The organism is Variovorax atrisoli 110B (genome assembly GCF_000382045.1).
GTDB classification, from domain to species: Bacteria; Pseudomonadota; Gammaproteobacteria; order Burkholderiales; family Burkholderiaceae_C; genus Variovorax; species Variovorax atrisoli.
Map to the genome: position 1 here is coordinate 1 of NZ_KB907463.1, position 57,264 is coordinate 57,264.

Sequence of the window (57,264 nt, forward strand, 5' to 3'; positions counted from 1 at the left end):
CAACTTTCATTGTCAGCCGCCGAAGTCATTTCAGCGGAGCCTTGTAGTCTAGCACGATTTTTTCAAATCAACCAAACTATTTTGGCTTTTCGCATCTGCCAACCTCTTCTTTCGCAACCCGCAGTCTTCACCGCAAGCCGCCGAATCAGTCGTTTCAGCGAAGCCTTCGATTATGCACCGTTTTTTAAGAAGCGGTCAACTTTTTCGAAGACTTTCTTCACCACACACAACCAGCATCCCAGGACACCAGCCGCTTAAACAACACAAGGCCGTCAGTAGCGAAGCCCTCGAGTATATGACATTTCCGGGCGTGCGCAAGATGCTCGTGAAAGAATCTTGGATCACTGTCACCACGGGCCTTCTCTACATATCTACATATATATAGGGGAGGGCCAGTGCCCCCAAGAGCCCTGACATCCCCTGCTCCGATAATCCGCGCCACATGGCACTCATCACACTCCTCGACGCGCAACTCGCGTTCGGTCACGTCCCGCTGCTGGATCATGCGGACTTCTCTCTTCTCGAATCGGAGCGCGTCGGCCTGATCGGCCGCAATGGCGCAGGCAAGTCTTCCCTGCTCAAGATACTGGGCGGCCTGGAGAAGACGGACGACGGCACGCTCCAGCTGCAGCAGAACCTGCGCGTGGCCTACGTCGCCCAGGAGCCCGCGCTCGACATGGACTCGGACGTCTTCACCGCCGCCAGCCAGGGCCTGGCCCCCGTCATCGCCCTGCGCGATCTCTATCTGTCCGGTGCCGAAGGCCTGGACCTCGACGCGCTCCAGTCGCAGATCGAAGCCTTCGACGCCTGGAACTGGGAGCAGCGCGTGGAGGAAACGCTGCATCGCCTGCACCTCGATCGCGACGCGCGCGTCGGCTCGCTCTCCGGCGGCACCCGCAAGCGCGTGGCCCTCGCCCAGGCACTGGTGGCGGCTCCGGACGTCCTCCTGCTGGACGAACCCACCAACCACCTGGACCTCGACTCCATCGAGTGGCTCGAGCAGCTGCTGATCGACTTCAAGGGCAGCGTCGTCACCGTCACCCATGACCGCAGCTTCCTGAACCGCGTGGCGACCCGCATCGTCGAGCTGGACCGGGGCAAGCTCGGCTCGTATCCCGGCAACTTCGAGCAGTACCTCGCCCAGAAGGAAGAGCAGCTCGCCCAGGAGGCCGTGATCAACGCCAAGGCCGACAAGCTCCTGGCCCAGGAGGAAATCTGGATCCGCAAGGGCGTCGAGGCGCGCCGAACCCGCAGCCAGAGCCGCATCACGCGCCTGCAGGAACTGCGTGCCAGCCACGCCGCCCGCCGGAACGTGCAAGGCAGCGTCAACATGGACGTGGCCTCGGGCCAGGCCAGCGGCAAGATCGTGGCCGAGCTGACGGACGCCACCAAGTCCTTCGGCGAGAAGACCGTGATCCGCAAGTTCAGCGGCACCATCCTGCGCGGCGACAAGGTCGGCCTGCTCGGTCCCAACGGCGCGGGCAAGACCACCCTGCTGAAGCTGATCCTCGGCGAGATCGAGCCCGACAGCGGCAAGATCCGCCGCGGCACCAACCTGCAGGTGGCGTACTTCGACCAGATGCGCGACAAGCTCGACCTCGACGCCACGCTGGAAGACTTCATCAGCCCCGGCAGCGAGTGGATCGAGATCGGCTCGCAGAGAAAGCACGTCAAGAGCTACCTCTCCGACTTCCTCTTCTCCCCCGCGCGCGCCAACTCCCCCGTGCGTTCGCTCAGCGGCGGCGAGCGCAACCGGCTGCTGCTGGCGCGCCTGTTCGCGCGTCCGGCCAACGTGCTGGTGCTCGACGAGCCGACCAACGACCTGGACATCGACACGCTCGAGTTGCTCGAGAACCTGCTTCAGGACTACGACGGCACCGTGTTCCTCGTGAGCCACGACCGCACCTTTCTCGACAACGTGGTCACCAGCACCATCGCGTACGAAGGCGACGGCAGCTGGCGCGAGTACGAAGGCAGCGTGCAGGACTGGCTGACCCAGTCGAAGCGCGCCCGCGAGATCGCGGCGCAGCGCCTGGTTGCCGCCCCGCCACCGCCGGCTCCTGCGCCCGCTCCTGCCGCCGAACCGGCCGCCCCGAAGGCGGCGGCGACCGGCGTGCGCAGGAAGCTCTCGTACAAGGAGCAGCGCGAGCTCGACGCCCTGCCCGCCCAGATCGAGGCCCTCGAAGCCGAGCAGAAGCGCATCACCGAGATGCTGGAGCTCGACGGCGGCGCCATCTATGCCACCGACTCCTCGCGTGCGGCGGAGCTGGCGCAGCGCCACGCCCAGATCGACGACGAGCTTCTCGCCGCGATGGAGCGCCAGGAAGAACTCGCAGCCGGCCGCTGACATCCGCCCGAGCCGGCCGTCCGACGCCCGGCGGGCCCGGACTAGGCTATATATGCGGCACCCTCTCTCCGAGCCCCGGGAAAGCAGCCGCATGTCCTCCTCCTTCCAGACGTTCCTCCGCCGATCCTCGGCCCTGCTCGCGCTGATGATCCTCGGCGCCTGCGCGCAACTGCCGCAGAACGTCGACCGCCCGGTTTCGACGGCCATCGCCGCGCCCGCCACCGGCACCGCGCTGGCCGACCTGGTGCAGCAGCGCCGGCAGGCCGACAAGGCCGGCTACGAATCGGGCTTCCTGCTGCTGGGCGGTCCGCAGGCCGCCTACGGCAGCCGCCTCGCGCTGATCGAGGGCGCGCAGAAGACGCTGGACCTGCAGTACTACGCCATCCACGCCGACGCCAGCACCGGCCGCCTGGTGCGCGGCCTGAGGGCGGCCGCCGAGCGCGGCGTGCGCGTACGCGTGCTGCTCGACGACTTCCATTCCACCGGCCGCGATGCGCTGGTGCTGGGCCTGGCCTTCGTCCCCAACATCCAGATGCGGCTGTTCAACCCGCTGGCGGGCTCGCGCGACTCCTCCTTCAGCCGGCTGCTCAACTCGATCGACGACGCCTCGCGCATCCAGCAGCGCATGCACAACAAGCTGTTCCTGGCCGACAACGTGCTGGGCGTGACGGGCGGGCGCAACCTGGGCGACGCCTACTTCGGCAACGCGACCAACGGCAACTTCGTCGATGTCGACGTGCTGGCCGCCGGCCCCATCGTGCAGGACCTCTCGCGCAGTTTCGACAGCTACTGGAACAACGAGCGCGCCTACCCGGTGCAGTCGCTGGTCACGCGGGAGGAACTCCAGGCCATGCGCGACCGCGCGCGAGCGGCCGACCAGGAACTGGCCGACGAATCGACCCGCCGGCAGGAAGGCGAAGGCCCGCCCACCGCCGAGCAGCGCGCCCGCGCCTGGGACGAGAAGCCGCTGGACCTACGCACCGCCACCTTCGTCTGGGCGCCGGCGGTGATGCTGGCCGACAAGCCCGGCAAGATTCCCGCCGACTCCGGCGCCGGCAGCACCAAGGCGCCCGGCCTCGTCGTGAGCCGGCTCGACGACAAGCCTGGCACCTCCCGCGGCGCGGCCTCGCTGGAAGCCGCCTCCGACATCGCCGCCAACGGCGACACCGTGGTCGAGGGGCTGCTGCACCTCATCGGCCAGGCGCGAACCGACCTGACCATCATCTCGCCCTACTTCGTACCCGGGAAGGACATGCTCCAGGCCTTCTCGGCCGCCCGCGGCCGCGGCGTGCGCATTCGCGTGCTGACCAACTCGCTGGCCTCCAATGACGCGCCGGTGGCGCACGTGGGCTATGCGCGCCACCGCGAGGAACTGCTGAAGATGGGCATCGAGCTCTACGAGCTGCGCAGCGAGCAGGCGAGCTTCGGCACCGTGTTCGGCGGCTCCACGGGAAGCAGCGGCGGCAGCGGCGGGAGCACGGGCATCTCGGGCGAATCGCGTGCGATGCTGCACTCCAAGGTGCTGGTGATGGACGGACGTCTGCTGGTGGTGGGCTCGATGAACCTCGACCTGCGATCGCAGCTGCAGAACACCGAGATCGCACTGCTGATCCGAAGCAACGAGCTCTCGCGCGCCGCGTCGGAGCAGATCGAGCGCGGCATGCGCGAGCGCTCGTGGCACGTCGAGCTGGTCGACGGCTCGCTGGTGTGGCGCGCCCCCCAGGGCAGCGGCCTGAAGGACGCCACCACCGAGCCCGACGCCGGCGCCATGCTGCGGCTGATGCTCAAGCTCTTCGGGCCGCTGGCACCCGACCAGCTGCTCTGAAGGCGGAAGCGGCGCCGGTCAGTGCTTGTGCTGGTGCGCAGCGCCGCCGGCATCCGCGCCTTCGGGCGCGCCCACCGGCAGCGTCACGTCCAGCGTGGTCTTGGCGCCCTTGGCGTCCTGGAAGCTCAGCGTCATCGGCACGGTCGCGCCCTTCGCCAGCGCGCCCTTCAGGTCCATCATCATCACGTGGTAGCCGCCGGGCTTGAGCTCGACGGTCTGGCCCGCGGGCAGGTCGAGGCCGCTCGAGAGCTCGCGCATCTTCATGGTGTCGCCCTCCATCTTCATCTCATGCACTTCGGCGACGCCGGCGGCCGGCGTGGAGATGCCCACCAGCTTCGCGCCGGTGGGCGAGGTCAGCTTCATGAAGGCGCCGGTGCCGCTCTGGCCCGGCACCGACTGGCGCACCCAGCCGTCGCGCACGTCGACCGTGGCCACGCCCTGCGCCACCACGTCGAGCTTCGCGGCCGGGCTCTTCAGGCCGGCGGTGGAACTGCCCGAGGCCGGCACCTCGGCCCAGTCGGCTGCGCCCACGTCGCAGGTCTGCAGCACCTTGAACCACAGCGTGCCCGGCGTGGACGGCACCTTGCCGCGCAGCACGAACTCGGCGCGCTCGCTGCCGGGCAGCGCGTTCCCGGGCGTCTCGGCGGTCCAGCGGACTTCGCCCTCGCCATCCTTCGCGCCCTTCTGCACGTCGAGCTTCCAGCCCTTGCGCGCCTGCGCGTCGCTCAGGATGAAGCCCTTGGGCAGGCGCACCGCCAGGCCGGTGGTGGCCTTGGCGCCTTCGCAGGCGTGGCCGACGCGGAAGGCGGCGTCGTAGTCGCTGCCGACGGTCACGCCGCCCGGACGCAGCGTGACGTGCGCCACCGCGGCGCCCATGCCGGCCAGCATGGCGCACGCAGCAGCGGTGGTCCTGAGGATGGCCAGCGGAATCTTGTTCGTCATGTCGTTTGGTCCTTGCAGTTGGAATGGAAAAGTCAAAGGTCGAACTTGAGCTCGGCCACGTAGGTGCGCTGCGGGTACGGGTGGAAGGCCCAGTACTTGTTGTTGTTCAGGTTGTCGATGCCGAAGGAGGCGCTCCACTGGCGGTCGATCCGGTAGCGTATGCGCGCATCGACCACGAAGAACTTCGAGAAGCCCATGTACGCGAAGCCGTTGGGGTCGCTGTTGTCGAGGGTGCCGTACTGCCTGCCGCTGTAGCGCGCGCCCACGGTGTAGCTCCAGCGGTCGTCCGGCCGGTAGGTGGCCAGCAGCGTGGCGCGCACCCTGGGCACGCGCGGCTGGTCGTGGCCGACGCTGGCGGGGAAGCCGCCGTTGGCGGTGATCTTCGAGCGGGTGAGCGTGAGGCTGCCGCTCAGGTCCAGCCCGCGCACGCCCACGTCGGACGCGTTCAGCGCCACCTCCAGCCCGCGCGTGCGGATGGCGTCGACGTTCTGCACCGTGCTCACCAGGTTGTTGAGCGCCTGGGTGTAGAGCGCGTCCTTCGTGTTCTCGAAGAAGAGCGTGGTGCGCAGCACGCCGTCGAACCCCCAGCCCTTGAGGTCGCGCTCGGCGGTGAGCTCGGTGGTCCACGAGCGCTCGGGCCGCAGGTTGGGGTTGGTGTTGACGATGCGGTTGCCGTCGATGGATCCCTGGTAGAGCTCGCTCACGGTGGGCATGCGCACAGCGCGGCCGGTCGAGGCCTTGAGCAGCCAGTCGGAGGTGGCCTGCCAGGCGACTGCCGCCTTTGGCGAGTCGTAGCTGTTCTTGCGCGGCGAAAAGTTCAGCAGCGTGCTGGCGTTGCCGAGCTGGCCGCCGTAAGCCTCCCAGCGCTCATGGCGCAGGCCGAGCGTGGTCTTCCAGTCCTTCGCGAAGCGCCAGGTGTCCTGCACGTAGAGCGACTGCAGCCGGGTGTTGCCGTTGAAGGCCGAGAACGGCGAGACGGGCGAGCCGCCGATCCAGTCGAGCGTGTTGCCGACGCTGGTACGAAGCCGCGCCGTGTCCTGCTGGAAGCCGAAGTCGACCACGTGCGCGCCCACGCCCTCGGCCGAGCCGGTGGGCCGCCAGGTGCCGGCGGCCTTGAAGGTGCTCCAGCCGGTGCCGCCCATGTCGGTGGTGCGGCCCGGGCCGCCGCTGAAGGCGCCGGGCAGCGGCGTGGTGGGCGTGCGCGAGGTGTCTCGCGAATAGTCGTACAGGCTCGCGGCAACCTCCCAGTCGAACACGCCGCCGGTGTGGCTCTTCACCGAGAGGCCGTGCATGTAGTGCGTGAGCGCGGTTTCGGTGGGCGCGAGCGCAGCGCTGGGCGAATCGAGGTTGTAGGCGCGCCCGCCGATGTTCACCCGCCCGCCGTACACCGGCCGACCGAGGGCGTCGCGCAGCCAGGTGTCGACGCCGCCGTGCGTGGTGTTGTTCCACGCGCCGAGCGTGTAGGTGGCGCGCACCGTGGGCGAGAAGTCGTAGGCCAGCTTGAGCTTGGCCTGCTCCTGCGTGGTGTCGTAGATGGTGGAGCCGCCGACCAGCCACCAGGGCTGGTTCGACGGGTTCAGCCCGCCCACCGCGCCGGTCACCGGCGTGCCCGCGTTGCCGACCGTGCCGGCGCTGACGAGCCGGTTGCCGAACACCAGCGCCTGCCCCTTGCTGTGCGTGCGCGATGCGCTGAGCCACCACGACCAGTCGCCGCTGCGGCTGCCCAGCGACAGGTCGAGCTGCTGGCCGGCCGGCGAGGAGTGGCTGTTGTACAGGTCGAAGTTCGAGACGAAGCCGCTGAGCTTGACGTGCGCCTCGAACTTGGTGGGCATGCGCGTGACGTAGTCGACCACCGCGCCCACCGAGTTGCCCGGGTACGCGGCCGAGAACGGCCCGTAGAGCACGTCGACGCGCTCGATCTCTTCCGGCGACACCATGCCCCAGCGCGGCGCGTAGGTGGCGCCGTTGCCCAGCGGGTTCGACAGCATGATGCCGTCGGCATAGACCATCGAACGCGCACTGTTGCCGGTGCCCGAGGCGCGCGTGGCCAGCACGGCGTGGTTGAAGTCGCCGATGTAGCGCTTGCGCACGACCAGGCTCGGCAGGTACTTCAGCGCGTCCTCGCTGTCGGTGGCGTTGACGGTCTCGACGATCTGCTCGTGCGTCACGCCTTCGATGGTGGTGGGGATCTGCGCGGGCAGCGAGGTCGGCCGCCCGCCGGTCACGGTGATGGTGTTCAGCGTGCGGCCGCCGGGGCCGCCTTCGGCCGTGTCGGCCGGCTGCGCCTGTTGCGCCAGCGCGGGCGCGCCAAGGGGAAATGCCATGGCGATCGCCAGGGCGCGGGAATGCTTTTTCAAGAGGAACCTTCTCCACGGAGCTTCAAGCCGGACGGGCCGGACAAGCCGCGCACGCGCTTCGGGCGCGCGTGCACGGCTACGGTTTCGAGAGCGTCAGGAGAAGGTCGGAGGCCCGCGCGCCGGCAGCGGCGCCGCGGTGGCCGCGGCAAGGCGCGCGGCGGGGATGGGCTGGACCACGCGGCCCAGCGGCAGGGGAAGATCGAAGGTCGGGGCTGCCATGGCCGGCGGCGGAGCGCCTGTCAGCACGCACAGCGGGCAGTCCATGTGAGAGGCGCCCATTTCCTTGACGCCGTCCTCGGTGTGGACCACCACCTTGATGGAGCCCGCGGCGGAGCACACGAGCTCCATGGCCTGCGGGTTCACCAGCGGCGACGCCACCGCCACGCCCAGCGACATCACGAACCACAGCAGCACCCATCGACCGGCAAGGACGATGGAGCGGGTGGATCGGTGCAGCGCGTGCATGGCGGCCGCGATTATCGGCGCACTTTGCCCTTGGCGGCAGGGGCAGCGGCCTTGGAGGGCGCAGCCTTGCCGGTGGCCTTGGCCGGGGCGCGGGCCCCGCCCCTGGATGCGGCAGGTGCCGCCTTGGCGGACTTTCCGCCCCTTGCGGCAGCCGCGGGCGCCGCCTTTCCGCGCTGGCCCTTGACCGCCTTGCCTGCGCGCACGGCCCTGGGCGCCGGGGACGGCGCAGCGAGCGCGGGCATCGGCTGCGCGGTCTGCTCCTGCGCGCTGGTGAGCACCGGCGTCACGGTGAAGCCCCGCGCCGCCATCAGCGTGGGCAGCCCCTGCGGACCGATCATGTGCAGCGCACCGACCGCGGCGAACACCCCCTTGCCGCCGGCATGCAGGCGCTCGATGCCGTCGGCGAGGTTCGGGTTGCGGTCGTCGAGCAGGCGCTTGAGCAGCCGCTGCTCGGCGGGCGTGTTGAGGCAGTCGCACCACTCGGAATAGCGGGACAGCCGGGCCGCGTCGCTGCGGGCCCAGACCTCGGCCAGCTCCTTGATCTGGCCGCGCAGCTTGCCCGATTCGAGCTCGTCGAGCGCCGCGTCGACCTGCTCGGCCTCCTCGGCTTCGGAGCTGCCCGTCAGCACCTTGAGATGGTCTTCCGCATTCTCGAGCGCCACGATGGGCTTGTTGCCGTTGCGCGCCGCGACGGCGAGCGTCTCGTCCACGCCGAATTCGGGATAGAGGCCGTCGACGCGCCCCACCAGCCCGGCCAGCGCCGTGACCTGCAGGATCGGCTGCAGCTTCGACAGCGAGCCCGGCGGCACGCAGGCCTCGCTGTTCTGGCGCTCGAGCCGGCGGGAGCGCTCGCCGCTGAGCATGCGGGCAAGCAGTTCGGGGTCGGCGGGCCGAGCCATGGCGCGGGCGGTGGCTTCGTCGCGCATGTCGAGTTCGAGCGCGACGGTGTCGCTCTGCGCCAGCGCCTTCTGGATGGTGGGGCCGGGCCGCACCCAGTCGCCGCGGCCGATGTGGATGGTGCCGTAGAGCCACGAGGTGCGCCCGTCGCGCTCGATGCGCCAGAGCACGCCGCGGTCGACGCCGTTGCGCAGGCCGACACCGGGCTTCTCGAGGCTCGCGATGGCGGAGGGCGGGCAGGCGGCCTGGGCCGCCCCGAAGGTGAAGAGGAAAGCGATGCCGCACAGGGGCGCGGCGAGGATCCGGAGTATCCGCAAGGCTTGCTCCACGATGAAAGAAAGTCCGGCATTCTCACAGCACCGCTGCCCATAATCCGAAACCATGCAGAGCATCTTCCACCTTGCCTTTCACGTTCGCGACCTCGACGTCGCCCGCAGCTTCTACGGCGGCGTGCTCGGCTGCCCCGAGGGCCGCAGCACCGACACCTGGGTCGACTTCGACTTCTTCGGCCACCAGATTTCCCTTCACCTGGGAGAACCCTTCGCCACCGCACGCACGGGCCGCGTCGGCGACGTGATGGTGCCCATGCCGCACTTCGGCCTCGCGCTCGCGCTGCCCGACTGGCAGGCGATGGCGCAGCGGCTGGAGGCCGCCGGCACCGAGTTCGTGCTGAAGCCGCAGGTGCGCTTCGAAGGTCAGCCGGGCGAGCAGTGGACGATGTTCTTCCACGACCCGTTCGGCAATCCGATCGAGGTCAAGGGTTTCCGTTCCCTGGACTCCCTCTACGACAAGTAAGCAGATGATCCCGCGCCCGGCAGCCGTCGTCGCTCCCCTCGCGCTGCTGTGCGCCACGCTCGCGCACGCCCAGCTCGACTGCGAGCTCAACGGCCACGGCGTGAACCCCGACAACGGCAGCAGCATCGCGGGCAAGACCGGCCTGCTGCGCTGCAAGGACCGCACGAGCGGCGAGCTGCAGCGCGAATCGCAGATACAGAACGGCGTGGCGATGGGCCTCGTGCGCATCTACGAGAAGGGCCGGCTCGCCAAGGAGCAGAGCGTCAACGCCAAGGGCAACCTGCAGGGCCGCGCGCGCGAGTTCTCCCCCACCGGCCGCGTGCTGCGCGACGCCACCTACGACGACGGCCAGGAGCGCGGCCTGGTGCGCAGCTTCTACCCCGACGGCAAGCTGCGGCGAGCGATCTTCTATCCCACCTCCGACACCGGCGGCGGCAGCGAGCGCGCCTCGGTCGAGTTCACCGAGCACGGCCAGCTCTCGGCCCTGCGCTGCGCCGACGCGCCCACGCTGGCGCCGGTGGTCGACGACGCCAGGCTCTGCGGCTTCTCGGGCACAGGCCCGTCGCAGGTCGACCTGTTCGACGCGCGCGGCATCCTGCGCTCGCGCCTGTCGTTCGTGTCGGGCAAGCGGGTGCGGGCGCAGAGCTTCTACGACAACGGCAAGCCCTCGTCGCTCGACGAGACCGTGGGCAACCAGCGCACCGAGCAGAGCTTTTCATCGGAAGGCATCAAGCGCCGCGAGACCGCCTTCCTGCTGGTGGAACGCACGAGCATCCGCGTGCGCGAGCAGGCCTTCTCCGAGAAGGGGACGCTGGTGCGCGACCAGCGCTGGAACAGCGCGGGCGAACCCATCGTCGACGACGCCTACTACCTCAACGGCCAGCCGCGCAGCAAGTCGGCCTACAGCGGCAGCGGCGACGCGCGCAGCGTCGAGATCACCGAGTTCTACGACAGCGGCCAGCGCGCCGCGCAGGGCCGCTACGAGATCCAGGGCCGGAACCGGCAGATCCCGGTCGGCACCCACCAGCGCTTCAGCGAGAAGGGCACGCTTCTGGCCGAGTCGAGCTTCGACGCCAAGGGCCGCGTCACGCGCGAGCGCGTCTGGGACGAGAACGGCGACCTGCAGCGCGACGACGAAGTCTTCGAAGACGGCTCGCGCAAGGCATATACAAGGTAACGCCCCCAGGCTCCGCGCACTTCGTGTCGCTCCTCCACCCCCTACCGGGGGCAACACCTGCGGCCCGGCCAAGCCGGTTCCGCGGTGTTTCGCGAAAAGAGAAGAGCTGCTCCTTGGCGAGCTCAGTCCAGCTTGATTCCTGCCTGCTTGATGATCGGGCCCCAGCGCTTCGACTCGGCGCGCGACAGCGCCGCGAACTGGGCCGGCGTGCCCGGCATCGCCTCCATGCCGAAGTCGTCGAAGCGCTTCTGCACGGCCGGCGTGCCGAAGGCCTTGTTCAGGTCGCCGTTGAGCTTGCTGACCACCGCCGCCGGCAGGTTGGCCGGGCCCAGGATGCCCTGGAACGCGAACACCTCCGTGTTGGGCACGCCCACCTCGGCCAGCGTCGGCACGTTGGGCAGCGGCTTGCTGCGCGCGCCCGAGCCGATGGCCAGCACGCGCACCTTGTTGGTCTGCATGATCGGCAGGCCCGAGGCCAGGTCGAGGAACATGCAGGGCACCTGGCCGCCCATCACGTCGGCCATGGCCGGCGCGGCGCCGCGGTACGGGATGTGGGTGATGAAGGTGCCGGTGCGCACCTTGAACATCTCCATGGCCAGGTGGTGCGGCGAGCCGTTGCCCGGCGAGGCGTAGTTGACCTTGCCGGGGTTGGCCTTCACGTAGGCGAGGAACTCCTTGAAGTCCTTCGCAGGGAAGTCGGGATGCACCACCAGGGCCAGCGGGAACTTGCCGATGGCGCCGATGTAGGTGAAGTCTTTCTCGGGGCTGAAGGGCAGCTTGCTGAACAGGTGCTCGTTGAAGGCCAGCACCGCGTTGTCGGCCGACAGGATCGTGCAGCCGTCGGGCTTGCTCTTGGCGACGATGTCGGCGCCGATGTTGGTCGAGGCGCCGGGGCGGTTGTCCACCACGATCTGCTGGCCCAGCGTCTGGCGCATCGCCTCGGCCAGCACGCGCGCGATCACGTCGGTGCCGCCGCCCGCCGGATAGGGCACGACCCACTTGATGAGCTGTGCGGGGTACTCCTGCGCGCGGGCGAAGGGCGATGCGGCCATTGCGGCGCCGGAGGCGAGCGTGGCGAGAAGGGTGCGGCGATCCATGGAATCAGTCTCCAATCTGCTGGTTGTATGTATGTCGTTCCGGAAATCAGGAAGCGGACAGCGATGGTACGGGCAGAGCCCACAGCGCGTCGGCCAGTGCGGTGCGGCAGCGCGCCTCGTCGCCGACCTGCTCGAACAGCAGCAGCGCGAGCCGCGCGAGGAACAGCGATTCCCGCTCGGCACCGGCTTCGGTGATGGCGCGCGCGCATTCGGCATAGAGGCGGTCGCGGGCGTCGGGTTGGAGCTGCGGTGTGGTCGTCGTCGTCATGCGGAAATCTCCCGGGCCGCGCGGGCCAGTGCGGGTTGCAGGGCGCCGGCGGGCAGGCGATGCCAGCGCGCGGCCACGTGGCCGTCGGGGCGCAGCAGGTAGACCGCGCCGTCCCTTGCGCCGAGCGCGTCGAACACGGCGGGCGATGCTTGCGCGTCGGCGCCGTCGACGCCCGGGCTCGCGACGCTGCGCACGACGAAGGGCAGCGCGCCCTTGCGAGCCCGTTCGATGTCGGCGGCAGGCAGCGCGACGAGGTCGGGCCGCAGCACCAGCAGCGTGAAGGTGGGCGCGATCCAGTCGGTGAGATGGCCGCGCTCGAGCTGCTGCTCGGGCATCGCCTCGCCCGGCAACGGGCCGGCGGGCAGCGCATCTCCCTCGCTCGACAGCGGCGATGCGGCATAGCGCACCGCCTGCGTCTGGCGCGGGTTGATGAGTTGCGCGATGCCGCGATGCGCCTCCGAAAGCGACAGCGCCGCCTCGCGCAGCAGGTCGAATCCGCGCGAGGGCGGCGACATGAACTCGGTGCTGCGCATCGCGTTCTCGGCGTTGACGTGGAAGGCCTCGATGCGCTCCTGCGAGTACGAATCGAGCAGCGCCGCGCCGGACAGCCCCTTCGCGACGAAGGCCAGCTTCCATGCGAGGTTGTCCGCGTCGTCGAAGCCGGAGTTGAGCCCGCGCACGCCGAAGATCGGCATGGCATGCGCCGCGTTGCCCGCGAACACGACACGGCCGTGGCGGTAGCTCTCAAGCGTCATCGCGCCGGCGCGATAGACCGAGGTCCACACCGTCTTCCACGGCAGATGGCCTTCGCCGATGGCGTCGAGGTGACGCTGCACGAACTCGGCGACGGCTGCCGGCTGCAATGCCTCCTCGGTGCTCTGGCCGGGACGCAGCTGGTAGTCGATGCGCCAGATGTCGTCGGGCTGCCGGTGCATGAGCACGGTCGAGCCGGGGTTCCAGGGCGGGTCGAACCAGGCGCGGCGCTCGGTGGGGTGGCCGCTCTTGAGCTCGATGTCGATGATCACGTAGCGGCCTTCGTAGCCCGTGCCTTCGAGCGCGAGTCCCATCTGCTTGCGCACGAAGCTCTGGCCGCCGTCGCAGGCCGCGAGCCACCGGCCGCGCAGGCGGTAGGCGCCTTCGGCGTTGCGCACGTCGAGCGTCACGCCTTCGTCGTCCTGCGAAAGGCCGGTGAGCTCGGTGCCCCAGCGGATGTCGACGAGCCCCGGCGTGCGCTCGTTGCGGCGCAGGATCTCCTCCAGCAGGTAGTGCTCGGCGTAGTACTGCTCGAGGTTGATCATCGGCGGCAGCTTCTGCCGCTCATCGTGCGGCATCTCGAAGCGGAACACCTCGGCGGTCTTGTAGAAGCTGCGCCCGCCGGTCCAGGGCAGGCCCTTGTCCATGAAGGCGCTCAGCACGCCGAGCCGCTCCATGATCTCCAGGCTGCGCCGCGAGATGCAGGCCGCCCGGCTGCCGACGCACACGGTGTCGTCGGCTTCGAGGATCACGCTGCGCACGCCGTGGTTCGCGAGCCCCAGCGCGAGCGCCATGCCGACCGGGCCGCCGCCCGCGATCACCACCGGATGGCTGGCGGCTTCGACGCCGTCGGGGCCGAGTTCGGGCGTGCGCGGGTCGTAGCGCGTGTAGTGGAAGGCGCCGACCGAAGGCGGCAATCCGGCATCGGCGCCGGGCTTCGGCGGCACGGGGCCGCTGGCAGCATCGCCCAGGGTGGCAGCGGGGGAGTTCGTCATGCGGCGGGATTGTCCCGATGCGCGACGAGCGGCAATGTCATAACTTCGTACGAGGTGTTTACCCGCATGCGCGCCCTCTTCGTCTTCCCTTTCTTCCTCCGTCCCCGGCCATGAGACGCTGGCGCATCCAACCTTCCGAGGACGCCGCGCTGGCCGCTGCAGTGGTCGGCGACGTGCTCTCGGGCGTGGGCACGCCGCTGCTCGCGACCAGCTACCTCAAGGCCATGCAGCGCGTGATGCCGGTGACCTTCTGCACCGTGTTCGTGGTCGATGCGGCCGGGCGCATCGAGCTGGTGTCGGCCGCCAGCAGCTACGGCAGCACGGCGGAGCGCACATCGGAACGCTACGTGGCGCAGCGCTTCGACCTGCTCGACCCGAACATGGCCTGGCTCGCAGCGCGCAAGCTGCCCGGGCGCGCACAGCTGTGGATGGGCCACCAGCGTGCCGACGAGGTGGCCGACCCGGTGTACCGCGCCGCCTGCTATGGCGACGTGGGCATCCGCGAGCGCGCGTCGGTGCTGTTGCTGCAGCCCACGGGGCAGCGGGTGGCGGTGAGCTTCTATCGCAGCTTGGCGCAGCCGGAGTTCGGCACGGCCGACTTCGCGCTCATCGAGGCCCATGCCACGCTGCTGGCCGATGCCACCGCGGCGCATGGCCGCAGCGCGGTCGGCGCCCGCAAGGCGGTGGAACCCGCCCTCGCCGAACGGCTGCTGCGCCTGAGCCTGCGCGAGCGCGAGGTCATCGGCCACCTGATGGCCGGCCGCACCGCCAAGGAGGCGGCGCGCGAGATCGGCGTGGAGCTGACGACCGTGCGCACCCACCAGTACCGGGCGTTCCGGCGGCTGGGGATACGGTCGCAGAAGGAGCTGCTGCGCGGCGCGGGGCCGCACTGAGCGGGCAGCCTCAGTCTTCCGGGGTTTCCTCTTCGACCTGCGGCGCCTCGTCGCCGGCCTGCGGCTTGACGAGCGACACCGGCGCATCCTTCGGACGGCCCGCGGTGGACACGATCTCCTGGTCGATCGCGCCGAAGATCGATCGCCCGTCCAGCCCCTTCATCTCGATGCGGATAGTGTCGCCGAACTTCATGAAGTCGGTGTAGGGCTGGCCGGTCTGGATGGTCTCGATGCAGCGCTTCTCGGCGATGCACGAGTAGCCCTTGGGCCACTCCGTCTGGCCGTCCTTCTTCTCGACGCCCTTGTTGCTCACGGTGCCGCTGCCGACGATGCTGCCGGCACGCACGTTGCGCGTCTTGGCGATGTGGGCGATGAGCTGGCCGAAGTGGAAGGTCATCTCCGGGCCGGCGTCGCACATGCCGACCTTGCGGCCGTTCCAGCTGCTTTGCAGCGCGAGGTGCACGCGGCCGTGCTGCCAGGCCTCGCCGAGTTCGTCGAGCGTGACGGCCACGGGGCTGAAGGCGGTGGCGGGCTTGCTCTGGAAGAAGCCGAAGCCCTTGGCCAGCTCGGCCGGGATGAGGTTGCGCAGGCTCACGTCGTTGGCCAGCATCACGAGGCGGATGCCGTCGAGCGCCTGGTCGGGCGTGGCGCCCATGCGCACGTCACCGGTGATGACGGCGATCTCGGCCTCGAAGTCGATGCCCATGGCCTCGCTGGGCACGATCACGTCGTCGGTCGGGCCGAGGAAGTCGTCGCTGCCGCCCTGGTACATCAGCGGGTCGGTGTAGAAGCTCTCGGGCACCTCGGCGTTGCGCGCCTTGCGCACCAGCTCGACGTGGTTGATGTAGGCCGAGCCGTCGGCCCACTGGTAGGCGCGCGGCAGCGGGGCCATGCACATCGAGGGGTCGAAGGGAAAGGCGTGGCGCGCGCGGCCGGCGTTGAGGTTGGCGTACAGGTCCTGCAGCTGCGGGCTCATGAAGCCCCAGTCGTCCAGCACCTGCTGCAGCCGGTTGGCGATGCCGGTGGCGTAGTGGGCGAGCGTGAGGTCGCGCGAGACGACGACGAGCTGGCCGTCGCGCGAGCCGTCCTTCAGGGTGGCGAGTTTCATGATGCGGTGCGTGCGTGTGGACTGGAGCGGACCGCCGGCACGGACCGGTCGCCGCTCCCACTTAAACTGGTTGAACGGGCGGCAGTTTACCGAGGTGGTCTTTGGTGAACCTCCGGGCCGGCGCCCCACTCCACATACCGATGCCGACGCTCGTCGCCCCCTCTTCCTCGCCGTCGCTGCCTCCCGGGTTGCCGGGGCGTCCGTCGTGGCGGGCGCTGATCGGGCTGACGCTGCTGGTGGGGCTGGTCCACCTGCTGCTGCTCGGGCTGGCGCCGATGGCCATCGGGCCGGAGCCCTCGCCGCTGGCGAACAAGTTCAGCACGCGCACCATCGTGATCGCGCCGCCGGCCGCCGAGGCGCCCGCACCGGCAGCCGCGCCCGCAGAAGCGAAGCCCGCGCCGCCACCGAAGCCCAAGCGGCCGCGCGAAGCCTCGGTGCCCAGGCCGAAGCCGGCACCGAAGCCCGCCCCCGCCGAACCCTCGCCAGAACCTGAGACAGTCGCGACGCCTGCGCCGGAAACGCCCGACCTGACGGCCCAGGCCGCTACCGATTCAGGAGCAGCCGCACCGCCCGAAGCTGCGGCCAGCGCGCCGGCAGGGGCGACATCGCCTTCCGGCGGCAGCGGAACCGGCACCCAGGCGGCGGCCGGCGGCGAGGCCTCGGGCACCATCGCCGGCACCCAGGCGATGAAGATCCCCGGCTCGGTCACGCTGGACTTCGAGGCCACCGGCCAATCGGGCGCCTCGCCGCAGCGCGGCGTCTTCGGCGAGCTGGTCTGGCTGCAGGACGGCACCCGCTACGACGGCCGGCTGACGCTCAAGGCGGTGTTCTTCACGCTGCTCAACTGGCACAGCACCGGGCGCATCGGCCCCTCCGGCCTGGAGCCGGAGCGGTATTCCGAAAGCCGCAAGTCGGAGGTGGCCTCGCATTTCGTGCGCGACCAGAACCAGATCGTGTTCAGCAACAACGCGCCCCCCGTGCCGCTGCTGCCCGGCGCGCAGGACCGCATGAGCGTGATGATGCAGCTTGGCGGCCTGCTGGCGGCCAGCCCGCAGCGCTATCCCGCCGGCACCAGGATCTCGGTGCAGACAGTGGGTACCCGGGACGCCGAAGTCTGGGTCTTCGTGGTCGGCGACGAGGAAAAGCTCAGCCTGCCGGCCGGCGAATTCACCGCCCGCAAGCTCACGCGCGACCCGCGCAAGTCCTTCGACCGGAAACTGGAACTGTGGCTGGCTCCGGAGTACGGGTATCTACCCGTGCGGATCAGGCAAACCGAGCCCAACGGGGACTTCGCTGACGCGCAGTTGCGCAAACCCCTGCCTTCGGGCCCGCCAAATTGAGGAGAAAGTCACGCTAACGAAGCGAAAGGAGCCAGGGATAGGCCAATTAGCCAGTTGGTTTTACAGATAGACAACCTATCTTGAAACTGGCGCGTTGATTGCTATCTAACCCCCATGAACGCCATCGACATTCTCACAGGGCCCGCCATGAACATGCTTTATGACTCGGAGTCTTTCGTCGTCGTCCACGTGCAGCCGAACGAAGGCGAAACGCCCGCACAGCCGAACATGCCGGTCCTGGAGCGCCACGGCTTCGAGATCGTGGACAAGCGCTCGGGCAAGGAGGTCTACCTCGACGGCTCCTGGGCAGAACTGTTCCAGCAGCAGATCGCCGCCTGGCAGCTCAACACCCCCACGCAGGAAGAAGTCGAGGACACCCTCGAAGGCTACGCCGAACTGGCGCACACGCCCGTTCTGGTGCACTGAAGCCGCTTCCAGCCCGCCAAGCTCCCTTCGGAGCGACAGAAAGCGCCCCCGCGGGCGCTTTTTTCATGGCCGCGCCGGCCTTGCTGCGTCCTGGCGGTAGATCCACCGGAACATCGGCCCCACGATCAGCAGCACCGCCACCAGCCGGCAGACCTGGAAGGCCGTGACCACCGGCACGCCCAGCTGCAGCACCTTGGCGGTGATCGACATCTCCGCGATGCCGCCCGGCGAGGTGCCCAGGATCATCGTGGCCGGATGCAGCCCGGTCGCCCACGCCAGGAGCCAAGCCACCGCGGCGCAGAGCACCAGCATGCCGAAGGTGCCCAGCACCACCGATCCCAGCCAGCGCGGCGCCGTGTGCAGGAATTCGCGGCTGAAGCGCACGCCCAGGCTCACCGCGATGACCAGCTGCGCCGTGTTCGACATCCAGGCGGGCACGGCCGACAGCGACTGGCCGGCGATGGTGAAGCCCATCGCCACCAGCAGCGGCCCGATGAACCACGGGTTCGTTCGCTTCAGCGCGCGCATCGCCAGGGCGCCGACGCCGGTCGCCGCCGCCAGCAGCGCGAGGCCGCCGGGGTTCACCTCGCGCACGCCGGGCGGGTTGATCTCCAGCCCGTGCAGCCCGCTCCACTGCATCGCGAAAGGGATGGTCACCGTCACCACCACCAGCCGCAGGCTGTGCGCCGCGGCCACGAGGTCGGTGCGCGCGCCGGCCGATTCGGCCATCAGCGTCATCTCCGACGCGCCGCCGATGGCGCCCGAGAAGTAAGTCGTGGCTCTCATGGACTTCGCCGGCACATGCGGCATGCGCTTCGCATGCATCGCGTGCAGCCAGCGGCCGAAGCCCACGCCCAGCAGCAGCGCCCAGGCGATCGCCAGCACGATCGCCCACCACACGCTGGCCACCAGCCCGACGACGTGCGGCGTGAAGTAGAGCCCCAGCGCCGTGCCGATGGTCCACTGCCCCAGGTTGCGCAGCGGCGTGAAGCTCGCGGTGGGCGCGCCCGCGATCGAGGCCAGCGACACCGCCAGCAGCGGGCCGATCATCCAGGGCAGCGGGGTGCGCAGCGCGAGGCAGACGCCCGCGGCAGCGAGCGCGAGCAGCAGCGTGGCCAGCACGCGAACGGGATATCGGGAAAGCACGGACCGGAAGAAGGGACGACAGGGAAAAGCGGCGAAGGACGGCACCGCATGCGTGTGCCGAGGGCATAGTATGGCGCGATGCCTCTTCCGTACCGGCCCGCCCGGGCTTACCGGCTCCCGCTGCTGCTCCCTCTCCTGGCCGCCGTCGCGCTCGCGGGCTGCTCGGCGTTCTCGTCACTCACGGCAACGGGTGCCGATGCGCCCGACGCCCCCGTCGCGCGCCGCGTGGCCGCCCTGCAGCCGCTCGATGCCCTGCTGATCGGCGAGCAGCACGATGCGCCGGAGCACCATGTCATCGAGCGCGAGACGGTCGAGGCGCTGGCCGCGCGCGGCCACCTCGCCGCGCTGGCGCTGGAGATGGCCGAGGAAGGGCGCAGCACCGCGCAGCTCGGGCCCGCCGCCACCGAGGCGCAGGTGCAGGCCGCGCTCGACTGGAGCGACAAGGCCTGGCCCTGGGCCAGCTACGGCCCCGCCGTGATGGCCGCCGTGCGCGCCGGCGTGCCTGTGGTCGGCGCCAACCTGCCGCGCTCGCGCATGAAGAACGCGATGGCCGACGTCTCGCTCGACGTGCAGCTCAACGGCGAGGCCTTCAGCGCGCAGCAGGAGGCGGTGCGCGAGGGCCATTGCCGGATGCTTCCCGAATCCCAGATCGTTCCCATGACGCGCATCCAGGTGGGCCGCGACCGCGCGATGGCGCAGGCCATCGTCAAGGCGCGGAAGCCGGGCCAGACCGTGGTGCTGATCGCCGGCGCCGGCCACGTGGTGCGCACGCTCGGCGTGCCGCAGCACCTGCCCGACGACGTGAAGATCGCCACCGTGCGGCTGCTGGCTGCGCCGGCCTCTGCCGCCGGCCCCGAGACCAGCCCTCAGACCGGCCCCCAGACCGGCGACTACGACCGCATCTGGCGCACACCGCCGCTGCCCGAGAAGGACTACTGCGCCGAGTTCAAGCGCCAGGCCAGACCGCAGCCCAGGACCTGAGCCGAGCTGAAAAGAAAAACGCCGCCGGCCCGAAGGCCCGCGGCGTTTTCTGTCGCCCTGGGAACGGCGCAGCTCAGCGTGAGCTGATCGTCGAGACCGCCGAATTGCCCGTCGCCGAGGCGGTGATCTGGTTGCCGGTGGTGCGCAGCGTGCTGTTGCCCACCGGGCCGGAGATGCCGACGCCGAAGTTCACGCTGGTCACCGTGGCCGTCACCGCGCCGGTGTTGACCTGGTAGTTGCCGATGGCGGCGCTCGGCGCACCGGTGTTCAGCGCCGTCTGCGTCACGCGGTTGGTCGCGCTGTTGCCGAAGGCCTGCGCGGCCAGCGTGTTGCCGGTGACGCCGGCCGTGCTGTTCGGCACGCCCCCGACGGTGCCGTTGAGCGCCACCTGGTAGCTGGTGCCCGTGCTGGCGGCCGTCACCGTGCCCGCGTTGTTCTGGCTGTTGAGGATCGCAGCGCTCGCGCCGACATTCAGCGCCAGCGGAGCGCCGACCAGGCTCGACGTGCCCGCCGCGGCCGCGCCGCCGTAGCTGCTGCCCGCGCCCGATTCCAGCACGTTGGTCGCCGCGTTGCCGCGCGCCAGCGCCGCCGTGGTGTTGCCGTCGAGCGAGACGCTGCTGCCGTTGAGCGGCATCACGCCCGACAGCGTGGCGTTGGCCACCGTGTTCGACGTCGCCGTCACGCCCGCGGTGCTGCCCTGCACGTTGAGGATGCCGGCGCTCGCGCCCTGCGTGGCGCTGCTCGCAACGGTGGCCGTGTTGGTCGCGCGATTGGCGGTCGCTTCGGCGAAGGTGCTGTTGCCCGAGATCGTGAGCGCGCCGTTGGCCAGCGTGGTCGTGGGCGCGGCGTTGTCGTCGTTGTGGATCGAGGTGGCGGCCGTGCTGCTCACGGTCGATGCGGCTGTCTGGCGGTTCGACAGCACATGGTCGCCGCTGGCCGTGATGTTGCCGGAGCCGCCGATCTCGCCGAGCGTCGCCGAGCCCGTAGCGCCCGCCGGCTGGGTGTTGACCGCGCTCACGCTCAGCGTGTTGGCCGCGTCGTTCATCACGCCCAGCGCGGCGTTGCCGTTGCCCGAGAGCCGCACGGTCGAGCCGGTGGAGCCGGCCGGCGCGAAGACCTCGAGCGTGGACGAGGCAGTCACCGCCGCGGTGCCCGACTGGCTCGACTGCAGCGCACTGCGCGCGCCCACGTTCGAGCCCGCCAGCGTCACGCTGTTGAGCGCGGTGTTGCCCACGGCCTTGGCGCTCTGGCTGTTGTTCGTCACGCCGAGCGTCGAGGCATTGACGCTGGACAGCGGCGCGGAGTCGATGCCGATGCTGCCGGTGGCGGTGGCCGACACCGCACCGGCGCCGACCTGCACGTTGGCCAGCGCATGGTCGGCCGAGGCCGCCACGGACGAAGCCGTCCCGCCGGTGGCGGTCGCCGATGCCGGCAGCCCTCCGACGATGGCGCCGCCCTTCACGTCGATGCTGTTGGTCGCGGCGCTGCCGGTGGCTGCGGCGGTGGTGACGTTGCCGTCCAGCGTGGCGCTGCTGCCGGCCAGCGCGGTCGGCCCGGTCAGTGTGAGCCTGGTCGCGTTGTTGGCATTGGCGGTCACGGCCGCGCTGCTGTCCTGCGCGTTCAGCACCGCAGTCTTGGCCGACTGCGATGCGCCGCCGGCCAGCGAGGCTGCGTTGGTCGCGCGGTTGGCCGCCGCTTCCGAATACGTGGTGTTGCCCGAAGCGGTGAAGCTGCTGCTGGCCAGGCCTGCGTTGCCGAGCACCAGGCGGTCCTCGTTGTAGATCGCGGTGTCGGCGGTGCTGGTGACCGAAGCGCCGGCCGATTGGCGGTTCACCAGGACCTGGTCGCCCGCCGCGATGGTGTTGCCCGGCAGCGGTCCCTGGCCGATGAGCGCCGGCGCCGGCAGCGCGCTCGACGTACCACCCGCGACGCCGAGCTTGTTGTCCACGTCGTTGATCACGCCCAGCGCCGTGTTGGCGTTGTTCGACAGCTTCACCGAAGAGCCCGACACCGAGGCCGGCGCGAAGGCCTGCATGAAGGAGCGCGCCTCCAGCGCCGCCGCGCTGCCCTGCGAGGACATCAGCGCGGAACGGGCCGACACGTCGGTGGCCGCGAGCGCGATGGCGTTGCTGCCGGTGTTGGCGACGGCCTTCGCGCTCTGCGTGTTGTTCGAAGCGCTCAGCGTCGAACCCGCGATGACCGCACCCGGCGCCGTGTCCACGCCGAAGGCTGCCGCCACCTTGGAAGAGATGGTCGGGCTGGTCACCAGCTGGATGTTCGAGAGCGCATGGTCGGCCACCGCGCCCGCAATACCCCCGACGCTGGTCGCGCCGGCCAGCGGCAGTCCGTTGGCCAGGGCGATGGTGTTGCCCTTCACGTCGATGCGGTTGGCCGCGGCGTTGCCGGTGGCAGAGCCGCCGGCGGAGTTGCCGTCCACCGTGACCTGCGAGCCCACGATGCTCGCGCCGCCCAGCACGACCTGCACGCCGTCCTTGTTGGTCAGCAGCGCGCCTTCCTGGCCGGTGAGCGAGCTCACTGCCGCGCTGGTCAGCTGCAGGTTCTGCACCGCAGTGGTGGTGGCGACGCCGACAGCATCGACGGCCACGCCGCTGTTCGCGCTGTTGCTGGTCGCACCGGCCAGCGTCGCGTTGCCAGTGGCATCGATCCTGGAATTGCCGACCGCGCCGCCGACCGAGATGTTGACCTCGGGCCCGCCGCTGCGCTGCGCCGATACGGAGCCCTGGCCCGACTGCGCGTTCTGCACGCTGAAGGCCGCGTTGGTGGCGAGCGTGTTGCCGGTGAGCGTCGCGCCCGACAGCGACAAGCCGGAGGTGTCGATGTTGTTGCCCGTCACCTTCACCGTGTTGCCGGTGGCGCGGCTGCCGTAGGCCAGCGCCTCGGCCGTGTTGCCCGAGCTGGTGACCGAGCCGTCGGCCAGCGTGCCCGTGACCGTGTTGCGCGCCACGACGCCGCCGGCCGCGATGGCCGAGACGCCGGTGCCCGCGCCCGCCACCGCCTGCGTGTTGGTGACGTTGGCCACCGAGGCATTCGCGCCGCTGACGTTGTTGAGGTTCAGCGTCACGCCGCTGGCCGCGTCGTTGCCGTAGGCCGCGGCGACGAAGGCGTTGCCGCTGTTCGCCACGCTCGCGGCGGAGACGTTGCCGGCCACCGCGGCCGCAAAGGTGTTGGGCCCGGCGGCTGTGGAATCGACGTTCGCCTGCACCGACTGGTCGTTCAGCACGCCGTAGGCGGCGCTCACCGTCGGCAGCGCGCCGGCCGCGTTGCTGAAGGGCAGACCGCTGAGCGCATCGACGGTGACGCTGGATGCCGGCGTGATGCCCAGGCCGGGCGCAGCCGCCACGTTGCCCGCGTTCACGCCGAGGGTGTTGGTGGCCGAGTTGCCGTAGGAGATGGCACGCTGCAGGTTGTCGGTGAGCGAGGCCGAGCCGCCCGCGAGGTTGCCGTTCACCGTCAGCCGCGCCTCGGGGTTCGAGAGCCCCGCGCCGACGGCGGAGTTCGCGTCGTTCATCTGCACGCTCGCGATGCCCGCGCCAGTGCCCACCGAGTTGCCCGAGAGCGTGAGCGTGTTGGTGGCGCCGTTGCCCAGCGCCACGGCTTCCTGCCGGTTGCCGTCCAGCGACAGCGTGCTGTTGCCCACCGCCGCACCGCCGCCGTTGGCGGTCAGCCAGATCTGCGAGCCGATGTTCACGGCCGCGACGCCACCGATGCCGCCTGCATAGTTGCCCTGCAGGTTGGTGAGCGTGGCCGAGCCGCTGGCGGACACGCGTCCGTCGGAGTTGGTGCCGCCCGTGAGCGTGGCGTTGCCGGTTCCCAGCGCCACCGTGCCGGCCTGCAGCGCGAGGCTCTGGGTGATCTGGTTGCCCTGCGCGCTGGCCGCCGAGGTGTTGTCGGAAACACTGACCGAGCTGCCCGTGGTCTGGCCCGTGCCGGGCGACTCACCCGTCTGCGCCGCGATGACCGAAGGCAGCAGCAGCGCGCTGACCGGTGCATTCAAGTTGGCCTGCTGGTTCGACACCGCGGTGGTGCCGGTGAATGAGGCCGCGTTCTTTCCGGTGGCGATGCTGCTGGAGGCCGTGTTGCCGGCGACGGTGGCCGTGATGCTGTTGTCCGCCAGCGTGACCGCGCTGTTCTTGCTCGACTGCACGCCGGCCAGGATCTGCGCACCCATGGTCTGCGCCACGGTCGTCACGCCGAGGTTGCCCTGGCTGTTGACGATGGCCAGGTCGCTGTTGACGTTGCTGGTCACGCCCGCGCCGTTGTGGATGCTGTTGTTGGCCGCCGTGGCCGCGGTGCCGCTGCCCGCGACGCTCACGTCGTCGACCACGATGCGGTTGCCCGCCACGCCGGCCGTGGCGCCCAGCGCCTCGTTGCCCGTGGCCGCGCTGGAGATCGCGTTGCCCTGCACCGACAGCGACCCCTGCAGCACGTTCGAGCCGCCCGCGGGCGCGCCGCTGACGATGCCCAAGACCACCGAGCCGATGTTGGTGGCCGAGCGTGTAGCCAGGATGCCGTTGCCGTTCGCCTGCAGGTTCGCGACCACCGCCGAGCCGGCGAAGGTCGGCGCGCCGCCCGACTGGATCTCGGCCGTGCTGCTGGCGCTGTTGGCCTTGAGCACGGCGGAGATCGAATTGCGCTCCAGCGACGCGGTGGTGGTCAGCGTGTTGCCCGCGTTCGCGGTCAACATCAGGTCGACCGTGTTGCCCAGCACCGTCGCGCTGGAGCCCGTGCCGGTGGCCGACTGCAGCGAGGTGACGACGATGTTGCCCTTGGCGTCGAAGAGCGGCGCACCCGCCGGGTAGGTCAGCACCGAGGTGCCGGCCTGCGCCGGCGCGGCGACGGCCGCCGCGCCCGAGATCACCGAGCTGCCGCTGTTGAGCGTGGTCGTGGCCGAGATGGTGTTGTCTGCGTTCACCACGCTGCCCGACTGCAGCGTGCTTGACTCGGAGGCCAGCTTGCTGCCGGTCACGCTGCTGCCGATGACGCCGGTGTTGGTCGCCACGCCGAGCGTGGCCGCGTTGTTCACCGGCAGGCCGGGTGCGGCCTGGATGCCGTTGCCGAAGCTGTTGCCGGTGGCGGTCGCGCCGATCAGGTTGCCGCTGGTGCTCACCGCCACCGGGTTCGGATTCGACGGCGTGCCGGTGGAGGTCGTGCCCACCGTAGCGCCGGTGATGGTGGCATTGACGTTGGCCGAGTTGGTGGTGCCCGCATTCACCGAGGGCGTGCCGGTGGCGGTGCCGTTGTAGGCGGCGTCCACCGAAGTCTCCGCGGCCTGCGCGCCGGAGGCCGCGGCGATCAGCGCCATCGCGACTGCGGTGCCGATGCTGCTGCGGCTGAACATGGGCGCGCGTGCGGCCCGGCTCTGGATCTTGCGTGCTTTCATGTCGTGACTCCTCGGATGTTGGATGCGTCTGGCTTGGAAAACGGGTGGATGCGCGATGCGTGGATCGCGCCGGGAGCCGGTCAGTCGCCCTTGACGGCGCCGTCGGCAGAAGAAGAAGCGGAAGAAGCTGAAGGGGACGAAGGCGCTGCGCCGCCGACGACCGGGCTGCCGATGCGCAGCTTGGCGATCTCCTGCAGGCCCGGGCCGTCGCGGTGGATCGAGGTGTCGGCCGCGTCGGGCCGCCAGGTGATGCTGATCGCGCCGGGCGCCACGCCGCGATTGGCCAGCGCCGAGGTGACGGCCGCGATGCGCTGGTCGGTGAGCTCGTCGCGCTTGCGGGCGTCCCAGTTCTCGGTGTCGCGCGCCACCAGCACGATGTCGGTCGTGCCCTTCTTGGCAGCGCCGGCGATCTGGTCGATGAGCGCGAGCGAGCTGCCGCCCAGCGTGGTCGCGCCGAAGTCGAAGGGCACCTGCGTCGCCGTGCCCGTGAGGCGCGCACCGCCCGCACCGCCCGCACCGCCGGCATTGACCGCCACGCTGCCCTGCGCCACCGGCGAGGTGACGGCCGCGCCGCCCGTCGCGGCATCGCCCGGGTTGTCGACCTTGCGCAGCTCTGCCGCGGGCGTGAGCGGAATGGGCTCGCCGCCTCCGGGGCGCATCGTCATGCAGGGCCGGTGGTCGACCTGCGTGACGGCGGCCATGAGGCGCACCACGCCCTCTTCCAATGCGGCGCGCACACCCATCTGCACGGGCTCCTGCCCCTTGGCGCCGATGTCGACGTCGTACAGCTTGCTGCCGAAGAAGCGGAACACGTTCAGCCCCACTTCGTAGCCGTTGAACTGCTTGGTGAGGCTCACGGTGCGCACCACCATCAGCGACTTGGTGTCGACGATGCGCAGGTCGATGCTCACCGACTGGCTGAAGGTGCGCGCCTTCACGCCCACCTGGTTCACGCCGAACTCCGCGCCGCCGGAGTTGATGTTGTAGTTGAGCTCGGTGATGCCGCCCACGATGAAGTAGTCGGACTTGTTGATGGTGCCGCCGAAGTACGGCAGCCACGGCACGTTCTGCCCGCCGTTGGGTCCGCCGAGCTGGTGCGTGCGGCCGTCGCCGAGCTGGCGCCGGTCGGCGTACGCGAGCTCGCGCTCTGCGATCACCGGGTCGAAGCGCTCGGCGATGCTCACCGCGCCGCCGAGCTTGCCGAGCGCCGAATACACCATCAGCGCGCCACCCTGCGTGATGGCGTTGCCTTCGTTGATGCTGTACTTGCCGGTGTAGTCCTTCACGTCGCCCACGCCGATGATCACCGGCGGGCGCCGCGTGGCGGCGATGTGGTCGGCGTAGCAGGCGAGCACCGCCTCCATCGGCGTGACGTTGTCGCGCACCGAGGGCCCGAGCACCACCGGAGCCTCGTTCGGTGCGAAGCGCTGCTGCGGCGCGGAGACGCAGCCCGCGAGCGCCAGCGTGGCGACGGCTGCTGCAAGAACGAATGCGCGGCGGATGCGATGCTGCATGACTCGCTCCCGCTCAGTTGAGCACGCCGAAGGCGCAGGCCGAGCTGCCGCCCACGCTCGCGGTCTGCGCACCGGTGTTGCCCTGCGCCGAGTTCAGCGCCTGGTTGGCCGCGCCCTGCACCTGCGAGCTGGTGCCGCCGACGATGCCCGATGCGACCGCGCCCGAATTGGCCTGCGAGGTGCCCACCGTCGCACCGCCCAGCGTGCCTACCGCGGTGCGGCTGTCGTTGCCCGATGCGTTCGATGTGGCGCCTGCCGTGCTCGGCGAATTCGCGACCGTGCTGTTGTTGCCGTCGTTGCCGGTGGAGCTGGCCGAGACGTTGCAGTTGTACTGGCGGCCGATGTAGTTGTTCGTGTTGTAGACCGGTGCCGAGTAGTAGCCGCTCTTCTGCTTGCGGATCATGTCCTGGATCGCGGCCTGGTTGACCTTGTCGGTGCTGGTCTGGAATTGCCATGCGGCGTTCTCGCCGACGTTGTTGGCGTGCGCAGCCAGAGGCACGCACAGCAGTGCCCAAAGAAATACGCGTTGCATGACGATCCCTTTTCTCGAAAACGCCCCCGCTGGATTCACGGGTGCTGCGTTTCGCGAAGGGATGCTAGGGACCGGCTGCCGTGGCCGGTATCCCTGGAACCGGTAGGCGGCATCCCGCGAACCGGTAGAAATAACGAAGAAGGGAAAGGCCGTGCGATCGCCGCGGAACACGCAGGCAGGCAGCGCGCACGACGGCGCGCTCATTCACGCGGCACGGGCTGGCTAGTCGCCGAACCAGAGCAGCAGCCAGACGCTGACCGAACCGAGAACCACCGTCATCAGCACGACCTCCCCGGTCGTGGGCAACGGCCTGTCCATCCAGCGTTCGATGTTTTTCGACATCCTCGTCCCCCGGTCTTGGAATGGGGGCGCAGCGTGATGCAATCGCGCGCTTTTGTCAAAGCAGCAGAAATACTTCTTGCAATCTTGCGCACTCGATCAGGCAGTCGAAGGATTCAGAAAGACAGCTGCATCGTTTCCGGCCACCCGGCCTTTTCGTCGACGCGCGCCTCGGCCGCCGGCAGCGCGCCTTCATGCTCCAGCAGGCGCTGCTTGCGCAGGACCCCGCCCGCGTAGCCCTTGAGCTGGCCGTTCCTGCCGATCACGCGATGGCACGGCACGACGATGCTGACGGGGTTCGATCCGTTGGCCGCGCCGATGTCGATGGCCGCGCGCGGATCGTCGAAGCCCAGATGTCTCGCGAGCTCGCCATAGCTGGTGGTGCGGCCCGCCGGAATGCGGCGCAGCGCGGCCCACACCTTGCGCTGCAGTGCATCGCCGAGCGTGGCAACGGGCAGCGCGTCGATGGCGGCGAGGTCGCCTTCGAAGTAGCGGCGCAGGGCATCGGCCACCGCATGCGGCGCGACGATGCCTTCGGCCAGCTCGATCGGGTCTTCGTGCAGCTGGCGCAGGAGACGGTGCAGGCGGGCGCGATGGTCCGCGAAGTCCAGCGCATGGATCGCGCCGGTGTCGTCGGTGACGAGAAGAAGCTCGCCCAGCGGCGAGGCCAGGCGGCTGAGTTGCAGCTTCAGCATGATCGTGTCCTTCAAAAGCAAAGGCAAAGACAAAGGCGGTGGGGCCGCGAACATCCACATGCTGCGCGTTCCCCGCCGCCTTCACCGGCCGTATCCGGACATCGATCTGCGGCTTCCGCCGCGAGGCCTTTCAGCGTTCGTTCAGGCGTGCGCCTTGATCGAGTCGGCCAGCGTGTTCACCAGCGTGTCGATGTGCGACTTCTCGACGATGTACGGCGGCGCGATCACCAGCACGTCGCCCGCGGGACGCACCAGCGCGCCCTTGTGGAAGCAGTCGAGGAAGATCTCGTAGGCGCGCTTGCCCGGCGTGCCCGCGATGGGCGCGAGCTCCACCGCCGCGGCGAGGCCGAGGCTGCGGATGCTGATGACGTTGGGCAGGCCCTTGAGCGTGCCGTGGAATGCGTCACCCAGCACCTTGCCCATTTCGCCGGCGCGCGCGAAGAGGTTCTCCTGCTTGAACAGATCGAGCGTGGCGATGGCCGCGGCGCATGCCACGGGGTGGCCCGAGTAGGTGTAGCCGTGGAAGAACTCGACCACGTGCTCGGGTGCGTCGGTCTTCATCATCGCGTCGTAGAGCTTGTCGCGGCAGATCACGCCGCCCAGCGGGATGACGCCGTTGGTCACGCACTTGGCGAAGTTCAGCATGTCGGGCACCACGCCGAAGTAGTCGGACGCGAAGTTGGTGCCCATGCGGCCGAAGCCGGTGATGACCTCGTCGAAGATCAGCAGGATGCCGTGCTTGTCGCAGATCTCGCGCAGGCGCTTGAGGTAGCCCTTGGGCGGGAGGTACCAGCCGGCCGAGCCCGCCACCGGCTCCACGATGATCGCGGCCACGTTGCTCGGGTCGTGCAGCGGCAGGATGCGCGTCTCGAGCTCGACCAGCGGGTCTTCGGCCCACACCGGCTCCTCGTTGTGGATGTAGGCGTGGTTCACCGGGTCGTGGATGAAGCGCATGTGGTCCACCCGCGGCAGGAAGGCCGAGCCGAACACCTTGCGGTTGCCCGGGATGCCGCCTACCGACATGCCGCCGAAGCCCACGCCGTGGTATCCCTTCTCGCGGCCGATGAACACGTTGCGGTGGCCCTCGCCGCGCGCGCGGTGGTAGGCCAGCGCCACCTTCATCGAGGTATCGGCGGCTTCGGAGCCCGAGTTGCAGAACAGCACCTTGTTGAGGTCGCCGGGGGCGAGCGAGGCGATCATCTCGGCCGCCTTGAAGGCGCGGTCGTTGCTCACCTGGAAGGCGGTGGCGTAGTCGAGCGTGTCGAGCTGCTTCTTGATCGCCTCGTTGATCGGCTTGCGGTTGTGGCCCGCGCCCACGCACCACAGCGACGAGATGCCGTCGATCACCTTGCGGCCATCGTGGGTGGTGAACTCCATGCCGTCGGCCGCGACGAACACGCGCGGGTCCTTGCGGAAATGACGGTTGGGGGTGAAGGGCAACCACTGGTTGTCCATGTTGAAGTCCTGGTAGGCCATGTCTCGCTCCTGCGGTTGGGGGATCTGGGAGGGGAAAATCGCGATTCTGGCACCCCTGCGACAATCCCACCCCTGGATCCGGATAACCCCAGGCTTGCCGACCCCATGCGGCCGACAGTCCCCTCAACGGGAGCGCGGCCCGGCCAAGCCGGACATGCGGCATCCCTGGAAAGAAGACCGATGCAGGCAGCGTGGCCGCCTGCGGAGTGATCGAGCAACCGAACTGATATGACAACGAATACGCCCGCCTACATCCTGAACCTCTACTGCCCCGACCGCACGGGCATCGTGCACGCCGTCTCGGGCTTCCTGCTCGAGCGGGGGGCCAACATCGAGGAGGCGGCCCAGTACAACGACCACGACACGGGCCTGTTCTTCATGCGCGTGCGCTTCGCCTGCGGCGCGCACAGCGAGAGCGTGCTGCGCGAGGAGCTCAAGGCCTTCGCCACGGGCTTCGGCATGACGCTGCAGCTGCACGCGGCCGCCGAGCCGATGAAGACGGTGATCATGGTGAGCAAGGAAGGCCACTGCCTCAACGACCTGCTGTTCCGCTGGAAGAGCGGGCTGCTGGCCATCGACGTGCGCGCCATCATCTCGAACCACCGCGACTTCTACCAGCTGGCCGCCAGCTACAACGTGCCCTTCCACCACATCCCGGTGACGGCTGCGACCAAGGCGCAGGCCGAGGCGAAGCAGCTGGAGATCATCGAGGCCGAGGGTGCCGAGCTCGTGGTGCTCGCGCGCTACATGCAGATCCTGAGCGACAACCTGTGCCGCAACCTCTCGGGCCGCGCGATCAACATCCATCACTCGTTCCTTCCCAGCTTCAAGGGCGCCAAGCCCTACTACCAGGCCCACGACCGCGGCGTGAAGCTGATCGGCGCGACCGCCCACTACGTGACGGCCGACCTCGACGAAGGCCCGATCATCGAGCAGGACGTGGCCCGCGCGGACCACACCGACACGGTGGAGGACCTCACGGCCCGCGGCCGCGACACCGAGAGCCAGGTGCTGGCCCGCGCGGTGAAGTGGCACAGCGAACACCGCGTGCTGCTGAACGGGCACCGGACGGTGGTGTTCCGCTGAACTTCCATCCGGGAAGACCCGCCGTCAGGCGGGTGTAGCATCCTCGCGCCAGAAAAAGAGGAGAAGGCGCGATGGGACGTTGGATCGGTAGGGTGTTGCTGGCCGTGCTTGCGGCCGGCCTGTTCGGGTGCTCGGCCAGCGGGCCCCGGTTCTCGGAGATGGCGGGCAGCATGCCGTCGCTGGGCGAGAACGAAGGGCGGATCTACTTCTATCGCAACTCCATCCTGGGTGCGGCAATCCAGCCCGATGTCGCGGTCAACGGCCAGGTGGTGGGCACGTCGCGACCCAACAGCTTCTTCTACATCGACCGGCCGGCCGGTACCTATCGGGCCAGTGCCCGGACCGAAGCCGAAGGCACGATCGACGTCGTGCTGCGGCCGAAGCAGACAGCCTATGTCTTGATGAGCATCAGCATGGGCCTGCTCGTCGGACGACCGGAGTTCCAACGTGTTTCCGAGGCCGAGGGCCGAAAGGAACTTCAGTCCCTGGCCTATGACGATGCCTTTGCTTCCGCCCGGACGGCCAAGGCTTCGACCTCCGTGCCGTCCGCAGGCAATGCGGCGGCCTCAACGCCCCCATCCCCCGCGGCAGTGAGCAAGCCCGTGTCCCCCGCAGCAACTGTGGCCGCCGCGCCTCTTGCATCCGCCCCACCGCCAGCGGCAGCCGCGCCAGCGCCATCGCCCGCCGCTCGCCCCCCTGCTCCGGCACCGCCCGAAGCCACGCCCTTTGCCAAGACCTCCTTGAACGATCTGCGGTTGCTCCTGCAGGCCAACCGCTGAGATGCGCGCGATGAAATACCTGTCCTCCCCCGCGCTTGCAGCGCTCGCCATCGCGCTGCCCATCCTGACGGCACACGCACAGGATTCGCGCAGCGGCGCAGCGCTCCCGCCCGATGCACTCTTCGCCCGCGTCTCGCCCAGCGTCTGGGTGGTGCAGGCCAGCGACGCACAAGGCAAGGTGCTCGCCACCGGCAGCGCGGTCGCCACCGGCGCGGGCACCGCGGTCACCAGCTGCCAGTTGCTCGCGAAGGCCGGCTCGGTGACGCTGAAGCGCGACAACGTGAGCTACGGTGCAGCGCTGGCGCTGCCCGATGTGGAGCGCGATCTGTGCCAGCTGCGCATTGCGAACCTGCCCGCTGCCGTCGCCGAAGTGGCACCGGCGAATGCACTGCAGGTTGGCATGCCGCTGTACGTGATCGGCGCCCCCCGAGGCAGGGAACTGACGCTGGGCATCGGCATGCTGGGCGGCATCCGCCGGAACGCAGCGGGCGAACTCGAAGCCCTGCAGTTGACCGCGGCAGCCGAGTCAGGGCTTGGCGGCGCGGGGGTCTTCGACGCACAAGGCCGCCTCGTGGGCTTGCTGCCGGCCTCGGCAGCCGGCACGGCAGTCGCGAACCTCGCCATGCCGGCGTCCTGGATTGCGCAGCTGCCAGAGCGCGGCAAGCGGGCGATCGAGCGGCTGGCGTCCCTGCCAGCCACAGCCTCAGGCAACTCCGGCACTGCGGCCACTGTCGCCAGCCAGGCAACTGCAATGGCGGGCCGGCCAAGCGTCATCGAATATCAGCTGCACGACCGCCTCACCAACACCTACCGCAAGGTGGTCTACAGGATCGACCCATCGACCGACGAGCAGATCAGCTTCAACAACGGTGGCTGGGTGGAAAAGCCGAGCGGCGAAGTCGTCAGCGTCACGTCGGCCATCGCAGGCGAATTCGATTCGGTCATGCCCCCGGGCGGCTGGACCAAGGAGAACCTCAAGGAAGAAGCCGCCTGGAGAGCCCGCTACAGCTCCACGCTGGGCGGCTCGCGTTCCAACATGGACCTGAATGCGACAGTGATGGAGGACACCGCGCTGACCGTCGGGGGCAGGGAATTCAAGGTCGTACGCATCGAGTACAGGGGGTACACGCAGCGCTTCCCGAACGCGGGCTCCGTGTTCGGAAACCAGTACGGCCGCTACGTGGCGAACGTCTGGTTCTCGCCAGAACTGAGGCGAGTAGTGCGCTTCGAGGCCGAGACACGGGGTGGCGCGGGGAGCGTCGCCTTCCAGGTACGCGAAACCCTCGAGCTGGTCAGCATCCGCTAGGGAGCTTGATGCGGCGGGGCTGCCTCGCAAGGCAGCCCCGCGCGCCGGTGGCGTCAGTTGCGATACGGATTGTTCGGCCGGCGGTCGTAGCGGTTCGGCACGCCATCGCCGTCACGGTCCCAGCGGCCTGCGTTGTAGACCCAGCGGCCGCCGTCCTGGCGCCACTCCGGCGGACGGTAGGCGTAGCCCGGGCGGGCGCGGACCCAGCCGCCGCGGATCCACACATGGCGGCCGCCGCGCCACTCGTAGTGCCCCGGCGCCCACACGTAGCCGCGGCGCGGCGGCGGAACGCGTTCATAGCGCGGCGGGGGCGGAGGCACCTGGATGGTGACCACCGGTTGTGCCTGCGCAGCCGTCGGAACGGTCAGTGCGCCCACCGAGAGAAGCGATGCAGCGCCGACGGAAAGAGCCAATGCGAGTTTTTTCATGAAGGACTCCTCATGAGTTGTTGGAGGAGCCTTCATGCTGCCGAGCCGTTGTGAACCTCCTGTAAGCCGCGCGCGAAGTCTTGTGTAAAGCTGTGACGCGCGTTTGGGGCCTTTTCGGCTCTTGCTAGCGCTCACTCACTCGTGCGCAAGAACCGTTGAAAGCTCATTCCTGCAGCTCGTGCAGGTCGATGACCGAGGCCATGGCCGCATGGCCGGCCTTGTTGGGATGCAGGTGGTCGCCCGAATCGAACAGCGGGTTCAGCGCCTGCGGATCGGCCGGGTCGCGCAGCGCGGCATCGAAGTCGATCACGCCGTCGATGTCCTGCTTGCCGCGAATCCAGCGGTTGACGGCCTCGCGCATGGCCTCGCTCGATTCGCTCCAGTAGGGCGTGTTCCTGAAGGGCGGCACGGTGCCGATCAGCACCTTCACGCCCTTGGCCCGCGCCTGCTTCACGAGCTGCTGCAGCCCCTCGGTGATGCGCTCGGCCGTCGGCATGTCGCGCGGCTTCAGCTCTGCGCCCGGCACCTTGGCGAACATCGCGCGGCCGATGTCGTTGGTGCCCAGCAGGATGATCGCGTGCGTCACGCCGCTCTGCTTGAGCACGTCGAGCTCGAAGCGCGAGAGCCCGCTGGGCCCGATGCCATCGGCCAGCAGGCGGTTGCCGCCGATGCCCAGGTTGAGCACCGCGACGTCCTGCCCGCCGGGCTGGGTGTCGCGCAGGCGGGTGGCGAGCATGTCGGGATACGAACCCAGCGTGGCCTCCGCGCCGCCCGCGGTGATCGAGTCGCCGAAGGCCACGACGGTGCGGATCGACTTGGTCGTGAGCACGTCCAGCCCCGTCACGATCTGGTTGAACGATAGCGGCACGGGGTCCTGCAGCTTCGCCGCCTTCACTACGTTGCCGGGCGCCATCCATGTCGTGCCCGGCTCCTGCAGGGCGACGGTGGCGAAGGGCGCGCCGCGATCGAAGAAGGCGCTCACGATCACGGTCTGGCCCGCCTGCACCGCGAGATCGACGCCGTCGCTCCACACCTCGGCGCCTGGCGCGATGGTGACGCTGGTCCGCCCGCCGAAGCGCAGCTCGCGCAGGGTGGCCGGCGAGAAGGCTTCGGCGCCGGTGCCACGCGCCGCGCTCGCGGCGGCGATGCGCAGCGGCGCCTTGCCGAAGCGGTTGGAGAAACGGATGCGAACACGCTCGCCGTCGAGCGACAGTTCCACCTTCTGGCGGAGCGTGCGCCCGCGCAGATCATTGCCCGCCGGAGACGAGTACTTGGCGCCGCCCGGGCTCATGGCAAGCTCGGCGAAGTCGAGAGGCGCCACGGCCCAGCTCGCGACCCAATGCGCCTCCGCAGGCTGGCGCGGACGCCCGTCGGGCGTGACGGCCTGGACGCCGACGGCAAGCAGGGCAAGGAGGAAGGCAGCCACCCAGTGCGCGACGGCCACGTCGCGGAGGCGGGCTGCCCATCGGGAGACCAGATTCATGCGCGCAAAGCGGCCCAGTGTACGGAGCCACTGTTCCCCCGCGCGTGACGAGGTCTAAAGCCCGGTTACCAGGTGTCTACGTACGCAACCGCCGGCCCTTGCGCCTTCGTGGCCGACGACAGCCCACGCACCAGCCAGGTGCGCGTATCGGCCGGGTCGATCACCGCGTCGATCTCCAGCGTCTGCGCCATGTGGATGGCCTCGCCGTTCTCGTACTGCTGCGCCACCAGCTTCTTGAAGAGCGCATCGCGCTCGGCGCCCTCGGATGCGGCGGCCAGCTCCTTGCGGAAACCCAGCCGCACGGCGCCTTCGAGGCCCATCGCCCCGAACTCGCCCGTGGGCCATGCCACGGTGAAGACCGGCGCATCGAAGCCGCCCGCCGTCATCGCCTGCGCACCGAGGCCATAGCCCTTGCGCAGCACCACCGCGAAGAATGGCACGCGCAGGTGCGAGGCCACCATGAACATGCGGCACACGTGGCGCACCTGCGCCTGCGCCTCGATCTCGGGCCCGACCATGAAGCCCGGCGTGTCGCACAACGAAACAATTGGCAGGCCGTGCGCGTTGCACAGCTGCATGAAGCGCGCGGACTTGTCGGCCGCCTCCACGTCGATCGCGCCGCCCAGGTGATGCGGGTTGTTGGCCATCAGCCCGACCGGCCTGCCCTCGATGCGCGCGAGCGCGGTGACGATGCCCGCGCCGAAGCCCGCGCGCAGTTCGAGCAGCGAGCCGGTGTCGGCCACGCCGCGCATCGCGGCGCGCACGTCGTACACGCGCAGCCGGTTCTCGGGCACCACATGACGCAGCGTGCGCGGGTCGGCGCACTGCCAGTCGGAGGTCGCGCCCTGGAAGTACGAGAGGTACTGCTTCGCCGCGGCCACCGCGGCGGCCTCGTCCTCCACGAGGATGTCGATCACGCCGTTGCGCGACTGCACGCCGCTCGGCCCGATCTGCTCCGGCGCGAAGGTGCCGAGCCCGCCGCCCTCGATCATCGCGGGGCCGCTCATGCCGATGTTGCTGCCCCTGGTGGCGATGATCACGTCGGCGCAGCCCAGCAGCGCCGCATTGCCCGCAAAGCAGCGCCCATGCACGATGCCCACCACGGGCACCTTGCCCGACAGCGCCGCGAACTGGCTGAAGGTGTGGTTGTTGAGGCCGGCCACGATGGGCATGTCGGTGTCGCCAGGCCGTCCGCCGCCGCCTTCGGCGAACAGCACCACCGGCAGCTTCAGCTGATGCGCCACCGCCAGCAGCCGGTCGGTCTTGTGGTGGTTGCGCATGCCCTGCGTGCCGGCCAGCACGGTGTAGTCGTAGGCCAGCACCGCGCAGCGCGAAGCCTCGGGCCCGAACTGCTTCGCGTTGACGCTGCCCAGCCCGGTGACCATGCCGTCTGCGGGCGTGTTGGCGATGAGGTCTTCCAGCGTGCGGCGGCGCGTCTGCGCGGCGATGGCGAGCGCGCCGTACTCGATGAAGTTGGCTGGGTCGGACGCGGTGTCGCACAGGTCCGCGATGTTCTCGCGCGCGGTGCGCCCGCCCTGCGCATGGCGCTTGTCGACGGCCGCCTTGCGGTTGGCGTCGAGCGTGTAGGCATGGCGGTCGATCACCTTCCGAAGGTCGGGGCGGATAGTGTCCAGGTCCTGCTCCGCGCGGGCTTCCGCCTGCACGGCCTGCGCATCGACGGCCTCGAGCTTCACCAGCGACTGCCCTTCGACGAGATAGTCGCCGGGCGCCGCCAGCAATGCCACCACGCGGCCGGCCACGGGCGCGTGCAGCAGGTGCTCCATCTTCATCGCCTCGAGCACGCCGAGCTGCGCGCCCACCGGCAGCACGTCGCCCACCTCGACCTCGAACTGCACGAGGCGCGCGGGCATCGGGGCCTTGACGGTCAATTCGTCCGATCCGTCGTCGGCGGCAACGGGCAGCGGCTCCGCGGACGCAGCCGCGGTCTTTCGCACCTGCTTCTCGAAGGCCGAGGCAGCGGCGAGCAGATCGCCCAGGTGCGCCTCCACGAAGCGCGTGTGCACCGCCTGCGCGGCGAACTCGGGCCGCGCAGCGATGGCGCGCAGCAGCAGCAGGTTGGTGGCGATGCCCTCGATGTGGCATTCGTCGAGCGCGCGCAGCGAGCGGCGCAGCGCGTCCTCGAAGCGCGGCGAGGGCGAATGCACGATGAGCTTGGCCAGCAGCGTGTCGTAGTGCGGCGAAGGCGCGAGGCCCGCGTAGCCGTGCGTGTCCACGCGCACGCCGGGGCCCGCCGGCAGGTCGAAGCGCGCGAGCGTGCCGCCCGAGGGCCGCGCATTGCCCTGCGCGTCGAGCGTCTCGGCGTTGATGCGCCACTGCACCGCGAAGCCGCGCTGCGGCGCCGTGCGATCTGCCTCCACGCCGAGTTCGCCGAGCAGCTGGCCAGCGGCCACGGCGATCTGCAGCTGCACCAGGTCCAGCCCCGTCACCGCCTCCGTCACGGTGTGCTCGACCTGCAGGCGCGGATTGGCTTCGATGAACACGAAGGGCAGCGTCGCCGATGCCGCGTCGACCAGGAACTCGAAGGTGCCGAGGCCGCGGTAGCCCACCGCCTTGGCCATGCGCAGCGCGGCCTGCGTGACCTGCGCGCGCAAGGCCTCGGGCAGCGAGGGACTGGGCGCGATCTCCACCAGCTTCTGGAAGCGCCGCTGCAGCGTGCATTCGCGCTCGCCGAGGCTGGCCACGGACTTGCCGTCGCCGATCACCTGCACCTCGATGTGCCTCGCGTTCAGCATCAGCCGCTCGACGTACACCCCCTCGATGCCGAACGCCGCCTTCGCCTCGGACATGCAGCGCGCATGCGCCTCGGGCAGCTCCTGCGCGTTCAGCACCGCGCGCATGCCGCGCCCGCCGCCGCCGCCGATGGCCTTGACCATCACGCCCGCGCCCTGCGCCTGGTGGTCGGAGAAGAAGGCCTGCGCCTGCGCGAGCGTCACGGCGCCGGCGCTGCCGGGCATCACCGGCACGTCGCATTGCGTGGCGAGTTCGCGCGCGCGTGCCTTGTCGCCGAACAGGCCGAGCTGCTCGGGCGTGGGGCCGATGAAGACCAGGCCCGCATCCGCGCAGGCCTGCGCGAAATCGGCGCGCTCGCTGAGGAAGCCGTAGCCGGGATGCACCGCATCGCAGCCCTGCGCCTTCGCCACCTCGATCAGCGCGGCGGCATCGAGGTATGCGGAAGGGCCGGTGGCATCGAGCGCCACCGCGGTATCGGCCAGCTGAGCATGCAGTGCGGCGGCATCGTCGCGCGCATGCACCGCCACGCTTGCGATGCCCAGGTCGCGCAGCGCACGCACCAGGCGCACCGCGATCTCGCCGCGGTTGGCAATCAGAACTTTGGAGAACAGCAAACGGAACCTCTCAGCTTTTGTCTTTGAGCAGGCGGCGCAGCACCTTGCCCGCACCGGTGGTGGGCAGCGCGTCGATGAAGCTCACCGCGCGCGGCGCCTTGTAGCTCGCCATGTTGTCGCGCGCCCAGGCGACGAGCGCATCGGCTTCGAGCGCGGCGCCGGGCTTGCGCACGATGAAGGCCTTCACCACCTCGCCCTTCTCCGCGTCGGGCTGGCCGATCACCGCCGCCTGCGCCACCGCCGGATGCTTGATGAGGATGGTCTCGACCTCCTCGGGGAACACGCTGTAGCCCGAGACCTTGATCATCTCCTTGAAGCGGCCGATGAAGGTGAGGTAGCCGTCGGCGTCGATCCTGCCCATGTCGCCCGTGTGCACCCAGCCGTTGCGCAGCGTGGCGGCGGTGGCCTCGGGCTTGTTCCAGTAGCCCTTGAAGGTGCCGGGGCTGGTGAGCACGATCTCGCCGACCTCGCCCGCAGGCAGGTCGGCCTGCATGTCCGCATCGACGATGCGGATCTTCACGCCCGGCACCGCGACGCCCTGCGTGCCCCAGCGCGGCGCATGGTGCGGCGTGTAGGTGTCGCAGGTGTGGGTCTCGCTCAGGCCGTAGGCGGCCTCGAAGGAAGTGCAGTTGGGCGCATGCGAGCGCCACTGCAGCGCCAGTGGCTCGGTGAAGGCGATGCCGAAGCTGGTCACCGGGTTCATCTTCAGGCTGCGCAGGTCGAAGCCGGCGATGTCCGGCACCTGCATGCAGGCCACGTTCATCGGCGCGATGCTGTACCACCAGCTCACCTTGTACGCCGCGATGGCCTGCAGCGCGGCACGCGGGTCGAATCGGTGCAGCAGCACCGAGGCGGCACCGCTGAGCACCGGCACGTTGACGCCCATCAGCATGCCGGCGATGTGATAGAGCGGCGCGATGGACAGCAGCACGTCGGCGGGCCCCACGCCGTTGCAGTCGGCTGCCGCGCGCGTCTTGAAGAGCGCGTTGCCGTAGCTCAGCATCGCCCCCTTGGGCAGGCCGGTGGTGCCCGATGTGTAGGTCATGAGCGCCACGTCGTCCATGTCGATGGCCACCGGCTGCGGTTTCGCGTCGGCGCGCATCACGGCGAGGAAGTCTTCGCAGCCTTCGGGCACGCTGCGTTCCGTCTTGCGTTCGGCGGCCAGCTCCGCCGGCAGGTCGAGCGTGGGTTCGGCCGGCAGCAGGTCGGCGTAGTGCACCACGAACACGTGCTCCAGCGAACTTCCGGGCTGCACCTTGCGCACCACCGGCAGCAGCGGCGCGGCCGCGACGATCACACGTGCCTTCAGGTCGTTGACCTGGTAGGCCAGCTCGTGCTCCTTGTTGAGCGGCCCGCTCGGGCAGACGATGGCGCCGATCTTCTGGATGCCGAAGTGCGCCACCAGGTACTGCGGGCAGTTGTTGAGGAAGAGCACCACCGGCTCGCCCTTCTTCACCCCCAGCGCCTGCAGCCGCGCGGCGAAGGCGTCGCTGGCGCGGTCGAGCGCGCTCCAGCTCGTGGTGTGGCCGTACCAGAAGCAGGCGGGGCTGTCGCCGCGCTCTCGCGCGTGGGTGCGCAGGTACTCGTGCAGGGGCTGCTGCGGGCGGTCGGGCAATGTCTCCATGGCGTCACTTTCTCAGGGTTATCGATAGCAGCCCGCGAGGGGCTGGCGCTTGCCAATGGTGCATGGTGCACGAACAATCCTACCCATGGGTATAACTTCCGCGACACGGCAAAAACCCTCTGGCTCTGCAGACCAGAGCAGCGTCACGGCGCAGCCGCACCTTCCGCAGGGCACGGGCCGGCAGCGCGCGGCCACGCAGGGCACCGACCTGCAGCGCGAGCGCATCCTGCAGGCGGCCGCGCAGCTCTTCGCGGCACAGGGCTACGCCAACACCACCATGGCGCAGATCGTGCGCGAGCTGGGCATGACCAAGCCCTTCGTGTATTACTACTTCCGCGACAAGCAGGAGATCTTCGAGACGCTGTCGTGGCGCCCCGCGGTCGACTGCTTCACCGCGCTCGACTTCGCGGCCACCGACCCGCGCCGCGCGAGCGAGAAGGTGCTCGAAGGCCTGGAGCGGCTGATCCGCGCGACCATCTCGCACCACCCGGTGGCCTTCTTCCCGTACCGCGAGCCGCAGGTGCACCGGCCCGAGTACATCGCCGCGCAGAAGAAGCTCGCGCATCACTTCTACGAGCGGCTGTGCCCGCTGCTCGAGGAGGCGCGCGCCGACGGCGACCTCGACTTCACCGAGACAAAGATCACCGCGCTCGCGGCCTGCAGCCTGCCGGGCTTCCTCTACAGCTGGTATCGCCCGGGCGGGCGCCTCTCGCCCGACGAGGTCGTGGCCGAGCTCACCAGGCTGGCAAGCCGCGTGATCGGGCTGCGAACGAAGAACTGAAGACAACACCTCCGGAGACAAAGCACCATGAAGTTCAGGAAAGCGCCACTGGCGCGGATCGCCCTCGCCTGCCTGCTGGCCGCGGCCGGCGCATCGCATGCCCAGCAGGCAACCTACAAGATCGCCTACATCGACCCGCTCTCGGGCCCGTTCGCCAACGTCGGCGAGCTGATGCTGATGCACACGCAGTACGCCATCGAGGACATCAACGCGAAGGGCGGCGTGCTCGGCGGCACGAAGCTGCAGCTGCTGCAGTTCGACAGCAAGCTCTCGGCCCAGGAGAGCCAGAGTGCGCTGCAGGCGGCCATCGACCAGGGCGCGAAGGCCATCGTGACCGGCGGCTCGGGGTCCTCGGTGGTCACGGCGCTGGTGCAGTCGGTGACGCGCTGGAACCAGCGCAACCCGGGCAAGGAGCTGATCGTGCTGAACCACTCCTCCATCGATCCCGAGATGACGGGCAAGGCCTGCAGCTTCTGGCACTTCCAGACCGAGGCCAACACCGCGATGAAGATGAAGGCGCTGGCCAACTACATCAAGAAGACGCCCGACGTGAAGAAGGTGTACCTGCTCAACCAGGACTACGCACACGGCAAGCAATGGGCCAGCTACGGCCGCCAGCTGGTGGGCCTGGCTCGGCCCGACATCCAGTTCGTGGGCGAAACGCTGCACCCCATCGGCCGGGTGAAGGACTTCGCACCCTACATCGCCAATGTGAAGCAAAGCGGCGCCGACTCGGTCATCACCGGCAACTGGGGCCAGGACATGACGCTGCTGCTGAAGGCGGCGGGCGACGCGGGCTACGACCTGCGCTACTTCAACCACAGCGCGGGCTCGGTGCCGGGCACGGTCACGGCCGTGTCGCAGGCCAGGCTCGGCCAGCTGACCTGGGTGGCCGAATGGCACCCGGGCGAGGCCGATACGCCCAAGGTGGACGCACTGGCCAAGGCATACAAGGCCAAGACGGGCAAGGACTTCCTCGCGCCGCGCATCGACATGACGCCGCGCCTGCTGGCCGCGGCCATCAACAAGGCCGGCTCCACCGACACGGTGAAGGTCGCGCATGCCCTCGAAGACCTGAACTTCGACTCGGTGGTCGGCCCGGTGCGCATGCGCGCCGAAGACCACCAGCTGCTGCTGCCGCAGGTGGTCAACACCATCGTGCCGGTGGACGGCAAGACCGTGAAGACCGGCTGGGAAGGCACCAACTACGGCTTCCGCACCGATGCGGTCTATACCGGCAACGAGCTCGCGCAGGGCACGGAATGCAAGATGGTCCGGCCCTGAGCGATTTCTTCACGACTGCTGAAGAGGGCGGAGGTTTGTAAGGGAAACCCCGTCCTGCCTGCCGCCTGTGCCGTCGGGATACTCCGGCTTCGAAGCCCGGATATCAGAGGCGGGTCCATTCCAAAGGCACAACAAGACCATGGCAGGCAAAAACTCGCTCCACCCGATCCCGCATCCGGCGAAGAAGCCCTTCGTCGGCAACCTGCTGTCCATCGGCTCCGACTCCCCCGTGCTCGACATGTGGAAGATCGCGCAGGACCTGGGCGGCATCTACTGGCTGGACATGCCGGGCATGCCGGTGATCGTGGTGTCGTCTCCCGCGCTGGTGGACGAGCTGTGCGAGGAGGAGCGCTTCGACAAGAGCACGCGCGGCGCCCTGCGCCGGCTGCGCGCCGCTTCCCATGGCCTCTTCACTTCCGACACGCACGAGGAGACCTGGTCGAAGCCGCACAACATCCTGCTGGCCAACTTCAGCCAGCGCGCGATGCAGGCCTACCACCCGATGATGCTGGACATCGCCGGGCAGCTGGTCACCAAGTGGGAGCGCCTGAACTTCGACGAGGAGGTGGACGTGGTGCGCGACATGACCGCGCTCACGCTCGACACCATCGGCCTGTGCGGCTTTGGCTACCGCTTCAACTCCTTCTACCGCGAGGGCTTCCATCCCTTCGTCGACGCGATGGTGCGCACACTGGAGACGGTGCAGAACCGCCGCGGCCTGCCGCTGGAGGAGCTGATGCTGAAGAAGGAGCTCGCGCAGCAGCGCAAGGACATCCGCTACATGCACAAGATGGTGGAGGACATCATCGAGGAGCGGCGCGCGAGCGGGGCCGACATCGCCACCAAGCCCGACCTGCTGAGCTACATGATCGCGGGCGTGGACAAGAAGAGCGGCGAGAAGCTCACCGACAAGATGATCCGCGACGAGTGCATCGAATTCCTCATCGCGGGGCACGAGACCACCAGCGGGCTGCTGTCCTTCGCCATCTACTTCCTGCTGCAGAACCCCGAGGCCATGGCCAAGGCGCAGGCCGAGGTCGACAACGTGTTCGGCCCCGACACCACGCAGAAGCCCACCTATGCGCAGGTCAACCGCCTGCAGTACGTGATGCAGGTGCTGAAGGAGTCGCTGCGCCTCTACCCCACCGCGCCTGCGATCTCGATGCGCGCCAAGGAAGAGACGAAGATCGGCGGCCAGTACACGATCAAGAAGAACAACATGGTCATCATGCATGCGCTGGCGCTGCATCGTGACAAGGGCATCTGGGGCGAGGACGCGGACGAGTTCAACCCCGAGCACTTCAGCCGCGAAGCCGAGCGCGAGCGTCCGGTGAACGCCTTCAAGCCTTTCGGCAACGGGCAGCGCGCCTGCATCGGGCGGCAGTTCGCGCTGCAGGAGGCGGTGCTCACGCTGGGCATGATCCTGCAGCGCTTCAACCTGGTGGACCACACGGGCTACAAGCTGAAGATCAAGGAAGCGCTCACGATCAAGCCCGAGGGCTTCAGGATCAAGGCGCTGCTGCGCGACCCGGCCACGCGCCCGCGCGGCAACATGAGCGATGCAGCCGCGGCGCCGGTGCAGCCCGCGAAGGCCGCCGAGCGCAAGCCGCAGGCGGCGCGCCACGGCACCTCGCTGCTGGTGCTTCAGGGCTCCAACCTCGGCACCGCCGAGGACCTCGCGCGGCAGCTCGCGGAGGCCGGCGAGATGCGCGGCTTCTCCACGCAACTGGCCTCGCTCGACGACTATGCCGAGCGGCTGCCGGCCAGCGGCGCGATCGCCATCGTCTGTGCCTCGTACAACGGCGCGGCCCCCGACAACGCGGCCGAGTTCCACCGCTGGCTCGACAAGGCCGACGACTCGCTCAACGGCGTGCGCTTCAGCGTCTTCGGCTGCGGCAACACCGACTGGGCCTCCACCTACCAGGCCGTGCCGCGCCGCATCGACGAGCGGCTGGAAGCACTGGGCGCCGATCGCGTGCATTCGCGCGGCGAGGGCGATGCGCGCGAGGACATGGACGGCGCCTTCCAGGACTGGAGCGATGCGCTGTGGCCCGCGCTCTCGAAGGCCTTCGGCATCCAGACGGGCGCCGACACCCCAGCGCAGGGCGAGCCGCTCTACACGCTGGAGGAGCTGCCGCCGCCGCAGAAGAACGCGATCGTCGATGCGCTGGGCGCGGTGGCGCTGCGGGTGATCGAGAACCGCGAGCTGCAACGCGGCGGCAACGCTGAAGCCGGACGCTCCACGCGTCACGTCGAACTGATGCTGCCCGAGGGCCTGGTCTACCGCGCCGGAGACCACCTGAGCGTGGTGCCGCGCAACGGCCCGGCACAGGTCGAACGCGCGATGGCGCGCTTCGGCTTCGACCGCACGGCCCACGTGCGCCTGCACGCGGCCGCGGGCCGCAAGGCATCGCTGCCGGTGGAACAGGTGGTCGCGGTCGACCGGCTGCTGGGCGACTACGTCGAGCTGCAGGATGTGGCCACGCGCAAGCAGATCGCCACGCTGGCGGCGTACACCGAGTGCCCGTTCACGAAACCCAAGCTGGAGGCCCTCTCGGGCAGCGACGACGCCTCGCAGGCGAAGTACAAGGCCGAGGTGCTGCACAAGCGCAAGTCGCTGCTCGACCTGCTGGAGGAGCACCGCGCCTGCCAGGTGCCGTTCGCGGTGTTTCTCGAGATGCTGTCGCCGCTGTCGCCTCGCTACTACTCGATCTCGTCCTCCCCCGCCATGACGCCGGGCCGCTGCAGCGTGACAGTGGGCGTGGTGAGCGGGCCTGCGAAGTCGGGCATCGGCACCTTCGAGGGCGTGTGCTCGAACTTCCTGGCGCGCGCCGAGGCCGGCGACACGGTGCACGGCGTGGTGCGCGAGACCACGGCCGAGGGCTTCAGGCTGCCGGAGGATGCAAGCCGGCCCATCATCATGGTGGGCCCCGGCACCGGCCTCGCGCCGTTCCGCGGCTTCCTGCAGGAACGCGCCGCGCAGGCCGAGGCGGGCACCGCCCTCGGCGAAGCGCTGCTCTTCTTCGGCTGCCGCCATCCCGAGCAGGACTTCATCTACGCCGACGAACTCGAGGCCTGGGCGCATCGCGGCCTGATGAAGCTGCACACCGCCTTCTCGCGCGCCGGCGAGCGCAAGGTCTACGTGCAGGACCTGATCCGCGAGCAGGCTGCCCACGTGTGGAAGCTGCTGGAGGCCGGCGCGGTGGTCTATGTCTGCGGCGACGGCTCGCGCATGGAGCCGGACGTGCGTCGCACGCTCAGCGACCTCGCGCGCGAGCACGGGCACGACAGCGCTGCGTGGATGGACAGGATGATCGCGGACCAGCGCTACGTGCTGGACGTGTGGGCGGGAAGCTGAAGCGGCAGCGGAAGCTCAGGCCTGCAGCGCAGGCGCGAAGGCGTGCAGCGTGCCGCGCACGCACCAGCCGTCGGCGGTCAGCGCCATCACCCTTTCGGAGAGCCCTTCGGACCCGGCAGCCGCCCTGAGCTTTTCGGCGGCGGCGCACATGCGGCCCGGCGCCTCGGCGGCGCCCCGGCTGTCGGTGAAGTAGACGACGTCGCGGCTCGGCACCACCGCGATCAGTTCGCCCTCGAAGTCCTGCGCGAGCTGCTCCCACAGGTCGGGCAACAGGAGCATGCAGGCCTCGAAGCCATCTCCCGCGACCAGCGCCTTGTAGCCGCCGAAGTCGCGCGTGCGGACATTGGGCGCCACGAGCCGCAGCATGTTGTCGATGGCCAGCTCGTACATCGACTGTGTATCGAGACCCGTCTCCAGCAGGCCTTCGCGCGTCAGCGTGGCGAACCGGGCCGACGTGTCGACCACGAAGCTCACGAGCAGGTCGGAACCCTCGGCAAGGGGAAAGGCCACGGCCTCGTGCGCCTCGCGGCTGCCGCCGAGCGACTCGATCAGGTCGAGCACCGGCCGCATCGCTTCCTCGAGCAGGCCGGCACGCCTGATGCGAGGGTAGACGGGCGGAATGCTGTGCATGGTGCCGCCATTGTTCGGGGGGCGTGGGAGGAGCCGCAAGTGACGGAAGTCATGCCATCGCGATGGTTTCGCTGCGGGCCGCGGTGATGTCGGAAATGTCCGATCTATCGCAATCTATCGTCTTACTGGTGTTTCAGCCTCGAATTGCTACGATTTGCTTCGTCAGCCAGGAACCCAAGAACACCAGGGAGATTTCATGCCTGTCGGCGCAGCCCAGCTCGCGCGTGTCCTCACTGCTTCCTCGTCCGCGATGCCCACGCTCGGCGATGCGCCGGCGCTGGAGCCCATCGCCATTGTGGGCGACGAGGGCCTCAGCAGCCTGTTTCGCTACACCCTGACGCTGGCCACGCCCGAGCAGCCGGGCTACAACGAGCGCCAGGCGGCCAACGTCGCCATCAAGCGGCTCGTGGGCGAGACGCTCACGGCGCACATCGTGCTCGACGGCCGCCCGGGTTCGGGGCCGCAGCAGCGGCACATCTCCGGGCTGGTCACGCGCGTGCGATTCCTTCGGCTGGAGAACCGGCGCGCGCTCTACGAGGCCGTGATCGAGCCCTGGCTCTCGCTGGCCACGCGCACGAGCGACTACCGCATCTTCCAGAACCAGAACGTGCTGGACATCGTCAAGACGGTGCTCGGCAAGTACGGCCTGCCCTTCGACGTCCGTGCCACGCGCAGCTATCCGCCGCGCGAATTCCAGGTGCAGTACGGCGAGAGCGATCACGACTTCATCGCCCGGCTGCTGCACGAATGGGGGCTCTACTACTGCTTCGAGCACGAGGAGAACAGCCACAGGCTGGTCATAGTGGACGAGATGGCCTCGCACCAGCCCTTCGCCCACGAGGGCTACCAGACCATCCCCTTCCATCCGGCAGACGCGACGGTGCGCGAGGAGCACTGCGACCGCTTCAATGCCTGCGAGGAACTGCAGAGCGGCCGCTGGGTGACGGACGACTTCGACTTCACGCGCCCCAAGGCCGAGCTCCAGCAGATCAGCGCCATGCCGCGCAAGACCGCGCAGAACACCTGGGAGCGCTACGGCTGGCCGGGCGACTACGTCGTCGAGTCCGAAGGCGAGCAGCTGGTGCGCACGCGCATGGAAGAGACCGGCAGCCAGGGCGAACTCGCCAGCGGCTCGGGCAATCTCCGCGCCGTGGTGCCCGGCTGCCTGCTGACGCTGGAGCGCCATCCGCAGAACGAATCGAACCGGCAGTACCTGGTCACGCATGCCCATCTACGGCTGCAGGACGTGGGCGATGCGAGTTCGCAGCAGGAGTTCGAATGCCGCGTCGACTTCGACGTGATACCCGCGAGCAAGGTCTTCCGCCCGCCGACACCGCCGGTGCCGAGGCCGCGCACCACGGGCCCGCAGACCGCCATTGTCACCGGCCCTGCAGGCCGCGAGATCTGGACCGACGAGTACGGCCGCGTGAAGCTCAGCTTCCACTGGAACCGCTATTGCACGAAGGACGAGAACAGCTCCTGCTGGGTGCGCGTGTCATCGCCCTGGGCCGGCACGAACTTCGGCGGCATCCAGATACCGCGCATCGGGCAGGAGGTGATCGTCGATTTCGAGAACGGCGACCCCGACCGGCCCATCGTCACCGGCCGCGTCTACAACGCCGACAACATGCCGCCGTGGACGCTGCCCGACAACGCCACGCAGAGCGGCCTGCTCACGCGCAGCTCCGAGGGCGGCAGCGAGGCCAACGCCAATGCCTTGCGCTTCGAGGACAAGAAGGGTGCCGAGCAGGTGTGGCTGCACGCGGAGCGCAACCAGGACATCGAGGTCGAGCACGACGAGACCCATTCAGTGGGTCGCGACCGCAGCAAGAAGGTGGGCCGCAACCAGATGGCCACCATCGGCATGGCCTACATGCACAACGTGGGGCTGGCCAAGATGGTGAACATCGGCCTGGCCTACTCCTTCAACGTCGGCATGCTGCGCAACACCGTGGTCGGCATGATGGACAACACCGTGGTCGGCAAGACGCAGACCACCAAGGTCGGCGAGAAGTACCTGCTGTCCGTGGGCGGCGACAAGGGCAGCCACATCGAGATGGACGGCAAGACCATCTCGCTGCGCGTGGGTGCATCGGTGGTGCAGCTCAAGGCCGACGGCTCCATCGCGGTCACGGGCAGGAAGATCAACATCACCGCGCAGGGCGACGACGTGACCGTCAACGGCGAACACATCTGGCTCAATCCGAAGGGCGGTGGCGCAGCGCTGCAGCCGGATGCGGTGCCCACCCCGCCGCCGGCCGAGCCTCCGGGCAGCCCGCTCGCGAGCCTGGGCGCGCTGATGGGAGGCAACCCGGCCGACCTGCTGGGCAAGGCGGGGCAGCTCGCGTCTATCGCGCAGCAGGTGGCCGGAAGCGCTGGTGGTGGCGGCGAAGCAGCTGGCCAGGTGACACAGGTGCTGGGCACCGTCTCCGCGGCCGTTTCTGCCGGCGTCGGGAAGATGGCGGCGGACAAGGACGACAGTCATGGCTGAGCCCGCGCCGCCGATTCCCGAGCCGCGCCTCGCGCAACTGCGCAACGCGACGCCCTTTCCTCACTTCCAGTTCGACAAGATGGGCAAGGGCCGGCGCTTCCACGACGTGGTGGTGGTGTGCGCGAGCTTCGTTCTCGCGCCCGGGCGCCTGGAGCCGGCAGCGTTCCACCGCGGGCCGATCTTCGCCGACGAGCCGTGGGACGCCGACCATGCCACGCTGTCGAGCCTGCGCGCCGCGACCGACCTCCTGCTGCGCAAGCCCGGTGCCGACGTCTACGTGACGGGCACCGCGCGCGCCCCCGGCTGGACGCCGTCGAGCGAGTGGCATGCGCAGCTGCTGGTGCGCCGGCAGGAGGAAACGCTGCTGCACAAGGCGCTGCGCCTGACGGGCCCGCGGCACTGGAACTGGCACGAGGACACCGCACAGCGCGGCCTGTCCGATCCGCAACCCACGCTCGCCGTGCCGCTGCGCTATGAACTCGCCTATGGCGGATGGGGCTTCGACCAGGGAGACGATGAAGCAGCCCAGCCCCGCACGCACGCAGCCAACCCCTGCGGCACCGGATGGTTCGGCAGCGCAGCCCGCGAAGACCACCCCGGAGGCCGCCACGCCACCGGGCAGCCGTTCTTCGGTCCGCAGATCGAATACGCCGGTGCACCGCTGCAGCACGCCAACCAGGAGGACGCGCAGCCCGCCGGCTTCAGCCCTGTCGCACGCTTCTGGCAGCCGCGCGTCGCGCTGGCCGGCACCTACGACGACGCCTGGCGCCAGCGTCATGCCGGACAGCCGTACATGGACTACGCCGACGATTTCGACGAGCGCTTCTTCCAGTACGCGCCCGCCGACCAGGTCGTGGCCGCCGGCCTGCGAGGCGACGAGTCGGTGCGCATGAGCGGCTTCTTCGCCTCCGCGCCGCATATCGAGTTCCAGCTGCCGCAGCTGTGGATCGAGGCGCTGTGCAGGGACGGCGATGGCACGGAGCGCAGCGAAGCAATGCGGCTCGACACGGTGCACGTCGACCTCGACGAGATGCTCGTGCACCTGACCTGGCGGCTCACGCTGGACCAGGAGCTCGACACGGTGGCGGTCGATCTGTTCCACCGGCCGATCGCCGAGGCTGCCGCGGGCATGGCGGAAGTTCATGGAGTGCCCGCATGAACACCGAGAAGCACATCGCCGATGCGGAGTCGGGCTTCATGGTGGTCAACGTCGTACCCGACTTCTGCATCGTCGGCACGCAGGTCGTTCCCTTCGACATCGTGTCGATCCTTCCACCCGAGAAGGCCGCCTACTCGCACACCGTGTTCGCGCGCAGCGAGAAGGTGCTGATGGTCGACAGCATCGTCAAGGGCGTGACAGGCAATGCGGGAAGCGGCGTGCGCTCGGGCGTCTCGCTGGGAGCGGGCAACGTGAAGATCATCTCGGGCTCGCAGACCGTCTTCGTCGAAAGCCGTGCCGTGGCACGCCATGGCGATCTTTGCGAGATGAACGGATCGGCCTGATGAGTTCGACGCCCGACGACAAGAAGACGCTGGGACAGGTGCTGTCCACCTCTTCCTCGTCTTCGTCGCCTTTCTCGACTCCAGCCTTCAACAGCAACGGCACCCTCGGCCGAGTGCTGACCTTCGAGGTGCCCAAGGGGCCGATGCTGCGGCGCCGGCCCGGCATCTGCAGCGAACGGTACGAGCGCGAGAGGGCAGAGTTCGAGAAGCTCCCGTGGTACGAACGAATGTTCATCGGCACCGGCCGCGACGCGCGCCTGGAACCGACCGATGCACTGCAGTCGGCCAAGACGTTCCAGCGGGCATGCGAACAGATGCCCGACGAAATCCCGAAATCGGCGTTGGACGACAAGCTCCAGCAGTTGAACGACCACTACAGCGGCAAGAACCCCCTGCCGCCCGAACAGTCTCTGGAGCTGAAAAGAAGGACATCCTTCCTGCAGGATGTGTATACGCCCGGGCCGCGTTGGGAGAACAGCACTTCCGGCGCAGAGAGCGCCTGGCTGAGCGAACAGAACCTGCGCTTCGGCAACTCGCTGGGCATCGCCTTGTTGGGTCCTCTCTTCGGTGCCCCTGGCGCCGCCACGCGTGTGCTCGGCGGGTCGGAACAGCAGGTTGCAGCGGCCAATCAGTTCGGGGCCAGCGCGTTCGACATGGCTACCGCGCATGTGGGCCTCGGCGGTGGCAAGCGCGCGCCCGAGCCACTCCCGCGGCCTGGCGAATCGATGCGCGGGGCGCCGCTGGAGCCGGTCAGCCGAACTGTGGAGGGCAAGCCGCGCGGGCCCGTGCAAGAGCCCGTGCCGAGCAAGACCTCGGGCGCGCGCGAAGGCACAGTGGTCACGCGTCGTCCCATGTCTCCGCAGGAGCGCGCACAAAGACTGGAAGAGCTGGCCAAGGACCCCGCACAAGGAGGCAAGGCCACAGCCAAGACACGCCGGGAAGCGGAGGTTGGACTTTCAATGGAAGAGCAAGGCAAGCTGCCAGGCCCCATCACGCGCGACCCCACCGGGGCATCGGAGTTCATCGACGCCACGGGCCAAAAGTGGGATGTGAAGGGCTGGAACTCCCAATACGCCCCGCGTGGCTACAACACACCCGATGCGATGGCGCTGATACAGAAAGAAATGGGCGTCGGCGAGAACGTCATCGTCGACACGCTGAAGATGTCACCACAACACATCGGCGAACTGCAGACTGCGGTGGGTAATGCAGGCCTCAACAATCGAGTTATCTTCCACTAATCATGCAAGAGAAAGTCTCCCAAGCGGAAGTCATCGCGAACCTGGCCGCCCAGGCAGAAGGCGAGAGCGTTGATCTAAGTCATTCAGATCTGTCCGCCATCACGTGGGAGGGCCTCGATGCTTCGGGCGCGACCATAGCGATGTCTCTGTTTCGGGGCGCCCGCTTTGCAGCGCCCCAGGCGCTGAATGGCTGCACTTGGATCGGTGATCGCTTGGAGAACTGCCGTTTCGAGTCCGTCGACATGACGAAGGCCGAATTGCTGGACTGCGAGTTCGAAAACTGCTTCCTTAAATCGCCTCGCCTGTTCAGGGTCGATCTCTCGGGCACGGTGTTCTCGGCTTGCCATCTCATCGACGTCGATTTTTCGCAGGCGGCCATGATTCGGACCCGCTTCACACAGTGCACCTTCACCAACGTGCGGCTGACCGATGATCTTGTGGTTTCCGGCAGCGGCAACTTCGAGTTCGGGCCCGACGGCACCGCTCTTTCCTCGCCACCCCCAGAATGGACAGTAGATGCTCGCACTTGAGGCTGGCTCGGCCGACAGCTTCGCTTTTGAGCGCGAGTCGAGATTCGAGAGTCTGGTAGGCAATTGACCGTCCGGCTGAGCGATTTTCCGGAAGAGCCGATGTACACGCTCCTGCTAGATGCGCAGCCGCTCACAAGCTTCGACGACTGGCCCCCTGGAGAGTGGGCTGAACAATCCGGACGGCCTCAGGCACTCCTGTCCGGATCCGGATAGACCAACGGCCCCAGTGCCCCGCGATTGAACGGCTTCCACTGCCCCTCCGGCTGCGCCAGCCGGTCGGCCACCGCATAGAGCACCGCCGGATGCGCGCCCAGCCCCAGGTGGCTGGCGATGACTTCGATGTTCTCCGACTGCGGGCCGGTCTTCTCGATGCTGCAGCGCCATGCGACGACGCCATCGGTGCGGCTGAAGATCGAGGTGGTGGGCACGGGCGGCGTGGGCTGCACGAACTTCATGCGACGCGGGTCGTGCGAACTCTGGCCGCTCACGCCTTCGTACACGCGCCATGCGTTGGTGGCGCGCGGGCTGCCCGAGAAGGGGCTGCCCAGGGTGATGACGTCGCGGATCATGTGCGAGTAGGACGAGGCCAGCATGCGTGCATACACGCCGCCGAGGCTCCAGCCGATGATGCTGACCTTCTGGCCGCTCTCGTCGTGCAGCTTCTTCAGCAACTCGACCATGCCCTGCTCCACGCCGTCGCGCGGGCCGAAGTTGCGTCCCTGGCCCCATCCGTGGGCGTCGTAGCCGCGGCTGCAAAGGTAGCGGCGCAGCAGCAGCGTGGAGCCGTCGCCGGCCACCAGGCCCGGCAGCACGAGCACCGGGTGCCCGTCGCCGCGCGGCGTGAGCTGCAGCAGCGGCCACATGGCGATGCCTGCGCCCGTCTCCCACAGCGCGCGGCCCTCGGCCAGCAGCAGCAGGCGCGACGGCGGGGTGAGGTCTTCCTTGGCGTAGGTAGCGGTTGCGCTGGTCATGTCGGATGGCTCCTTTGTGCTTCTTGTATCTGCTTCAGAACGAGGGTGAGGCCTGCAGGGCGAATGCCCCGTCGGACGTCACCGGCATTTATCCGAGGTATTTGGCCCGCAGGTAATCGAGGTAAGCCCTCGATTCGCCGGAAACATAGGGGGAAACCAGCGTGAGCGTGTAGAAGGCCGCAAGGCCGGGGTCGGCCTGCGCCAGCGCCTCGCGCCCCGGCACCAGCCGCTCGAAGGAGAGCCAGCAGGTGGTGGTGAAGACCATCTGCAGCGCCAGGATGCGGGCCTGCTCGGCGTTGGTCTCGATCACGCCCGAGGCCACGAGGCTCTCGCACAGGGTCTGCGCGGCCAGCAGATTCTGCGCGGTGAGGGCCTGCGCACGCTGTCCCAGCGAGGGGTACTCGCTGGCCAGGAAGGCCATGTCGCGGTAGATGAATCGATATTCGTCGATGGCCTCGAAGCGCAGGTGCAGCGCCAGCCAGAGGTCGTCGATGGCAGCGATGGAGGCCGATGAGCCGTTCAGCGCCTCCAGCCGCTGCTCGAAGCGCCTGAACAGCCATTCGACGATCAGCTGCTTGGCCTTGAAGTGGTAGTGCAGGTTGCCCGGGCTGATCCCCAGTTCCGCGGCAATCTTGTGGGTCGACACGGCCGCGAGGCCTTGCGCGTTGAACAGCGCGAGGCTGGCCTGCAGGATGCGGTCGCGCGTGGTGTTGGAGCTGGCCACAAGCGGCTTGCTGCGTTGCCTGCCGTTCAGCGCTTGCCGCGCCCGCGGGATGCGCCTGCGCCGACACCAGCACCGGCTTCGAGCTGCGCCACGCGCTCGCGCAGCTGCGCCACTTCGTCGCGCAGGGCCTGCACCTCGGCGGCGTCGGGCATGCCCAGGCGCTGCAACGCGGTGGCGACGCGCTGGTCGAACACGTCCTCGAACTTGCGGATGCCGAAGCTGTCGAGGCCCAGGCCCGGCACCTTGCCCTGGCCGATACCGAGCAGGCCTTCGATCACGTTGGCCTGGCGCTTGGCGACGTCGTTGCGCACGTTGTCCAGCGCCTTGAGGCCGGCGCGCAGCAGGCCTTCGGCCTTGCCGGTCCGCTCCTCGGGTTCGTGCTGCCCCCTGGGCGCGGCCTTGCGGGCCGCAGTCTTCTTCGCGGCTGCGGGAGCCTCGGCCTTCCTTGCTGCAGGCGCCGCCCTCTTCTTCGACTTTGCGGTTTCGTCAGGACGGGTGGCCATTCGGTGGTGCTCCAGATGCCGGAAGAGAAATGAAAAGGGGCGCGATGCGCCCCGGGGATCAGACCGCCTTGCGGGCGGCAGCGCGGCGAACCGGCTTCTTGGCGGTGGCCTTGGCCTTCACCGTGCGCACCGGCTTGGCGGCTTCTTCTTCTTCGCTGCCGCTCACGCGGGCTTCGATCTGCTTCGTGCCGGCGGCGATGCGGTCGGCGATCTGCACCGACACGGTGGCCAGCGGCTGGTTCAGGGCGCCCAGGGCGTTGATCACCGAGGTGGCGACCGGCGATTCGACGCGGGCCACGCGGTCGGCGACGGCTTCGATGCCGCTGGTGGTGCCGGCGGCGACGCGGTCCATCACCGAGACGATGCGGCCGGTGTCGATATCCACGCGGTTGGCCAGGAAGCCATTGATCTTCTCCTGCGCACCGATCAGGTTGGCCTTGACCTGATCGCTCACCAGCGGGAGCTTGCGGCTGCCGAGGAAGTCGCTGTAGCGCGAAGCGGCGCCGCCCAGCAGGCGGTGCACGCCGGCGCGGTAGGCGCCGACCAGGGTCTTGCCCGCGTCGTTGTACTGGCCGACGACGTGGACGGCTGCGGAAGCGATGGAGGTTTGCGTGGACATGATGGAGATTTCCTTGAAGTTGATGGGCTTCGCGAAGGAAACAGGAGCTGGATCAGTCGCGATGGGCCTATCTTCTTCCAGGGGGCCTAGGCCTGGAAAACTAGAACGGTCGGAAAACTAGTCCAACTGCCCCAATTTTCTTTCCGGGCCCGCCCCCTTGTGCGGGTCAGGCCGCCGCGGCCCTGGGCGAGACGCTCGAGGACCGCTTGGCCGGGGCGGCCTTGCGGGCCGGGGCCTTCGACGCGGCTTTCCTTGCGGCGGTTTTCGCGGGTGCCTTGGCCGCCACCTTCGCGGCGGCCTTCACCGGCGCTTTCGCTGGAGCCTTCTTCGCGGCGACCTTGACCGGAGCCTTCTTGCGCGCTGCCGGATTCTTCCTCGCGGCTGCCGCAGGCTTCGCTTCGGTTTCGGTTTCGGCTTCGGCCTCGTCCGAAGGCTCCGCCACCGTCTTCGGCGGCACCGGAGCGGGTGCGGCGCCAGCGACGGCCGGATGCTTCTGCGTCAGCTCCATCAGCAGCTTGTGCTCGGCCAGCATGTAGTCGCCGATCTCGGTGATGTCGGGCACGGCGCGGCGGCAGGCGATCAGGCCGTAGTCCATGCGGCCGTTGTAGCTCTGCACCGTCACGTTCAGCGCCGTGCCGTGGCTGGCGATCGACACCGGGTAGTAGCAGGTGACGAGCGCGCCGGCAAAGTACATCGGGAACGGCGCGCCCGCCACGTTGGAGATGGCGACGTTGGCCGCCGGCGGCAGCAGGTTGACGATGCCCGAGCGCCCCACCATCGAGGCGATGCCCGACACCAGCCAGGGCGCCGCGAAAGTCGGGAAGTCGTCGAGGATCACCGCCTTGAAGCGGTTCATCGTCGACTTGGAGCTGGTCGACGAGGCGTTGATTGCCTTCAGCCGCTGGACCGGGTCGGTGATGTCGCTGGCCAGGCTCACGAGGATCATGCTGGCCTGGTTGTTCGCCGTGTCGTCGCCCGCCTCGCGCAGGCTCACCGGCACGCCGGCCACCAGGGGCTTGGCCGGCAGCTCGTTGTTGTCGGCCAGGTAGTGGCGCAGCGCGCCCGACACGGTGGCCAGCACCACGTCGTTGAGCGACACGCCGAAGTGCTTGGCGATGTACTTGGTCTCGGCCAGCGAGATGGTGCGCCCGGCAAAGGTGCGCTGATTGGTGATCGACACGTTGAGTGAGGTGCGCGGCGCGAAAAGGTTGAACTTCTTCGGCGCGGCGGCCGCGTCCTTCTCGGCCGCCTTCTCGTCGGGCCTGGCGATGCCGCTGATGGCGCGCGCAATGGCCGGCGCCATCTTGAAAAGCTTCACGTACTGCTGCGCGGTGTTGCGCAGCGCCGCCGTCGCAAGCTCGGCCATGCCCAGCTGGTAGTTGTTGCCGCGCGGGCGCGAGCGCGGCGGCTTCACCACGCGGCCGGTGGGCTCCAGGTCGAAGATGGCCTTGCCCACTTCCACGCCGGCCTGCCCGTCGATGCCCGCGTGGTGCACCTTGGTGTAGAGCGCCACCTGGCCGCTCTTGAGGCCGTCGATGATGTAGAACTCCCACATCGGGCGGCTGCGGTCGATCAGCGACGAATGCAGCCGCGCCACGTACTGCTGCAACTGCCGGTTGGTTCCGGGCTTGGGCAGCGTGATGTGTCGCACGTGGTAGTCGAGGTCGATGTCGTTGTCTTCCACCCAGACCGGGTTGGTCATGTCGAAGGGCATCAGCGCGAGCTTGCGCGTGAACACGTCGGCCAGGTGGATGCGGCTGGCCATGAACTTCTTGGCGTCCTCGTAGAAGTCGCCCGCGTAGCCCTTCGGAAGGTCGAGCACGTTGAGCGAACCCACGTGCATCGGCATTTCCGGCGTTTCCAGGTGCAGGAAGGTGGCATCAAGACCGCTCAGGTGTTTCATGTGTAGTGTCTCCTCGGTGGGGCATGAGCCGTCTGGCAGGATACCGTGGGCATCGCGTTCCCGGGCCCTCGCTTATTCAGTGTTTCCACCGAGGCAGGGCGCCGGCGCGACAGGGGTTTGCCCCAGTAATCCGAAAGTGCGGCATCCCAAAGCCCCCGCAACAACTGCTCACATGGCGCCATGTCCTTCCATGTCTTTCATGGGGCCTCCGTACACTGGGGCCATGACATCCAGCCTCCCCATGCAACAGGACGACGACAACCTCTGGCTAGAGGACATCGACGGAGAGAAACAACTGGCCTGGGCGCGCGCCGAGAACGCCGTCACCGTGCAGGCGTACGCGCAGTCGCCCGCGTTCGAGGCGCTCCAGCAGGGCATCCTCGAGGTGCTCGACTCCGACGAGCGCATTCCGATGGTCTACAAGATCGGCCCGCGCTTCTTCTACAACTTCTGGCGCGACAAGGCGCATCCGAAGGGCGTCTGGCGGCGCACCACGCTCGACGAGTACCGCAAGCCGCGGCCCGAATGGGAGACCGTGCTCGACCTCGACGCGCTGGCCGCGGCCGACGGCGAGAACTGGGTCTGGCACGGCGCCGACTGCCTGCAGCCCGAGTACAGGCGCTGCCTGATCTCGCTGTCGCGCGGCGGCGCCGACGCCGACGTGGTGCGCGAGTTCGACCTGGAGACGAAGCAGTTCGTCGAGGGCGGCTTCTCGCTCCCGGAGGCCAAGAACCACGTGGGCTGGAAGGACATCGACCACCTCTACGTGGCCACCGACTTCGGCCCTGGCTCCATGACCAGCTCCAGCTACCCGCGCATCGTCAAGCAGTGGCGGCGCGGCACGCCGCTGGAGAGTGCGGTGACGGTGTACGAGGGCCTGCACGAG

Annotated in this window: 45 protein-coding genes (1 of these 45 only partly in view); 21 read left to right on the forward strand and 24 right to left on the reverse strand. The window is 68.9% G+C overall.

Annotated elements, in window-relative coordinates; all coding sequences use genetic code 11:
- The 3 genes from G369_RS39275 to G369_RS0128630 all read left to right on the forward strand — a co-directional run.
- The coding region (locus tag G369_RS39275; RefSeq protein WP_208604411.1) for a hypothetical protein at nt 1-258 on the forward strand (258 nt) is incomplete at its 5' end.
- A gap of 184 nt (nt 259-442) precedes the next feature.
- Nucleotides 443-2,347, forward strand: a complete 1,905-nt coding sequence (locus tag G369_RS0128625) for an ATP-binding cassette domain-containing protein (protein WP_019657502.1) — start codon at nt 443-445, stop codon at nt 2,345-2,347.
- Nucleotides 2,348-2,438: 91 nt separating this feature from the next.
- Nucleotides 2,439-4,172 carry a phospholipase D family protein gene (locus G369_RS0128630; RefSeq protein ID WP_019657503.1) on the forward strand — a complete coding sequence of 578 codons (1,734 nt, stop codon included), beginning with the start codon at nt 2,439-2,441 and terminating at the stop codon, nt 4,170-4,172.
- Between the two features lie 18 nt (nt 4,173-4,190).
- On the opposite strand, the gene G369_RS39950 is transcribed toward G369_RS0128630, so the two are convergent.
- From G369_RS39950 to G369_RS0128650, 4 genes are all read right to left on the reverse strand, one after another.
- Nucleotides 4,191-5,114, reverse strand: a complete 924-nt coding sequence (locus G369_RS39950) for a copper chaperone PCu(A)C domain-containing protein (protein ID WP_019657504.1) — start codon at nt 5,112-5,114, stop codon at nt 4,191-4,193.
- Between the two features lie 32 nt (nt 5,115-5,146).
- Nucleotides 5,147-7,438 carry a TonB-dependent receptor gene (locus G369_RS0128640; RefSeq protein WP_019657505.1) on the reverse strand — a complete coding sequence of 764 codons (2,292 nt, stop codon included), beginning with the start codon at nt 7,436-7,438 and terminating at the stop codon, nt 5,147-5,149.
- Between the two features lie 126 nt (nt 7,439-7,564).
- A complete protein-coding gene (locus G369_RS0128645; RefSeq protein WP_019657506.1) occupies nt 7,565-7,936 on the reverse strand; it encodes a DUF2946 family protein in 372 nt (123 codons plus the stop codon).
- 11 nt (nt 7,937-7,947) lie between these two features.
- A complete protein-coding gene (locus tag G369_RS0128650; protein ID WP_019657507.1) occupies nt 7,948-9,150 on the reverse strand; it encodes a TraB/GumN family protein in 1,203 nt (400 codons plus the stop codon).
- Nucleotides 9,151-9,214: 64 nt separating this feature from the next.
- Here G369_RS0128650 and G369_RS0128655 point away from each other — a divergent pair, with 64 nt between their 5' ends.
- Nucleotides 9,215-9,628, forward strand: coding sequence for a VOC family protein (locus G369_RS0128655; protein WP_019657508.1), 414 nt, complete (start codon nt 9,215-9,217; stop codon nt 9,626-9,628).
- A 4-nt stretch (nt 9,629-9,632) separates the two neighbouring features.
- Complete coding sequence (locus tag G369_RS0128660; RefSeq protein WP_019657509.1) at nt 9,633-10,805, forward strand: toxin-antitoxin system YwqK family antitoxin; 1,173 nt, start codon at nt 9,633-9,635, stop codon at nt 10,803-10,805.
- 122 nt (nt 10,806-10,927) lie between these two features.
- On the opposite strand, the gene G369_RS0128665 is transcribed toward G369_RS0128660, so the two are convergent.
- The 3 genes from G369_RS0128665 to G369_RS0128675 are packed head-to-tail and all read right to left on the reverse strand — an operon-like array spanning nt 10,928 to nt 13,918.
- Nucleotides 10,928-11,902, reverse strand: a complete 975-nt coding sequence (locus G369_RS0128665) for a Bug family tripartite tricarboxylate transporter substrate binding protein (protein ID WP_019657510.1) — start codon at nt 11,900-11,902, stop codon at nt 10,928-10,930.
- A gap of 46 nt (nt 11,903-11,948) precedes the next feature.
- Entirely contained in the window at nt 11,949-12,170 is a 222-nt protein-coding gene (locus G369_RS0128670; RefSeq protein WP_019657511.1) for a hypothetical protein, read from the reverse strand.
- Nucleotides 12,167-13,918, reverse strand: a complete 1,752-nt coding sequence (locus G369_RS0128675) for an FAD-dependent monooxygenase (protein ID WP_019657512.1) — start codon at nt 13,916-13,918, stop codon at nt 12,167-12,169. The genes G369_RS0128670 and G369_RS0128675 overlap by 4 nt, the downstream gene beginning before the upstream one ends.
- Nucleotides 13,919-14,028: 110 nt before the next feature.
- On the opposite strand from G369_RS0128675, the gene G369_RS0128680 reads away from it, so the two are divergent.
- A complete protein-coding gene (locus G369_RS0128680) occupies nt 14,029-14,811 on the forward strand; it encodes a helix-turn-helix transcriptional regulator (RefSeq protein WP_019657513.1) in 783 nt (260 codons plus the stop codon).
- Between the two features lie 10 nt (nt 14,812-14,821).
- Here the strand turns inward: G369_RS0128680 and G369_RS0128685 are convergent, their stop codons facing one another.
- A complete protein-coding gene (locus G369_RS0128685; protein WP_019657514.1) occupies nt 14,822-15,919 on the reverse strand; it encodes a fumarylacetoacetate hydrolase family protein in 1,098 nt (365 codons plus the stop codon).
- 140 nt (nt 15,920-16,059) lie between these two features.
- On the opposite strand from G369_RS0128685, the gene G369_RS0128690 reads away from it, so the two are divergent.
- Together G369_RS0128690 and G369_RS0128695 are read left to right on the forward strand one after the other, a co-directional pair.
- Nucleotides 16,060-17,259: a DUF3108 domain-containing protein gene (locus G369_RS0128690; protein ID WP_019657515.1), complete on the forward strand. Its 1,200-nt coding sequence runs from the start codon at nt 16,060-16,062 to the stop codon at nt 17,257-17,259.
- Nucleotides 17,260-17,406: 147 nt separating this feature from the next.
- Complete coding sequence (locus G369_RS0128695; protein WP_026346723.1) at nt 17,407-17,685, forward strand: BTH_I0359 family protein; 279 nt, start codon at nt 17,407-17,409, stop codon at nt 17,683-17,685.
- Nucleotides 17,686-17,748: 63 nt separating this feature from the next.
- On the opposite strand, the gene G369_RS0128700 is transcribed toward G369_RS0128695, so the two are convergent.
- A complete protein-coding gene (locus G369_RS0128700) occupies nt 17,749-18,831 on the reverse strand; it encodes an AbrB family transcriptional regulator (RefSeq protein ID WP_019657517.1) in 1,083 nt (360 codons plus the stop codon).
- Nucleotides 18,832-18,909: 78 nt separating this feature from the next.
- Here G369_RS0128700 and G369_RS0128705 point away from each other — a divergent pair, with 78 nt between their 5' ends.
- A complete protein-coding gene (locus G369_RS0128705) occupies nt 18,910-19,812 on the forward strand; it encodes a ChaN family lipoprotein (RefSeq protein ID WP_019657518.1) in 903 nt (300 codons plus the stop codon).
- A 73-nt stretch (nt 19,813-19,885) separates the two neighbouring features.
- Here the strand turns inward: G369_RS0128705 and G369_RS0128710 are convergent, their stop codons facing one another.
- From G369_RS0128710 to aptA, 5 genes are all read right to left on the reverse strand, one after another.
- Nucleotides 19,886-25,213 (reverse strand): beta strand repeat-containing protein, encoded by a 5,328-nt coding sequence (locus G369_RS0128710; RefSeq protein ID WP_019657519.1) that lies wholly within the window; start codon nt 25,211-25,213, stop codon nt 19,886-19,888.
- 80 nt (nt 25,214-25,293) lie between these two features.
- A complete protein-coding gene (locus tag G369_RS36535; RefSeq protein WP_080647932.1) occupies nt 25,294-26,727 on the reverse strand; it encodes a CsgG/HfaB family protein in 1,434 nt (477 codons plus the stop codon).
- A 13-nt stretch (nt 26,728-26,740) separates the two neighbouring features.
- The gene (locus tag G369_RS0128720) at nt 26,741-27,259 is read right to left on the reverse strand and encodes a hypothetical protein (RefSeq protein WP_063827435.1); all 519 of its coding nucleotides are present in this window, start codon (nt 27,257-27,259) and stop codon (nt 26,741-26,743) included.
- A gap of 455 nt (nt 27,260-27,714) precedes the next feature.
- Nucleotides 27,715-28,293, reverse strand: a complete 579-nt coding sequence (locus G369_RS0128730; RefSeq protein WP_020723337.1) for a methylated-DNA--[protein]-cysteine S-methyltransferase — start codon at nt 28,291-28,293, stop codon at nt 27,715-27,717.
- A 141-nt stretch (nt 28,294-28,434) separates the two neighbouring features.
- Nucleotides 28,435-29,769 carry an omega-aminotransferase AptA gene (aptA, locus tag G369_RS0128735; RefSeq protein ID WP_019657523.1) on the reverse strand — a complete coding sequence of 445 codons (1,335 nt, stop codon included), beginning with the start codon at nt 29,767-29,769 and terminating at the stop codon, nt 28,435-28,437.
- A gap of 228 nt (nt 29,770-29,997) precedes the next feature.
- On the opposite strand from aptA, the gene purU reads away from it, so the two are divergent.
- From purU to G369_RS0128750, 3 genes are all read left to right on the forward strand, one after another.
- Nucleotides 29,998-30,855 (forward strand): formyltetrahydrofolate deformylase, encoded by an 858-nt coding sequence (gene purU / locus G369_RS0128740; protein ID WP_019657524.1) that lies wholly within the window; start codon nt 29,998-30,000, stop codon nt 30,853-30,855.
- A gap of 71 nt (nt 30,856-30,926) precedes the next feature.
- On the forward strand, nt 30,927-31,634 hold the full coding sequence (locus G369_RS0128745; RefSeq protein WP_019657525.1) for a DUF2846 domain-containing protein: 708 nt from the start codon (nt 30,927-30,929) through the stop codon (nt 31,632-31,634).
- A 10-nt stretch (nt 31,635-31,644) separates the two neighbouring features.
- Nucleotides 31,645-32,940, forward strand: a complete 1,296-nt coding sequence (locus G369_RS0128750; protein WP_038116195.1) for a S1 family peptidase — start codon at nt 31,645-31,647, stop codon at nt 32,938-32,940.
- A gap of 53 nt (nt 32,941-32,993) precedes the next feature.
- Here G369_RS0128750 and G369_RS0128755 read toward each other — a convergent pair whose 3' ends face one another.
- From G369_RS0128755 to G369_RS0128770, 4 genes are all read right to left on the reverse strand, one after another.
- Entirely contained in the window at nt 32,994-33,368 is a 375-nt protein-coding gene (locus G369_RS0128755; protein ID WP_019657527.1) for a YXWGXW repeat-containing protein, read from the reverse strand.
- Nucleotides 33,369-33,531: 163 nt separating this feature from the next.
- On the reverse strand, nt 33,532-34,851 hold the full coding sequence (locus G369_RS0128760) for an SGNH/GDSL hydrolase family protein (RefSeq protein WP_208604412.1): 1,320 nt from the start codon (nt 34,849-34,851) through the stop codon (nt 33,532-33,534).
- A 65-nt stretch (nt 34,852-34,916) separates the two neighbouring features.
- The gene (locus G369_RS0128765) at nt 34,917-38,213 is read right to left on the reverse strand and encodes a carboxyl transferase domain-containing protein (RefSeq protein WP_026346726.1); all 3,297 of its coding nucleotides are present in this window, start codon (nt 38,211-38,213) and stop codon (nt 34,917-34,919) included.
- A gap of 13 nt (nt 38,214-38,226) precedes the next feature.
- On the reverse strand, nt 38,227-39,840 hold the full coding sequence (locus G369_RS0128770; protein WP_019657530.1) for an AMP-binding protein: 1,614 nt from the start codon (nt 39,838-39,840) through the stop codon (nt 38,227-38,229).
- Between the two features lie 85 nt (nt 39,841-39,925).
- On the opposite strand from G369_RS0128770, the gene G369_RS0128775 reads away from it, so the two are divergent.
- The 3 genes from G369_RS0128775 (at nt 39,926) to G369_RS0128785 (ending at nt 45,263) form a co-directional block, all read left to right on the forward strand.
- Nucleotides 39,926-40,621 (forward strand): TetR/AcrR family transcriptional regulator, encoded by a 696-nt coding sequence (locus tag G369_RS0128775; RefSeq protein WP_019657531.1) that lies wholly within the window; start codon nt 39,926-39,928, stop codon nt 40,619-40,621.
- Nucleotides 40,622-40,648: 27 nt separating this feature from the next.
- Nucleotides 40,649-41,905, forward strand: coding sequence for a branched-chain amino acid ABC transporter substrate-binding protein (locus tag G369_RS0128780; protein ID WP_019657532.1), 1,257 nt, complete (start codon nt 40,649-40,651; stop codon nt 41,903-41,905).
- 139 nt (nt 41,906-42,044) lie between these two features.
- Nucleotides 42,045-45,263, forward strand: a complete 3,219-nt coding sequence (locus tag G369_RS0128785) for a bifunctional cytochrome P450/NADPH--P450 reductase (protein WP_019657533.1) — start codon at nt 42,045-42,047, stop codon at nt 45,261-45,263.
- Between the two features lie 15 nt (nt 45,264-45,278).
- On the opposite strand, the gene G369_RS0128790 is transcribed toward G369_RS0128785, so the two are convergent.
- A complete protein-coding gene (locus G369_RS0128790) occupies nt 45,279-45,893 on the reverse strand; it encodes a DUF1444 domain-containing protein (RefSeq protein ID WP_019657534.1) in 615 nt (204 codons plus the stop codon).
- 196 nt (nt 45,894-46,089) lie between these two features.
- Here G369_RS0128790 and G369_RS0128795 point away from each other — a divergent pair, with 196 nt between their 5' ends.
- Genes G369_RS0128795 through G369_RS0128815 form a run of 5 tightly spaced genes read left to right on the forward strand, consistent with a single transcriptional unit; the run spans nt 46,090 to nt 51,658 of the window.
- A complete protein-coding gene (locus tag G369_RS0128795) occupies nt 46,090-48,384 on the forward strand; it encodes a type VI secretion system Vgr family protein (RefSeq protein ID WP_020723338.1) in 2,295 nt (764 codons plus the stop codon).
- Nucleotides 48,377-49,543, forward strand: coding sequence for a DUF2169 family type VI secretion system accessory protein (locus tag G369_RS0128800; protein ID WP_019657536.1), 1,167 nt, complete (start codon nt 48,377-48,379; stop codon nt 49,541-49,543). The genes G369_RS0128795 and G369_RS0128800 overlap by 8 nt, the downstream gene beginning before the upstream one ends.
- The gene (locus tag G369_RS0128805) at nt 49,540-49,887 is read left to right on the forward strand and encodes a PAAR-like domain-containing protein (RefSeq protein WP_019657537.1); all 348 of its coding nucleotides are present in this window, start codon (nt 49,540-49,542) and stop codon (nt 49,885-49,887) included. The genes G369_RS0128800 and G369_RS0128805 overlap by 4 nt, the downstream gene beginning before the upstream one ends.
- Nucleotides 49,887-51,128, forward strand: coding sequence for a hypothetical protein (locus tag G369_RS0128810; protein ID WP_019657538.1), 1,242 nt, complete (start codon nt 49,887-49,889; stop codon nt 51,126-51,128). Before G369_RS0128805 ends, G369_RS0128810 begins: the two co-directional genes overlap by 1 nt.
- A gap of 2 nt (nt 51,129-51,130) precedes the next feature.
- On the forward strand, nt 51,131-51,658 hold the full coding sequence (locus tag G369_RS0128815; protein ID WP_019657539.1) for a pentapeptide repeat-containing protein: 528 nt from the start codon (nt 51,131-51,133) through the stop codon (nt 51,656-51,658).
- 185 nt (nt 51,659-51,843) lie between these two features.
- Here G369_RS0128815 and G369_RS0128820 read toward each other — a convergent pair whose 3' ends face one another.
- From G369_RS0128820 to G369_RS0128840, 5 genes are all read right to left on the reverse strand, one after another.
- Nucleotides 51,844-52,629: an esterase/lipase family protein gene (locus tag G369_RS0128820; protein ID WP_019657540.1), complete on the reverse strand. Its 786-nt coding sequence runs from the start codon at nt 52,627-52,629 to the stop codon at nt 51,844-51,846.
- An 88-nt stretch (nt 52,630-52,717) separates the two neighbouring features.
- Nucleotides 52,718-53,353 (reverse strand): TetR/AcrR family transcriptional regulator, encoded by a 636-nt coding sequence (locus G369_RS0128825; RefSeq protein WP_019657541.1) that lies wholly within the window; start codon nt 53,351-53,353, stop codon nt 52,718-52,720.
- A gap of 26 nt (nt 53,354-53,379) precedes the next feature.
- Nucleotides 53,380-53,856 (reverse strand): phasin family protein, encoded by a 477-nt coding sequence (locus G369_RS0128830; protein ID WP_019657542.1) that lies wholly within the window; start codon nt 53,854-53,856, stop codon nt 53,380-53,382.
- Between the two features lie 58 nt (nt 53,857-53,914).
- Nucleotides 53,915-54,475, reverse strand: a complete 561-nt coding sequence (locus tag G369_RS0128835) for a hypothetical protein (protein WP_019657543.1) — start codon at nt 54,473-54,475, stop codon at nt 53,915-53,917.
- Nucleotides 54,476-54,641: 166 nt separating this feature from the next.
- Complete coding sequence (locus tag G369_RS0128840; protein ID WP_019657544.1) at nt 54,642-56,378, reverse strand: WS/DGAT/MGAT family O-acyltransferase; 1,737 nt, start codon at nt 56,376-56,378, stop codon at nt 54,642-54,644.
- Nucleotides 56,379-56,601: 223 nt separating this feature from the next.
- Between G369_RS0128840 and G369_RS0128845 the strand changes: the two genes are divergently transcribed.
- A protein-coding gene (locus G369_RS0128845; RefSeq protein ID WP_019657545.1) for a prolyl oligopeptidase family serine peptidase crosses the window boundary here: on the forward strand, nt 56,602-57,264 show its start. Its footprint extends 1,395 nt past the window's final position; 663 of the gene's 2,058 nt are visible here — the first part of the coding sequence; its start codon is at nt 56,602-56,604; the stop codon falls past the right edge of the window.

What these genes read in the sequence shown, in the direction of transcription:
- G369_RS0128750 (WP_038116195.1), top strand. Translation starts at nt 31,645, where the DNA reads ATGAAATACCTGTCCTCCCCCGCGCTTGCAGCGCTCGCCATCGCGCTG.
- G369_RS0128660 (WP_019657509.1), top strand. Translation starts at nt 9,633, where the DNA reads ATGATCCCGCGCCCGGCAGCCGTCGTCGCTCCCCTCGCGCTGCTGTGC.
- G369_RS0128720 (WP_063827435.1), bottom strand. Translation starts at nt 27,259, where the DNA reads ATGCAACGCGTATTTCTTTGGGCACTGCTGTGCGTGCCTCTGGCTGCG.
- G369_RS0128625 (WP_019657502.1), top strand. Translation starts at nt 443, where the DNA reads ATGGCACTCATCACACTCCTCGACGCGCAACTCGCGTTCGGTCACGTC.
- G369_RS0128745 (WP_019657525.1), top strand. Translation starts at nt 30,927, where the DNA reads ATGGGACGTTGGATCGGTAGGGTGTTGCTGGCCGTGCTTGCGGCCGGC.
- G369_RS0128640 (WP_019657505.1), bottom strand. Translation starts at nt 7,438, where the DNA reads ATGGCATTTCCCCTTGGCGCGCCCGCGCTGGCGCAACAGGCGCAGCCG.
- G369_RS0128760 (WP_208604412.1), bottom strand. Translation starts at nt 34,851, where the DNA reads ATGAATCTGGTCTCCCGATGGGCAGCCCGCCTCCGCGACGTGGCCGTC.
- G369_RS0128675 (WP_019657512.1), bottom strand. Translation starts at nt 13,918, where the DNA reads ATGACGAACTCCCCCGCTGCCACCCTGGGCGATGCTGCCAGCGGCCCC.
- G369_RS0128840 (WP_019657544.1), bottom strand. Translation starts at nt 56,378, where the DNA reads ATGAAACACCTGAGCGGTCTTGATGCCACCTTCCTGCACCTGGAAACG.
- G369_RS0128680 (WP_019657513.1), top strand. Translation starts at nt 14,029, where the DNA reads ATGAGACGCTGGCGCATCCAACCTTCCGAGGACGCCGCGCTGGCCGCT.
- G369_RS0128830 (WP_019657542.1), bottom strand. Translation starts at nt 53,856, where the DNA reads ATGGCCACCCGTCCTGACGAAACCGCAAAGTCGAAGAAGAGGGCGGCG.
- G369_RS0128705 (WP_019657518.1), top strand. Translation starts at nt 18,910, where the DNA reads ATGCCTCTTCCGTACCGGCCCGCCCGGGCTTACCGGCTCCCGCTGCTG.
- G369_RS39950 (WP_019657504.1), bottom strand. Translation starts at nt 5,114, where the DNA reads ATGACGAACAAGATTCCGCTGGCCATCCTCAGGACCACCGCTGCTGCG.
- G369_RS0128670 (WP_019657511.1), bottom strand. Translation starts at nt 12,170, where the DNA reads ATGACGACGACGACCACACCGCAGCTCCAACCCGACGCCCGCGACCGC.
- G369_RS0128755 (WP_019657527.1), bottom strand. Translation starts at nt 33,368, where the DNA reads ATGAAAAAACTCGCATTGGCTCTTTCCGTCGGCGCTGCATCGCTTCTC.
- G369_RS0128815 (WP_019657539.1), top strand. Translation starts at nt 51,131, where the DNA reads ATGCAAGAGAAAGTCTCCCAAGCGGAAGTCATCGCGAACCTGGCCGCC.
- G369_RS0128710 (WP_019657519.1), bottom strand. Translation starts at nt 25,213, where the DNA reads ATGAAAGCACGCAAGATCCAGAGCCGGGCCGCACGCGCGCCCATGTTC.
- G369_RS0128665 (WP_019657510.1), bottom strand. Translation starts at nt 11,902, where the DNA reads ATGGATCGCCGCACCCTTCTCGCCACGCTCGCCTCCGGCGCCGCAATG.
- G369_RS0128835 (WP_019657543.1), bottom strand. Translation starts at nt 54,475, where the DNA reads ATGTCCACGCAAACCTCCATCGCTTCCGCAGCCGTCCACGTCGTCGGC.
- aptA (WP_019657523.1), bottom strand. Translation starts at nt 29,769, where the DNA reads ATGGCCTACCAGGACTTCAACATGGACAACCAGTGGTTGCCCTTCACC.
- G369_RS36535 (WP_080647932.1), bottom strand. Translation starts at nt 26,727, where the DNA reads ATGCAGCATCGCATCCGCCGCGCATTCGTTCTTGCAGCAGCCGTCGCC.
- G369_RS0128795 (WP_020723338.1), top strand. Translation starts at nt 46,090, where the DNA reads ATGCCTGTCGGCGCAGCCCAGCTCGCGCGTGTCCTCACTGCTTCCTCG.
- G369_RS0128655 (WP_019657508.1), top strand. Translation starts at nt 9,215, where the DNA reads ATGCAGAGCATCTTCCACCTTGCCTTTCACGTTCGCGACCTCGACGTC.
- G369_RS0128790 (WP_019657534.1), bottom strand. Translation starts at nt 45,893, where the DNA reads ATGCACAGCATTCCGCCCGTCTACCCTCGCATCAGGCGTGCCGGCCTG.
- G369_RS0128800 (WP_019657536.1), top strand. Translation starts at nt 48,377, where the DNA reads ATGGCTGAGCCCGCGCCGCCGATTCCCGAGCCGCGCCTCGCGCAACTG.
- G369_RS0128780 (WP_019657532.1), top strand. Translation starts at nt 40,649, where the DNA reads ATGAAGTTCAGGAAAGCGCCACTGGCGCGGATCGCCCTCGCCTGCCTG.
- G369_RS0128785 (WP_019657533.1), top strand. Translation starts at nt 42,045, where the DNA reads ATGGCAGGCAAAAACTCGCTCCACCCGATCCCGCATCCGGCGAAGAAG.
- G369_RS0128805 (WP_019657537.1), top strand. Translation starts at nt 49,540, where the DNA reads ATGAACACCGAGAAGCACATCGCCGATGCGGAGTCGGGCTTCATGGTG.
- purU (WP_019657524.1), top strand. Translation starts at nt 29,998, where the DNA reads ATGACAACGAATACGCCCGCCTACATCCTGAACCTCTACTGCCCCGAC.
- G369_RS0128645 (WP_019657506.1), bottom strand. Translation starts at nt 7,936, where the DNA reads ATGCACGCGCTGCACCGATCCACCCGCTCCATCGTCCTTGCCGGTCGA.
- G369_RS0128695 (WP_026346723.1), top strand. Translation starts at nt 17,407, where the DNA reads ATGAACATGCTTTATGACTCGGAGTCTTTCGTCGTCGTCCACGTGCAG.
- G369_RS0128685 (WP_019657514.1), bottom strand. Translation starts at nt 15,919, where the DNA reads ATGAAACTCGCCACCCTGAAGGACGGCTCGCGCGACGGCCAGCTCGTC.
- G369_RS0128820 (WP_019657540.1), bottom strand. Translation starts at nt 52,629, where the DNA reads ATGACCAGCGCAACCGCTACCTACGCCAAGGAAGACCTCACCCCGCCG.
- G369_RS0128770 (WP_019657530.1), bottom strand. Translation starts at nt 39,840, where the DNA reads ATGGAGACATTGCCCGACCGCCCGCAGCAGCCCCTGCACGAGTACCTG.
- G369_RS0128775 (WP_019657531.1), top strand. Translation starts at nt 39,926, where the DNA reads ATGGGTATAACTTCCGCGACACGGCAAAAACCCTCTGGCTCTGCAGAC.
- G369_RS0128810 (WP_019657538.1), top strand. Translation starts at nt 49,887, where the DNA reads ATGAGTTCGACGCCCGACGACAAGAAGACGCTGGGACAGGTGCTGTCC.
- G369_RS0128730 (WP_020723337.1), bottom strand. Translation starts at nt 28,293, where the DNA reads ATGCTGAAGCTGCAACTCAGCCGCCTGGCCTCGCCGCTGGGCGAGCTT.
- G369_RS0128690 (WP_019657515.1), top strand. Translation starts at nt 16,060, where the DNA reads ATGCCGACGCTCGTCGCCCCCTCTTCCTCGCCGTCGCTGCCTCCCGGG.
- G369_RS0128630 (WP_019657503.1), top strand. Translation starts at nt 2,439, where the DNA reads ATGTCCTCCTCCTTCCAGACGTTCCTCCGCCGATCCTCGGCCCTGCTC.